Annotated in this window: 54 protein-coding genes and 1 tRNA gene (1 of these 55 running past the window's edge); 30 read left to right on the top strand and 25 right to left on the bottom strand. The window is 64.3% G+C overall.

The window, feature by feature from the left end; genetic code table 11:
• Position 1: 1 nt before the first annotated feature.
• Complete coding sequence (locus AAFF19_RS06060; protein WP_182118254.1) at positions 2-280, top strand: hypothetical protein; 279 nt, start codon at positions 2-4, stop codon at positions 278-280.
• 20 nt (positions 281-300) lie between these two features.
• Here AAFF19_RS06060 and AAFF19_RS06065 read toward each other — a convergent pair whose 3' ends face one another.
• Positions 301-1191 carry a LysR substrate-binding domain-containing protein gene (locus tag AAFF19_RS06065; RefSeq protein ID WP_182118255.1) on the bottom strand — a complete coding sequence of 297 codons (891 nt, stop codon included), beginning with the start codon at positions 1189-1191 and terminating at the stop codon, positions 301-303.
• 112 nt (positions 1192-1303) lie between these two features.
• Between AAFF19_RS06065 and AAFF19_RS06070 the strand changes: the two genes are divergently transcribed.
• Positions 1304-2290, top strand: coding sequence for a tripartite tricarboxylate transporter substrate binding protein BugE (locus AAFF19_RS06070; protein ID WP_182118256.1), 987 nt, complete (start codon positions 1304-1306; stop codon positions 2288-2290).
• A gap of 8 nt (positions 2291-2298) precedes the next feature.
• Positions 2299-3204 (top strand): N-formylglutamate amidohydrolase, encoded by a 906-nt coding sequence (locus AAFF19_RS06075; protein WP_008905130.1) that lies wholly within the window; start codon positions 2299-2301, stop codon positions 3202-3204.
• 64 nt (positions 3205-3268) lie between these two features.
• Here AAFF19_RS06075 and ugpQ read toward each other — a convergent pair whose 3' ends face one another.
• The 5 genes from ugpQ to ugpB form a co-directional block, all read right to left on the bottom strand.
• Entirely contained in the window at positions 3269-4060 is a 792-nt protein-coding gene (gene ugpQ / locus AAFF19_RS06080; RefSeq protein ID WP_342721495.1) for a glycerophosphodiester phosphodiesterase, read from the bottom strand.
• Positions 4057-5067, bottom strand: coding sequence for a sn-glycerol-3-phosphate import ATP-binding protein UgpC (locus tag AAFF19_RS06085; RefSeq protein WP_008905128.1), 1011 nt, complete (start codon positions 5065-5067; stop codon positions 4057-4059). The genes ugpQ and AAFF19_RS06085 overlap by 4 nt, the downstream gene beginning before the upstream one ends.
• 60 nt (positions 5068-5127) lie before the next feature.
• On the bottom strand, positions 5128-5979 hold the full coding sequence (gene ugpE, locus AAFF19_RS06090; protein WP_008905127.1) for a sn-glycerol-3-phosphate ABC transporter permease UgpE: 852 nt from the start codon (positions 5977-5979) through the stop codon (positions 5128-5130).
• Positions 5980-5981: 2 nt separating this feature from the next.
• Positions 5982-6863: a sn-glycerol-3-phosphate ABC transporter permease UgpA gene (gene ugpA / locus AAFF19_RS06095; protein ID WP_008905126.1), complete on the bottom strand. Its 882-nt coding sequence runs from the start codon at positions 6861-6863 to the stop codon at positions 5982-5984.
• A gap of 124 nt (positions 6864-6987) precedes the next feature.
• Positions 6988-8298, bottom strand: coding sequence for a sn-glycerol-3-phosphate ABC transporter substrate-binding protein UgpB (ugpB, locus tag AAFF19_RS06100; protein WP_008905125.1), 1311 nt, complete (start codon positions 8296-8298; stop codon positions 6988-6990).
• Between the two features lie 287 nt (positions 8299-8585).
• Between ugpB and serA the strand changes: the two genes are divergently transcribed.
• The 23 genes from serA (at position 8586) to AAFF19_RS06215 (ending at position 33469) form a co-directional block, all read left to right on the top strand.
• Entirely contained in the window at positions 8586-9815 is a 1230-nt protein-coding gene (gene serA / locus AAFF19_RS06105; RefSeq protein ID WP_342721496.1) for a phosphoglycerate dehydrogenase, read from the top strand.
• A gap of 191 nt (positions 9816-10006) precedes the next feature.
• The gene (locus AAFF19_RS06110; RefSeq protein WP_342721498.1) at positions 10007-13936 is read left to right on the top strand and encodes an FAD/FMN-binding oxidoreductase; all 3930 of its coding nucleotides are present in this window, start codon (positions 10007-10009) and stop codon (positions 13934-13936) included.
• 236 nt (positions 13937-14172) lie between these two features.
• Positions 14173-14604 carry an HIT family protein gene (locus tag AAFF19_RS06115; RefSeq protein ID WP_182118260.1) on the top strand — a complete coding sequence of 144 codons (432 nt, stop codon included), beginning with the start codon at positions 14173-14175 and terminating at the stop codon, positions 14602-14604.
• Between the two features lie 79 nt (positions 14605-14683).
• Entirely contained in the window at positions 14684-15106 is a 423-nt protein-coding gene (locus tag AAFF19_RS06120) for a DUF971 domain-containing protein (protein WP_008905120.1), read from the top strand.
• Between the two features lie 215 nt (positions 15107-15321).
• The gene (ubiE, locus tag AAFF19_RS06125) at positions 15322-16053 is read left to right on the top strand and encodes a bifunctional demethylmenaquinone methyltransferase/2-methoxy-6-polyprenyl-1,4-benzoquinol methylase UbiE (protein WP_182118261.1); all 732 of its coding nucleotides are present in this window, start codon (positions 15322-15324) and stop codon (positions 16051-16053) included.
• Positions 16054-16102: 49 nt separating this feature from the next.
• On the top strand, positions 16103-17116 hold the full coding sequence (locus AAFF19_RS06130) for a TIM44-like domain-containing protein (RefSeq protein ID WP_034694236.1): 1014 nt from the start codon (positions 16103-16105) through the stop codon (positions 17114-17116).
• A gap of 55 nt (positions 17117-17171) precedes the next feature.
• Positions 17172-17774 (top strand): hypothetical protein, encoded by a 603-nt coding sequence (locus AAFF19_RS06135; RefSeq protein WP_182118262.1) that lies wholly within the window; start codon positions 17172-17174, stop codon positions 17772-17774.
• The gene (ubiB, locus tag AAFF19_RS06140; protein WP_008905116.1) at positions 17771-19336 is read left to right on the top strand and encodes a ubiquinone biosynthesis regulatory protein kinase UbiB; all 1566 of its coding nucleotides are present in this window, start codon (positions 17771-17773) and stop codon (positions 19334-19336) included. Before AAFF19_RS06135 ends, ubiB begins: the two co-directional genes overlap by 4 nt.
• Before the next feature lie 169 nt (positions 19337-19505).
• A complete protein-coding gene (locus AAFF19_RS06145; protein WP_008905115.1) occupies positions 19506-20957 on the top strand; it encodes a sodium:solute symporter family protein in 1452 nt (483 codons plus the stop codon).
• A gap of 86 nt (positions 20958-21043) precedes the next feature.
• Positions 21044-21382 (top strand): FmdB family zinc ribbon protein, encoded by a 339-nt coding sequence (locus AAFF19_RS06150; RefSeq protein WP_342721499.1) that lies wholly within the window; start codon positions 21044-21046, stop codon positions 21380-21382.
• Positions 21383-21391: 9 nt separating this feature from the next.
• Positions 21392-22015 (top strand): DUF502 domain-containing protein, encoded by a 624-nt coding sequence (locus AAFF19_RS06155; RefSeq protein ID WP_008905113.1) that lies wholly within the window; start codon positions 21392-21394, stop codon positions 22013-22015.
• A gap of 40 nt (positions 22016-22055) precedes the next feature.
• Positions 22056-23870 carry an aspartate--tRNA ligase gene (gene aspS / locus AAFF19_RS06160; RefSeq protein ID WP_008905112.1) on the top strand — a complete coding sequence of 605 codons (1815 nt, stop codon included), beginning with the start codon at positions 22056-22058 and terminating at the stop codon, positions 23868-23870.
• A 114-nt stretch (positions 23871-23984) separates the two neighbouring features.
• Positions 23985-24815, top strand: a complete 831-nt coding sequence (locus AAFF19_RS06165; RefSeq protein ID WP_342721500.1) for a CsgG/HfaB family protein — start codon at positions 23985-23987, stop codon at positions 24813-24815.
• Between the two features lie 6 nt (positions 24816-24821).
• Positions 24822-25298 (top strand): dihydroneopterin triphosphate diphosphatase, encoded by a 477-nt coding sequence (nudB, locus tag AAFF19_RS06170; RefSeq protein WP_342721501.1) that lies wholly within the window; start codon positions 24822-24824, stop codon positions 25296-25298.
• Between the two features lie 50 nt (positions 25299-25348).
• Positions 25349-26086: an endonuclease/exonuclease/phosphatase family protein gene (locus AAFF19_RS06175; RefSeq protein WP_008905109.1), complete on the top strand. Its 738-nt coding sequence runs from the start codon at positions 25349-25351 to the stop codon at positions 26084-26086.
• Positions 26087-26090: 4 nt separating this feature from the next.
• Positions 26091-27326: a cardiolipin synthase ClsB gene (gene clsB, locus AAFF19_RS06180; RefSeq protein ID WP_342721502.1), complete on the top strand. Its 1236-nt coding sequence runs from the start codon at positions 26091-26093 to the stop codon at positions 27324-27326.
• A 138-nt stretch (positions 27327-27464) separates the two neighbouring features.
• Positions 27465-28193 (top strand): GTP cyclohydrolase I, encoded by a 729-nt coding sequence (folE, locus tag AAFF19_RS06185; protein ID WP_008905107.1) that lies wholly within the window; start codon positions 27465-27467, stop codon positions 28191-28193.
• Between the two features lie 2 nt (positions 28194-28195).
• Positions 28196-28618, top strand: a complete 423-nt coding sequence (locus AAFF19_RS06190) for a BLUF domain-containing protein (RefSeq protein ID WP_008905106.1) — start codon at positions 28196-28198, stop codon at positions 28616-28618.
• A gap of 246 nt (positions 28619-28864) precedes the next feature.
• Complete coding sequence (locus tag AAFF19_RS06195) at positions 28865-29746, top strand: DMT family transporter (RefSeq protein ID WP_182118269.1); 882 nt, start codon at positions 28865-28867, stop codon at positions 29744-29746.
• Complete coding sequence (locus AAFF19_RS06200; RefSeq protein WP_182118270.1) at positions 29743-30585, top strand: DUF429 domain-containing protein; 843 nt, start codon at positions 29743-29745, stop codon at positions 30583-30585. Before AAFF19_RS06195 ends, AAFF19_RS06200 begins: the two co-directional genes overlap by 4 nt.
• A 299-nt stretch (positions 30586-30884) precedes the next feature.
• Entirely contained in the window at positions 30885-32384 is a 1500-nt protein-coding gene (locus AAFF19_RS06205; RefSeq protein WP_182118271.1) for a DUF945 family protein, read from the top strand.
• A gap of 2 nt (positions 32385-32386) precedes the next feature.
• Positions 32387-32611: a hypothetical protein gene (locus tag AAFF19_RS06210; RefSeq protein ID WP_246330698.1), complete on the top strand. Its 225-nt coding sequence runs from the start codon at positions 32387-32389 to the stop codon at positions 32609-32611.
• A 186-nt stretch (positions 32612-32797) separates the two neighbouring features.
• Positions 32798-33469, top strand: a complete 672-nt coding sequence (locus tag AAFF19_RS06215; RefSeq protein WP_182118273.1) for a histidine phosphatase family protein — start codon at positions 32798-32800, stop codon at positions 33467-33469.
• 82 nt (positions 33470-33551) lie between these two features.
• On the opposite strand, the gene AAFF19_RS06220 is transcribed toward AAFF19_RS06215, so the two are convergent.
• The 10 genes from AAFF19_RS06220 to AAFF19_RS06265 all read right to left on the bottom strand — a co-directional run bounded on the left by AAFF19_RS06220 (position 33552) and on the right by AAFF19_RS06265 (position 45183).
• Entirely contained in the window at positions 33552-34778 is a 1227-nt protein-coding gene (locus AAFF19_RS06220; RefSeq protein WP_182118274.1) for an IS256 family transposase, read from the bottom strand.
• 177 nt (positions 34779-34955) lie between these two features.
• Positions 34956-35798, bottom strand: a complete 843-nt coding sequence (locus AAFF19_RS06225) for a hypothetical protein (RefSeq protein ID WP_182118275.1) — start codon at positions 35796-35798, stop codon at positions 34956-34958.
• A 61-nt stretch (positions 35799-35859) separates the two neighbouring features.
• Positions 35860-37257, bottom strand: a complete 1398-nt coding sequence (locus AAFF19_RS06230) for a tetratricopeptide repeat protein (protein WP_342721503.1) — start codon at positions 37255-37257, stop codon at positions 35860-35862.
• Between the two features lie 138 nt (positions 37258-37395).
• The gene (locus tag AAFF19_RS06235) at positions 37396-38004 is read right to left on the bottom strand and encodes a hypothetical protein (RefSeq protein WP_008905098.1); all 609 of its coding nucleotides are present in this window, start codon (positions 38002-38004) and stop codon (positions 37396-37398) included.
• Between the two features lie 136 nt (positions 38005-38140).
• Entirely contained in the window at positions 38141-39553 is a 1413-nt protein-coding gene (locus tag AAFF19_RS06240; protein WP_342721504.1) for an amidase, read from the bottom strand.
• A 268-nt stretch (positions 39554-39821) separates the two neighbouring features.
• On the bottom strand, positions 39822-41312 hold the full coding sequence (locus AAFF19_RS06245) for an ABC transporter substrate-binding protein (RefSeq protein WP_008905096.1): 1491 nt from the start codon (positions 41310-41312) through the stop codon (positions 39822-39824).
• Between the two features lie 105 nt (positions 41313-41417).
• Positions 41418-42278 carry an ATP-binding cassette domain-containing protein gene (locus AAFF19_RS06250; protein WP_182118277.1) on the bottom strand — a complete coding sequence of 287 codons (861 nt, stop codon included), beginning with the start codon at positions 42276-42278 and terminating at the stop codon, positions 41418-41420.
• Positions 42275-43312, bottom strand: a complete 1038-nt coding sequence (locus AAFF19_RS06255; protein ID WP_182118278.1) for an ABC transporter ATP-binding protein — start codon at positions 43310-43312, stop codon at positions 42275-42277. Before AAFF19_RS06255 ends, AAFF19_RS06250 begins: the two co-directional genes overlap by 4 nt.
• Before the next feature lie 29 nt (positions 43313-43341).
• The gene (locus AAFF19_RS06260; RefSeq protein WP_182118279.1) at positions 43342-44214 is read right to left on the bottom strand and encodes an ABC transporter permease; all 873 of its coding nucleotides are present in this window, start codon (positions 44212-44214) and stop codon (positions 43342-43344) included.
• A 6-nt stretch (positions 44215-44220) separates the two neighbouring features.
• Complete coding sequence (locus AAFF19_RS06265) at positions 44221-45183, bottom strand: ABC transporter permease (RefSeq protein ID WP_182118280.1); 963 nt, start codon at positions 45181-45183, stop codon at positions 44221-44223.
• Positions 45184-45381: 198 nt separating this feature from the next.
• Between AAFF19_RS06265 and AAFF19_RS06270 the strand changes: the two genes are divergently transcribed.
• The gene (locus tag AAFF19_RS06270; RefSeq protein WP_008905091.1) at positions 45382-45639 is read left to right on the top strand and encodes a YfhL family 4Fe-4S dicluster ferredoxin; all 258 of its coding nucleotides are present in this window, start codon (positions 45382-45384) and stop codon (positions 45637-45639) included.
• Positions 45640-45746: 107 nt separating this feature from the next.
• On the opposite strand, the gene AAFF19_RS06275 is transcribed toward AAFF19_RS06270, so the two are convergent.
• From AAFF19_RS06275 to AAFF19_RS06310, 8 genes are all read right to left on the bottom strand, one after another.
• Complete coding sequence (locus AAFF19_RS06275; protein WP_008905090.1) at positions 45747-46034, bottom strand: hypothetical protein; 288 nt, start codon at positions 46032-46034, stop codon at positions 45747-45749.
• A 27-nt stretch (positions 46035-46061) separates the two neighbouring features.
• Positions 46062-46670, bottom strand: coding sequence for an aminoacyl-tRNA hydrolase (gene pth / locus AAFF19_RS06280; RefSeq protein ID WP_182118281.1), 609 nt, complete (start codon positions 46668-46670; stop codon positions 46062-46064).
• A 195-nt stretch (positions 46671-46865) separates the two neighbouring features.
• On the bottom strand, positions 46866-47501 hold the full coding sequence (locus AAFF19_RS06285; protein WP_008905088.1) for a 50S ribosomal protein L25/general stress protein Ctc: 636 nt from the start codon (positions 47499-47501) through the stop codon (positions 46866-46868).
• Between the two features lie 160 nt (positions 47502-47661).
• Positions 47662-48636 carry a ribose-phosphate pyrophosphokinase gene (locus AAFF19_RS06290; RefSeq protein ID WP_008905087.1) on the bottom strand — a complete coding sequence of 325 codons (975 nt, stop codon included), beginning with the start codon at positions 48634-48636 and terminating at the stop codon, positions 47662-47664.
• Between the two features lie 46 nt (positions 48637-48682).
• Positions 48683-48759: transfer RNA gene (locus tag AAFF19_RS06295), tRNA-Gln, on the bottom strand.
• Positions 48760-48783: 24 nt separating this feature from the next.
• Positions 48784-49650 carry a 4-(cytidine 5'-diphospho)-2-C-methyl-D-erythritol kinase gene (gene ispE, locus AAFF19_RS06300; protein ID WP_182118282.1) on the bottom strand — a complete coding sequence of 289 codons (867 nt, stop codon included), beginning with the start codon at positions 49648-49650 and terminating at the stop codon, positions 48784-48786.
• A 37-nt stretch (positions 49651-49687) separates the two neighbouring features.
• Complete coding sequence (locus tag AAFF19_RS06305; protein ID WP_182118283.1) at positions 49688-50224, bottom strand: lipoprotein insertase outer membrane protein LolB; 537 nt, start codon at positions 50222-50224, stop codon at positions 49688-49690.
• Positions 50224-52002, bottom strand: a complete 1779-nt coding sequence (locus AAFF19_RS06310) for a tetratricopeptide repeat protein (RefSeq protein ID WP_182118284.1) — start codon at positions 52000-52002, stop codon at positions 50224-50226. The genes AAFF19_RS06305 and AAFF19_RS06310 overlap by 1 nt, the downstream gene beginning before the upstream one ends.
• 29 nt (positions 52003-52031) lie before the next feature.
• Here AAFF19_RS06310 and mutM point away from each other — a divergent pair, with 29 nt between their 5' ends.
• The 3 genes from mutM to mutY all read left to right on the top strand — a co-directional run bounded on the left by mutM (position 52032) and on the right by mutY (position 55982).
• On the top strand, positions 52032-52847 hold the full coding sequence (gene mutM / locus AAFF19_RS06315) for a bifunctional DNA-formamidopyrimidine glycosylase/DNA-(apurinic or apyrimidinic site) lyase (RefSeq protein WP_182118285.1): 816 nt from the start codon (positions 52032-52034) through the stop codon (positions 52845-52847).
• 106 nt (positions 52848-52953) lie between these two features.
• Positions 52954-54915 (top strand): dynamin family protein, encoded by a 1962-nt coding sequence (locus tag AAFF19_RS06320; RefSeq protein ID WP_182118286.1) that lies wholly within the window; start codon positions 52954-52956, stop codon positions 54913-54915.
• The gene (gene mutY / locus AAFF19_RS06325) at positions 54912-55982 is read left to right on the top strand and encodes an A/G-specific adenine glycosylase (RefSeq protein ID WP_182118287.1); all 1071 of its coding nucleotides are present in this window, start codon (positions 54912-54914) and stop codon (positions 55980-55982) included. Before AAFF19_RS06320 ends, mutY begins: the two co-directional genes overlap by 4 nt.
• A 91-nt stretch (positions 55983-56073) precedes the next feature.
• Here the strand turns inward: mutY and rapZ are convergent, their stop codons facing one another.
• Positions 56074-56270: the 3' end of an RNase adapter RapZ gene (gene rapZ / locus AAFF19_RS06330; protein ID WP_008905080.1), read on the bottom strand. It continues 670 nt past the right edge of the window; the window shows 197 of its 867 coding nt (coding positions 671-867); its start codon lies beyond the right edge, outside the window; its stop codon occupies positions 56074-56076.

Consider the following 56270-nt stretch of genomic DNA (forward strand, 5'->3'; position numbering starts at 1 on the left):
CATGGGTCCACTGGACATCGTCAACCACCTCCTCAATTTTGTCGCCCCGGCGGCAGCCATCGCGCTGGTGCTGGTGCTTTGTGGCGGGCTCATCGGTTCGCGCAGCCCGCTTGCCTTGGCCTGGTGGCTACGGCTGGGCATTCTGTTCGCCGTGGGCGTGGCCGTGCTGGCGGCGGGCCTGGTGGTGTGGGGGCGCGACGGCAAGATGCTGACGTATGCGGCATTGGTGCTGGGCTGCGCCACCTGCCAGTGGGTTCTGGTGCGCGGCTGGCGTGGCTGATCGCCGACGCTTGCAACTGCTCAACCTGCGGCCTGCGCCAGCAGCCATGCGCGCAGGCTGCCCAGGGCCGGACTGGGCGCGCGGTGGACGGGCACACACAGGTGGTAGCCGCGGTCCAGCGTAACGGTGTGCGGCACGGCCACGGTGATGCGGCCAACGGCAAGTTCCGGTTCGACCAGCGCACGTTGCACCACTGCCACGCCCAGCCCCGCCATCACCGCCTGCACCAGCAGCGAGACCTGGTCAAAATCCGCCGCCGGCTGCAGCGGCCCGTGGGGGCAACCTGCCGCGGCGAACCAGCGCTCCCAGTTGTCCGGGTAGTTGGTGTGAAACAGCAGGGGCCGCGCGAGCAGGTCGGCAGGGGTGCGGATCGCCTGGGGCCCTTGCAGGTCGGCCGGGCGGCAGATGGGTACCAGCTCGCGCCCCACCAGATAGTCGGCGGTGATGCCTGCGGGCCAGTCCGCCTGGCCCACGCGGATCCACGCGTCGATGTCCGGCGCGGTGAGGGCGTCGTCGCGGCGGTAGGGGGCGAACGTCAGGCCGATGCCGGGGTGGCGGGCACTGAAATCCGGCAGGCGCGGAATCAGCCAGTAGCTGAACAGCGTGGGCGGCACTGACAGACGCAGCTGGCGCGGGCTGCGGCGCGTGCGCACGGCCAGGGTGGCCGATTCGATGGTGGCCATCGACGGCCCCACGGCCTGCAGGTAGTCCGCCCCGGCGCGCGTGAGCACGCTGCGCCGCCCCTCGCGGGCAAACAGCGCAATGCCCAGGTGCTCTTCCAGCCGCGCGATGGCGCGGCTGATGGCGCCCTGCGTCACGCTCAGCTCTTCGGCCGCCTGCGAGAAGCTGCCCAGCCGCGCCGCCGTGGCGAAGGCGTGCAGTTCGGGCAGCGATGGGGAGTGGATGCGCATGCGGGATGATCCATGAGCGTTGGTAATGGGTTGCCGCCATTTTGTCGCTTTTCGCAGGCGCCCTTGCGCTCAAGAATCGGACTGCCCCATTTCAAATACCGAGGAGAACCCCATGGCACTGCGCCGAACCCTGCTGTCCACCCTGGCTGCCTGCGCGGCGGCCGCTGCCTTTGCGCCCCTGGCTCACGCCCAGGCGGCGGACTACCCCAACCGCCCGATCAAGCTCATCGTTCCCTTTGCCCCCGGCGGCTCCACCGACATGGTGGCCCGCCTGCTGGCCGACAAGATGGGCCCCATCCTGGGCAGGACCGTGGTGGTGGACAACAAGGGCGGCGCTGGCGGCTCCATCGGCGCGGATGCCATCGCCAAGTCAGCCCCTGACGGCTACACCATCGGCATGGCCACGGTAAGCACGCACGGCGCCAACCCCGCCATCTACGCCAGGCTGCCGTACGACGCCGTGAAGGACTTTGCGCCCATCACCAACGTGATGAGCGTGCCCAGCGTTTTCGTGGTGCACCCCAGCGTGCCCGCCAAGACCATGCAGGAGTTCGTGGCGCTGGCCAAAAAGAACCCCGGCAAGTACACCTTCGCCTCGCCCGGCACCGGCTCGCTGGGCCACGCCAACATCGAAAACTTCATGGATCTGGCGGGCATCGATCTGCTGCACATCCCCTACAAGGGCGCGGGCCAGGCTGCGGTCGATGCGCTGGCCGGCAACGTCAACGCCATGACGGACAACCTGCCTTCCACGCTGACCAACATCCAGTCGGGCAAGCTGCGCCCGCTGGCCGTGCTGGCGTTGAAGCGCAGCCCCGTGCTGCCCGACGTGCCCACCTACACCGAGCTGGGCTACCCCGGCATGGGTGATGGCGGCTGGTTCGGCCTGGTGGCGCCGGCCGGCACGCCCAGGGAGATCATCGCCAAGCTGAACGCCGCCGCGCACAAGGCCATGGCCATGCCCGACTACCTGGAAAAACAAAAGGGCATCTCCGGCGAATCGATGGCCAACACGCCCGAGCAGTTCGCCAGGCAGATCGACGCCGCCATCGCGCGCTACGCGGCCGTGGCCAAGCGCGCCAACATCAAGCTGGACTGAGCGCCATCTTGATCTGGCAAGACGACAACCTGAGCCCCCGGCCGGATACCCCGGTCGAGGTCTGGCGGCCCGCCGGGCAGCCGCTGCCGCTGGTGTGCGACTCGCCCCACAGCGGCACGGCCTATCCCGATGATTTCGGCCATGCCGTGCCGCTGGCGCTGCTGCGCCGCGGCGAGGACACGCATGTGCACCGCCTGTGGCACACCGCGCCCGCGCATGGCGCCACGCTGATCGCCGCGACCTTCCCGCGCACCTACATCGACGTGAACCGGGCCGACAACGACATGGACCCCGCGCAGATCGACGGCGCGTGGCCCGTGCCGCTGGCGCCCGGGCCCAAGACGCGCCAGGGCCTGGGGCTGATCTGGCAGCAGATCAGCAAGGATGGCGTGGCCACGCCGCTGTATGCCCGCCCGCGCACCGTGGCCGAGGTGCAGCGGCGCATCGAGGGCTACTGGCGCCCCTACCACGCGCAGCTGCAGCAGGCCATCGACGCGAGCGTGCAGCGCTTTGGCCGCGTGTGGCACCTGAACCTGCATTCCATGCCCAATGATGTGTACCGTCGGCTGGGCCGCACGGACGCGCCGCCGCTCGCTGACTTTGTGCTGGGCGACCGCGATGGCACCACCTGTGCGCCCGAGTTTCTGCACCTGATTGGCGACACGCTGCGTGGCTTTGGCTACAGCGTGGCCATCAACGAGCCGTACAAGGGCGTGGAGCTGATCGGCCGCATCGGGCAGCCCGCGCTGGGGCGCCACAGCCTGCAGATCGAGATCCGCCGCCCGGTGTACATGGACGAGGACACGCGCGCACCCAATGCGGGTTTTGCGCCGCTGCAGCAGCACCTGGACGCGCTGCTGGCCGTGGTAGCCGGCTACCTGCGCACACAGCCGGGTGGGTGTGTGGAGGGGTGAAAATATGAACAAAATTACCCGCTAGCGCTTATCCATCAAGCGCTAGCAGCTATCAAAATAGTAGCTAAACGGGTATTTGCAGCGCAGCCGGGCTGAAAAGGTCCACCCGGTCGGTGATGATCCCGTCGGTGCCCAGGTCGATGAGCCGCTGCGCCGCCCACTCGTCGTTCACCGTGTAGCTCAGCGCGCGCAGTCCGTCGCCCTGCACCTGGGCCACCAGCGCCGCATCCCACAGCGCATGGTTGCAGACGATGGCCACGCAGCCGAGTTCGCGGGCCACGCCGTGCCAGCCGTCCCACAGCGTATCCAGCAGCAGGGCGCGCGGAAGCTGGGGCGCCGTGGCGCGTGCACCGGCCAGTGCCTCGGGCCGGAAGGACGAGAGCAGCGGCGGCACGGCCTGGCCCTGCCACAGGCGCGCAGCGTGTTCGGCCACCACCCGGCCGGTTTTCTCTTCCAGGCCGGGGGTCGGCTTGATCTCGATGTTCAGCAGGAAGGTGTTGGCGATGCAGTACCGGGCCAAGTGTTCCAGCGTGGGCAGGGGCTCGCCTGCGTAGCTGCGCGAATGCCATGCGCCCGCATCCAGCTGCGCCAGGGTGCTGAACGGGTGATCGCCACCGGTGCGGCTGACCGTGGAGTCCAGGCGCTGCGCAGCGTTGGTGGTGCGGTCCAGCGTGGCGTCGTGCAGCAGGAACGGCACGCCGTCGGCGCTGAGCTTGGCATCGCACTCGAACATGCGGTAGCCGTATTGCGCGCCCAGGCGGAACGCGGCCAGGGTGTTTTCAGGGGCCAGCTTGCCAGCGCCCCGGTGGGCAATCCAGCGGGGGTAGGGCCATGGCGCGGGAATGGCGGCGCTCATGCGGCAATGCGCTTGCCGGTGGAGGCGTCGAACGCGTGCAGGCGGTCGGCTCGCGGCGCCACGTGAATCACCGAATCCGGCGCGGGTGCGTGCGTGCCTTCTTCCACCCGCACGATGATCTGCTCGCCATTGATGCGGCCGTAGATGAGGCGCTCTGCACCCAGCAGCTCCACGGTCTCGACTCTGACTTCCCAGCCTTCGCTGCGCACGTCCAGGTGCTCCGGCCGGATGCCCAGGATGGTGCCCGGTGCGGCGCTGGGCGCGTTCTTGAGCAGGTTCATGGGCGGCGAGCCGATGAAGCTGGCCACAAACGTGGTGGCCGGCGTGTGGTAGACCTCTTCGGGCGTGCCGAACTGCTCCATGTTGCCGGCGTTCATCACGATCATGCGTTCGGCCAGGGTCATGGCCTCGACCTGGTCGTGCGTCACGAACAGGCTGGTGATGCCGAGCTCGCGGTGCAGCTTCTGGATTTCGAGGCGGGTCTGGGCGCGCAGCTTGGCGTCCAGGTTGGACAGGGGCTCGTCGAACAAAAACACCTGCGGCTGGCGCACGATGGCGCGGCCCATGGCCACGCGCTGGCGCTGGCCGCCGGAGAGTTCACGCGGCTTGCGCTCAAGCAGGTGGCCCAGCTCCAGGATCTTGGCGGCCTTGTCCACGCGCGCCTTGATCTCGTCCTTGGGCACCTTGGCGATCTTCAGGCCGTACGCCATGTTGTCGAAGTTCGTCATGTGTGGGTAGAGCGCGTAGTTCTGGAACACCATCGCGATGTCGCGCTGGGCGGGTTCCAGGTTGTTCACCACGCGGTCGCCAATGCGCAGCTCGCCGCCGGAGATTTCTTCCAGGCCCGCGACCATGCGCAGCAGGGTGGATTTGCCGCAGCCCGACGGGCCCACGATGACGATGAACTCGCCGTCCTGCACTTCGGCATTGACGCCGTGGATCACCTGGTTGGCCTTGGGCCCGTGGCCGTAGCGCTTGACGATGTTGCGAAGGGAGATGGATGCCATGATGCAATAAATTTGATAGCTGAAAGCGCTTGATGCATAAGCGCTAGCGGGTTATTTGTCTTATTTTTCAGTGTCTACCAGGCCCTTGACGAACCAGCGCTGCATGAGCACCACGACCAGCGCGGGGGGCAGCATGGCGAGCAGGGCGGTGGCCATCACGATGTTCCACTCGTTGCCCGAGTCGCCGCCGGCAATCATGCGCTTGATGCCGATCACCACGGGGTACATGTCTTCGGACGTGGTCACGAGCAGCGGCCACAGGTACTGGTTCCAGCCGTAGATGAACTGGATCACGAACAGCGCTGCAATCGAGGTGCGCGACAGCGGCACCAGGATGTCCTTGAAAAAGCGCATGGGGCCGGCGCCGTCCACGCGTGCCGCCTCGACGAGTTCGTCGGGCACCGTCAGGAAGAACTGGCGGAACAGGAACGTGGCCGTGGCCGAGGCGATCAGCGGGATCGTGAGGCCCGCGTAGCTGTTGAGCATGCCGAGGTTGGAGACGACTTCGTACGTGGGGCCGATGCGCACTTCCACCGGCAGCATCAGGGTGATAAAGATCAGCCAGAAGCAGATGCCCTTGAACGGAAAGCGGAAGTACACGATGGCAAACGCCGACAGCAGCGAAATCGCGATCTTGCCCACGGTGATGACGATGGCGGTGACAAAGCTCACCCACATCATGCGGGCCACGGGCGCGCTGGAGCCGGGGCCGGAGCCGCCGCCAAACAGTGTGTCGTGGTAGGTCTGCCAGAAGTTGCTGCCGGGCAGCATGGGCATGGGGGCCTGCACGATGTCCTGCGCGGTGTGCGTGGAGGCCACGAACGCCAGGTACAGCGGAAAGCCGACGATGATCACGCCCAGCACCATGATCAGGTGCGAGAACGCGGTGAGATAAGGGCTGCGTTCGACCATTTTTAGTATTGAACCTTTTTCTCAACGTAGCGGAACTGGATCACGGTGAGCACGACCACGATGGCCATCAGCACCACCGACTGCGCGGCCGAGCCGCCCATGTCCATGGCCTTGAAGCCGTCGTAATACACCTTGTAGACCAGGATGGAGGTGTCACGCCCGGGGCCGCCCTGGGTGGTGGAGTCGACGATGGCGAAGGTGTCGAAGAAGGCGTACACCACGTTGATCACCAGCAGGAAGAAGGTGGTGGGCGACAGCAGCGGGAACTGGATGCTCCAGAACCGGCGCCAGGGGCCTGCGCCGTCGATGGCGGCTGCTTCAATGAGCGACTTGGGGATGGATTGCAGGCCCGCCAGGAAGAACAGGAAGTTGTAGGAAATTTGTTTCCACACCGCGGCAATCACGATCAGTGCCATGGCGTGATCGGAGTTGAGCATGTGGTTCCAGTCAAAGCCCGACTGGCGCAGCATGTAGGCCACCACGCCCAGCGAGGGCGAAAACATGAACATCCACAACACCCCCGCCACGGCAGGCGCTACGGCGTAGGGCAGCAGCAGGGCTGTCTTGTAGACCAGTGCGCCCTTGATGATGCGATCGGCAAAGATGGCCAGGAACAGCGACAGCGTGATGCCGCTGACCGCCACCAGGATGGAGAAGAAGGCCGTGGTCTTGAAGGAGGCCAGGTAACCGGGGTCGCTGAACAGGGCCTTGAAGTTGTCAAACCCCACCCACTCCTTCGAGAAACCGAAGGTGTCCTGCATCTGGAACGATTGCACCAGGGCCTGGCCCGCTGGCCAGAAAAAGAACACGCTGATGATGATGAGCTGTGGCGCCAGAAGCACCCAGGGCAACCATGCAGAGCGAAAAAGAACGCGTTTTTCCATGTCGAAACTCTCAAAAAGAAAACCCCGCCGCCCCGTGAACCAGTGCGGTTGACGGGGCGGCGGGCTTTCGATGCCACCCCGCCGCCAGGGCGGGGTGGCACGAACAGACTTTCGGCAGCTTTACTTACTTGTTGGCGCGGGCAAAACGGGCCAGTTGCTCATTGCCACGGGCGACGGCCGTGTCCAGGGCTTCCTTGGGGGTCTTCTTGCCGGCCCAGATCTGTTCGGTTTCCTCGTCGATGATGGTGCGCACCTGCACGAAGTTGCCCAGGCGGATGCCGCGCGACTTGTCGGTGGCCTTCTTGATCATCTGCGTCACCGCCACGTCGGTGCCGGGGTTCTTGGTGTAGAAGCCCGAAGCTTCGGTCAGCTGGTAGGCGCCCATCGTCACGGGCAGGTAACCCGTGCGCTGGTGGCTGGCGGCCTGGATCTTGGTGTCGTTCAGGAAGTTCAGGAAGTCGGCAACGCCCTTGTATTCCTCGGCCTTCTTGCCGGACATGACCCACAGGCTAGCACCACCGATGGCGGTGTTCTGGGGGGCGCCCTTCACGTCATCGTAGTAGGGCAGGGTGGAGATGCCGTAGGCGAACTTGGCTTCCTTGGCCACGCGGGCATACAGGCCCGACGAGCCGGTGATCATGGCGCACTCGCCCGAGGGGAACGAAGCATCCGGCGCGTTGGCGCGGCCCTTGTAGACGAAGCTGCCTTCCTTGGCGGCCTTGGCCAGGTTCTCGAAGTGGCGCACGTGCAGGGGCGAGTTAAGTTGCAGCTGTGCATCGTTGCCGTCAAACCCGTTGTTCTTGGACGCGAACAGCGTGTTGTGCCACAGCGAGAAGCTCTCCAGCTGCGTCCAGCTGATCCAGCTGGTGGTGAAGGGGCAGCTGTGGCCGCTGGCCTTGAGCTTGGAGGCGGCAGCGAAGACTTCAGGCCAGGTCTTTGGCGGCTTGTCGGCGTCCAAGCCCGCCTTCTTGAAGGCGTCCTTGTTGTAATAGAAGATGGTGGTGGAGCTGTTGAGCGGGTAGCTCAGCATCTGGCCGTTGGGTGCCGTGTAGTAACCGGCCACGGCGGACACATATTGCGTGGGGTCGAACTTGAACCCGCCGTCGTTGAGCACCTTGGCCACGGGCACGATGGCGCCCTTGCTGGCCATCATGGTGGCGGTGCCGACTTCAAACACCTGCAGGATGTGGGGGGCGTTGCCCGCACGGAAGGCGGCGATGGCGCCCGTCATGGATTCGTCATACGTGCCCTTGTAGGTGGGCACCACCTTGTATTTCGTCTGGCTGGCGTTGTACTGCTTGGCCAGGTCGTTGACCCAGTCACCGAGCGCTGCGCTCATGGAATGCCACCACTGAATCTCTACCTGCTGCGCCTGCGCGGGTGCGCAGACGGACAGTGCGATGGCGGCGGATAGCGCCAGATGCTTGACTTGCATGAATGTTCCTCCAAGGATGACGAAATGCACAAGGGCCGGATGCTATGGAGCCGTTGTGACAATGGTGTGTCGTTGTCGCATGGCACCCCCCGTGTAACAACCGGGGAAACCCCGTGGGGCAGGTGCAGGGGCTGCGATTGTGACTCTTTTGTGACAGGTTGGAACGAATATACCGAGCGCTGCAAGGTTTTGTGCATTGCAGGATCGTTGGTGCATAGTCTGCCAAGCCACCCGCCCGCGCTGCCAGGGTTGTGACAGCGCCTTTTTTTCACACACCTTCTACTGCCATGGCCACCAACTCGCTGGACAAGAACAAGATCAAATTTCTGTTGCTCGAAGGCATCCATTCCTCTGCGGTGGATGTGATCCGAGCGGCGGGCTACACCCAGATCGAAACTGTCTCCGGAGCCCTTCCGGATGAAGAGCTCAAGCGCAAGATCGCCGACGTGCACTTTGTGGGCATCCGCTCGCGCACGCAGCTCACCGAAGAGGTGTTTGCCCATGCCGGCAAGCTAGTGGCCGTGGGCTGCTTTTGCATCGGCACCAACCAGGTGGACCTGAACGCCGCGCGCGAGCGGGGCATTGCGGTGTTCAATGCGCCGTATTCCAACACCCGCTCTGTGGCCGAGCTGGTGCTGGCCGAAGCCATCCTGCTCTTGCGCGGCATTCCCGAGAAGAACGCGGTGGCGCACCGGGGCGGATGGCTGAAATCAGCCGACAACGCCTACGAGATCCGTGGCAAGACCCTGGGCATCGTGGGCTATGGCTCCATCGGCACCCAGCTGTCGGTGCTGGCTGAGGCAATGGGCATGCATGTCGCGTTCTTTGATGTGGTCAACAAGCTCCCGCTGGGCAATGCGCGGCAGGTGCACAGCCTGCACAACCTGCTGGGCCAGAGCGACATCGTGAGCCTACACGTACCGGAGCTGCCGTCCACCGAGGGCATGATCGGCGCCGCTGAAATCGCCGCGATGAAGCCCGGCGGCATCCTGATCAACGCCGCGCGCGGCACCGTGGTAGATATCGAGGCGCTGGCTGCAGCGCTCCAGGCCAAGAAGCTGCTCGGCGCCGCGATCGACGTGTTTCCGGTGGAGCCGCGCACCAACAAGGACGAATTCCAGTCGCCCCTGCGCGGGCTGGACAACGTCCTGCTCACGCCCCACATCGGCGGCTCCACCATGGAGGCACAGGCCAACATCGGGCTGGAAGTGGCGGAAAAGCTGGTGAAATACAGCGACAACGGCACCAGCACCTCGTCCGTCAACTTCCCCGAAGTGGCGCTGCCCGCCCACCCCGGCAAGCACCGCCTGCTGCACATCCACCGCAATGTGCCGGGCGTGCTGTCCGAGATCAACCGCATCTTTTCGGACAACGCGATCAACATTGCGGCCCAGTACCTGCAGACGAACGAGAAGATCGGCTATGTGGTGATCGACATTGATGCAGCCTCGTCCGACATCGCGCTGGACGAGCTGGCCAAGGTCACAGGCACACTGCGCAGCCGCGTGCTGTTTTAATGTTGCTCCTTATTTGATAGCTATTGGCGCTTATGGCATAAGAGCTGGCGGCCTTTTTTGCTTGAAACGTTGCTTTCGAATCCCCTGCGTGGCGCCCGGTGCGCGCGCCCTGCCGGCGCGCTGGGAGGGCGTGGCATAAAATTCCGGCCCCAAGGCACGAGGGCGCGCAGCGCCTACCCCAGGTTGATCCTATGAATGTTCCGATAGCGTTGGCTGCCCTGCAGACGCAGGCCGCCGAGCCCGCCCGTCTGCGCGAGATTCCCTATAACTACACCTCGTTCTCCGACCGGGAGATTGTGATCCGCCTGCTGGGGTCCGAGGCCTGGAACGTGCTGGACCAGCTGCGCAAGGAGCGCCGTACCGGCCGCTCGGCCCGCATGCTGTACGAGGTGCTGGGCGATATCTGGGTGGTGCAGCGCAATCCCTACCTGCAGGACGACCTGCTGGACAACCCCGCCCGCCGCAAGCTCCTGGTGGATGCCCTGAACCACCGCCTGGCCGAGGTCGACAAGCGCCGCACCCCCGCCGACGATGCCGGGCGCGACCGCCTGGTGGGCGAGCTGGTGGTGGCCGCGCGCCGTGCCGTGGCCGAATTCAACGCCACCTTCGAGCAGGCCGCACAGCTACGCCGCCAGATTCAGAAGACCCTGGGGCGCCTTACGGCCAAGGACAACATCAAGTTCGACGGCCTCTCCCGCGTGAGCCATGTGACCGACGCGACCGACTGGCGCGTCGAATACCCGTTTGTGGTGCTCACCCCCGACACCGAGGCCGAGATGGCCGGCCTGGTCAAGGGCTGCATTGAACTGGGCCTGACCATCATCCCGCGTGGGGGCGGCACGGGCTACACCGGCGGCGCCATTCCGCTGACGTGGAAGAGTGTGGTCATCAACACCGAAAAGCTTGAAGCCATGACCGAGGTGGAGATGCGCCGCCTGCCGGGCATGGACAGCGAAGTCGGCACCGTGTGGACCGAAGCCGGCGTGGTGACGCAGCGCGTGGCCGATGCGGCCGAGCGTGCAGGTTTTGTGTTTGCGGTGGACCCCACCAGCGCCGAGGCATCCTGCATTGGCGGCAACATCGCCATGAATGCGGGTGGCAAGAAGGCCGTGCTCTGGGGCACGGCGCTCGACAACCTGGCCAGCTGGCGCATGGTGACGCCCGAGGCGCAGTGGCTGGAAGTGACGCGCCTGGACCACAACATGGGCAAGATCCATGACGTGGAAACGGCCACCTTCGAGCTGCAGTACTTCGAGGCCGACGGCAAGACGCCCCTACGCACCGAGCGCCTGGTCATTCCGGGCAAGACTTTCCGCAAGGAAGGCCTGGGCAAGGACGTGACAGACAAGTTCCTTTCGGGCCTGCCCGGTATCCAGAAGGAAGGCTGCGACGGCCTCATCACCAGCGCGCGCTGGGTGGTGCACCGCATGCCCGAGCACACGCGCACCGTGTGCCTGGAGTTCTTCGGCAACGCCAAGGACGCCGTGCCGTCCATCGTCGAAATCAAGGACTTCATGTTCGCCGAGCAAAAGCGCAGTGGCGTGCTGCTGGCCGGGCTGGAGCATCTGGATGACCGCTACCTGAAAGCGGTGGGCTACGCCACCAAGAGCAAGAAGCACGGTGGCGGCCTGCCCAAGATGGTGCTGTTTGGCGACATCGCGGGCGACAACGCCGACGATGTGGCGCGCGTGACCAGCGAGGTCGTGCGCATTGCCAACTCGCGCAGCGGCGAAGGCTTCATCGCCATCAGCCCCGAGGCGCGCAAGAAGTTCTGGCTGGACCGCAAGCGCACGGCCGCCATCAGCCGCCACACCAACGCCTTCAAGATCAATGAAGACGTGGTGATCCCGCTGCCGCGCATGGCCGAATACACCGACGGCATCGAGCGCATCAACATCGAACTGAGCTTGCGCAACAAGATCAAGCTGTGCGACGCGCTCACCGACTTCTTCGAGCGCGGCAACCTGCCCCTGGGCAAGCAGGATGACGCGAGCGAAATCCCGTCGGCCGAGCTGCTGGAAGACCGCGTGGCGCAGGCCATTGCCCTGGTGGCCGAGGTGCGCGCCCTGTGGTCCGGCTGGCTGCAGAACGTGGAAACACTCTTCCCGCAGCTGCAGGACCACACCCTGCGCGCGAGCTGGAAGACGCAGCTGCGTGCACCGCTGCGGACGATTTTTGCGGGCGCGGCCTTCAAGCCGCTGCTGGACGAAGTCACCGCCATCCACAAGCGTGTGCTCAAGGGCCGCGTGTGGGTGGCTCTGCACATGCACGCGGGCGACGGCAATGTGCACACCAACCTGCCCGTCAACAGTGACGACTATGAAATGCTGCAGACGGCGCACCAGGCGGTCGAACGCATCATGGTGCTGGCGCGCAGCCTGGACGGTGTGATCTCGGGCGAGCATGGCATTGGCATCACCAAGCTGGAGTTTCTGACCGACGAAGAGCTGCGCCCTTTTGCCGAGTACAAGCAGCGCGTGGATCCGCAGGGGCGCTTCAACAAAGGCAAGTTGCTACGAAATAAGGAGCTGCTGGCGCTTGATGGACAAGCGCTAGAGGCCAATTTGGCTTCAAAACCGGCGCTGCGCCCTGCGTTTTTGCATGCCGATCTGACCAACGCCTACACCCCGAGCTTCGGCTTGATGGGGCACGAGTCGCTGATCATGCAGCAGAGCGACATCGGCGCGATTGCCGATTCGGTCAAGGACTGCCTGCGCTGCGGCAAGTGCAAGCCCGTGTGCGCCACGCATGTGCCACGCGCCAACCTGCTGTACAGCCCGCGCAACAAGATCCTGGCAACGTCGCTGCTGGTAGAAGCCTTCCTGTACGAAGAGCAGACCCGCCGGGGCGTGAGCATCAAGCACTGGCAAGAGTTCGAGGACGTGGCCGACCACTGCACGGTGTGCCACAAGTGCGAGAGCCCCTGCCCGGTGAAGATCGACTTTGGCGATGTCACCATGAACATGCGCAACCTGCTGCGCAAGATGGGCAAGAAGAGCTTCCGCCCCGGCAACGCGCTGGCGATGACCATGCTCAACGCCACCAACCCGGACACCATCAAGTTCATGCGTTCGGCGATGGTGGACGTGGGCTTCAAGGCCCAGCGCCTGGCCGTTCAACTCTTGCGCAAGGTGGGCCGCAAGCAAACGGCCAAGCCGCCCGCCACGGTGGGCACCGCGCCCATCAAGGAGCAGGTGATCCACTTCATCAACAAGAAGCTTCCCGGTGGCCTGCCCAAGAAGACGGCGCGTGCGCTGCTCGACATCGAGGACAAGGACTACGTCCCGATCATCCGCAACCCCAAGGCCACCACGGCCGAGACGGAGGCGGTGTTCTATTTCCCCGGCTGTGGGTCGGAGCGTTTGTTCAGCCAGGTGGGCCTGGCGACGCAGGCCATGCTGTGGCACACCGGGGTGCAGACGGTGCTGCCACCGGGTTATCTGTGCTGCGGCTACCCGCAGCGCGGTAGCGGCCAGTTCGACAAGGCCGAGAAGATGATCACCGACAACCGGGTGCTCTTTCATCGGGTGGCCAACACGCTCAACTACCTTGATATCAAGACCGTGGTGGTGAGCTGCGGCACCTGCTATGACCAGCTGCAGGGCTACGAGTTTGACAAGATCTTCCCGGGCAGCCGCATCATCGACATCCATGAGTACCTGCTGGAGAAGGGCATCACCCTGCAAGGCAAGGGCGCATATCTGTACCACGAGCCCTGCCACAACCCCATGAAGCTGGGCGATTCGATGAAGACCGTGAAGGCGCTGGTGGGCGAGCAGGTCTTGAAGAGCGAGCGCTGCTGCGGCGAGTCGGGCACGCTGGGTGTGACGCGGCCCGACGTGTCCACGCAGGTGCGCTTCCGCAAGGAAGAAGAGATCAAGAAGGGCGAGGCCCAGCTGCGCGAGAGCGGCGCGGTAGGTGCGCAGGACAACGTGAAGATCCTCACCAGCTGCCCCAGCTGCCTGCAGGGCTTGAACCGCTACGAAGGCGATCTGAACAACGGCCTGCTTGAAGCCGACTACATTGTGGTCGAGATGGCGCGCGAGATTCTGGGCGAGAACTGGATGCCCGAGTACGTGCAGCAGGCCAACAACGGCGGCATTGAACGCGTGTTGGTGTAAATGAGGCTCCTCCTGAGTCGCTCCGCGCCTCGGTGCAGCCGCCAGAGGCGACAGCTCTTCGGGGCCGTCCAAGCCTGCGCTGGCAGGCTTGGAGCCGCGGCCCTCAGCCCCTCTCTCGCTGCGCGGGAGGGGGGCGACGCCCTCACTGCGGGGCGGCCCTTGCTCGATGTCCCTCGCTTGCGGTCGCGCCAGTTTCGTGCGGTACGTGACGTGAAAAGCTTTGGGGAGCTGTCTGAATGAGCTGTCCCCTCTGTACCGATGACGGTGGTGCCTTGGTCTGGCGCGGCGAGCGCCTGCGTGTCATCCGCGCGCAGGAGGCGGGTTTCCCTGCCTTCTACCGCGTGGTCTGGAACGCGCATGTGGCCGAGTTCTCGGACCTGGCCGCCGCGGACCGCGTGCACTGCATGGAGGCCGTGGCGCTGGTGGAACAGGGCCTGCGCCAGCACCTCTCGCCCGCCAAGGTCAACATCGCGGCGCTGGGCAACATGGTGCCGCACCTGCACTGGCACGTGATTGCGCGGTTTGACTGGGACAGCCACTTCCCCGCGCCCGTGTGGGCCACTGCGCAGCGGCCCAGCCCGGCAGCGCCAGAGGCTGCTGTGCAGGCCCTGCTGCCCGCGCTGGAGGCCTACCTGCAGTCCAAGTTGGCGCAGTGGGCCGCCCGGTGACCTTGCTGGCAGCTTGCGCCGGGACGGGTGGGACAATGGCAGCCGTCGTTTCTGACAACAGTTTTCTCAAGGTGATTCCATGGCAGGTTTGAAAACGGGTGCGCCCACGCCGCAGGCCCTGACGGTGCATGAGCAGTCGCGCGTGCTGGAGGTGGGCTTTTCGGATGGCGCCACGTTCCGCATTCCGTTCGAGCTGATGCGCGTGTACTCGCCCTCGGCCGAAGTGCAGGGCCACGGCCCGGGGCAGGAGGTGCTGCAGACGGGCAAGCGCAATGTGGCGCTGGTCAATCTGGAGCCGGTGGGCAACTACGCGGTCAAGCCCACGTTCTCGGACGGGCACGACAGCGGCATCTTCAGCTGGGACTATCTTTACGAACTGGGCCAGCAGCAGGATGCGCTGTGGGCCCAGTATGTCGAGCGGCTGGCTGCTGCCGGTGCCGACCGCGATGCGCCCATGGCGCCCAAGGGCGGTGGTGGAGGCCATGCCTGTGGCAGCCACTGAAGGCGCCTGACCGCGCTCTGCGAGGGCCCTGCGCGTAAAGCCGCGCATGTCCCTGCGCACCAAGGTGCTATTGAAAATATAGCTATCAGCGCAATATCTGATTACGCTGGCGGCCGGTTTTGTTTCAATAGCGTTGTCCAAATTGCGACACATGCCCCGTTTCAGTGCGGGGTTGTCGCTGTACCTCGGGCGTACACGCGCCTAGCATGATTCTTATGAGCACCACGCATTTTGGTTTTCAGTCGGTGGACGAGCAGGAGAAGGCACGCCGCGTGCGGGGCGTGTTCGACTCTGTGGCCTCCAAATACGACGTGATGAACGACCTCATGTCGGTCGGCCTGCACCGTGCCTGGAAGGCCTACACCGTGATGGTGGCCAACCTCGGCGAAGGCAGCCAGGTGCTCGACATTGCGGGTGGCACGGGCGACCTGGCGCTGGCGTTCTCCAAAAAGGTGGGGGCGTCGGGCCGCGTGGTGCACACCGACATCAACGAAGCCATGTTGCGGGTGGGGCGTGACCGCCTCATCGATGCGGGTGTGGTGCTGCCGACGCTGGTGTGCGACGCCGAAAAGCTGCCGTTTCCTGACGCACATTTCGACGTGGTGAGTGTGGCCTTTGGCCTGCGCAACATGACCCACAAGGACCTGGCCATTGCCGAGATGTGCCGCGTGCTCAAGCCGGGTGGCAAGCTGCTGGTGCTCGAATTTTCCAAGGTGGCCAAGCCGCTTTCGAAGGTGTACGACTGGTATTCGTTCAAGGTGCTGCCCCAGCTGGGCAAGCTGGTGGCGGGCGACGACGCGAGCTACCGCTACCTGGCCGAGTCCATCCGCATGCACCCGGGGCAGGAAGAGCTCAAAAGCCTCATGCAAAAAAATGGTTTTGGGCATGTGGACTATCACAACATGACAGGCGGAATTGTTGCCTTGCATGTTGGAATCAAGTGCTGAGCGGCTGCGTGTTGCAGCGCTCGGATGGATTAACGGAGACGGAGAAGTCATGATGAAACTGTGGTCTGTGGTGTTGGTGGCAATGCTGGCGTTTGCACACGCCGACGCGGATGCCAAGCGGTTGGGTGGCGGCAAGTCGATGGGCAAGCAGTCCAGCAACGTGACCCAGCGTGATTCGGCAACGCCCCCCGCGACGCCGGGCGCTCCGGCCCAGAACGCCACGAACACGGCCGCCAAGCCTGCGACTGCGGGTGCTGCGCCTGCCGCAGCGGCAGCCAAGAAGCCCTGGGGCGCGATGCTCGGTGGCCTGGCCGCTGGCCTGGGCCTGGCATGGCTGGCCAGCTCGCTCGGCCTGGGCGAAGGGTTCGGTCAGATCCTCATGATCGCCCTGTTTGCCATGCTGGCCTTTGCGATCTTCAAGATGGTGATGCGCGCGCGCCAGGGCGGCAACATGGCTGGTGGCTCGCCGCTGGCTTTCCAGGGCGCGGGTGGCGCCGCCACCCCGGCGGCGGCCCAGGTGCCTCCACAGTACAGCCCCAACAACGTGGGCAACGACGCCTCCGCACGCCCCTGGGAGCGCAGCAGCATGGCCTTTGATGCATCGCGCACCGGACAGGTGGGTGCAAGCTCCGGCGTGGTGATTGGATCGGGCCTTTCCGGTTCGCAGAACTGGGGCGTGCCGGCCGATTTTGATGCCGAAGGTTTCCTGACAGCGGCCAAGCGCAACTTCGTCACTCTGCAGGCCGCCTGGGACCGTTCGGACATCTCCACGCTGCGCTCGATGATGACCGACAGCATGCTCGAGGAGATCCGCACCCAGCTGGCAGAACGCGAGGAGCACCGCGGGGCGCAACCCAACCTCACGGACGTGGTGATGATCGAAGCCCAGCTGCTGGGTATTGAAGACCTGGGCGATGGCTACATGGCCAGCGTCGAGTTCTCGGGAATGATCCGCGAAGAGCCTTCCGCGGGCCCCAGCCCCTTCCGCGAGGTCTGGAACATGACCAAGCCCAAGGCGGGCGGCACCGGCTGGCTGGTGGCAGGCGTGCAGGCCCTGCAGTAACCACGGAAAGGCCCCCGCTGTGGGGCTATCCGAGTTCAGGGAATAATCGGGGACTATGGCAACACCACAGTCCCCTTTTCCTTTTCTGAACGGCCTCTTTGAGCGCCTGGCCGCCGGCCCGCAGCCCCCGCAGTGGCTTGTGCACGAGATGCAGCAACGGATGGTGCTGTTCCTCAACCACGTGCTGATGCAGGAAAAAGAGGCCACGGACCGCCTTGTGCGCCAGAAGGGACGCATCGCACGGGTGCAGTGGCGTGCGTACTCGCTGGCCCTGGTGATTACGCCCGCAGGCCTGTTCAACCTGGCCCCCGAATCCGCTGTGCCGGATCTGCGGCTTGAAGTGACCGACACCTCTGCGCTCAGCCTGGCACAGTCCGCGCTGCGCGGCGACAAGCCGGCCATTCGCATTGAAGGCGACGTGCAACTGGCGGCAGAAATCAACTGGCTGGTGGACCACGTGCGCTGGGATGTGGAAGAAGACCTTGCCCGCGTGATCGGTGACGCGCCCGCGCACACGCTGGGGCAGTTCGCCCGCCGGGCTGCCCAGGCGCTGCGCCAGTTTGTGGGCGCGCGCATGCCCGCAAGCGCCAACGCGCCGGTGCCGCCTGCCACGCCGCCACTGTCGCCGACCTCCGGCGTTGACCGGGCCGACGCATGAAGCGTTTCCTGCGCGGGGCAGCCATCTTGTGGGTGGTGTTCCGGTTTGGCCTTGACGGCTTGCTGCTCGACAGCTTTCAAAAGCCGTGGCTGCGCATGATCTCGCGCGTGCTGTCGGTGGGGCGCAAGCTGGATGCGCCACGCGGACAGCGGCTGCGCGAGGCGCTGGAGAGCCTGGGCCCCATCTTCGTCAAGTTTGGCCAGGTGCTCTCGACGCGCCGCGACCTTCTGCCCCCCGACATCGCCGACGAGCTGGCCCGCCTGCAGGACCGGGTCCCGCCTTTTGACCCCAACATAGCCATTGCCACCATCGAACGGGCGTTTCGCCGTCCCGTGGATGAAGTCTTCACGTCTTTTGACCGGGTGCCAGTGGCCAGTGCTTCCATTGCGCAGGTGCATTTCGCCACGCTCCGTGACCGCCAGGGGCTGGAGCGCGAAGTCGCGGTGAAGGTCCTGCGTCCGGGCATGCTGCCGGTGATCGAAAAGGACCTGAGCCTCATGCGCATGATGGCCGGGTGGGTCGAGAGCCTGTCTGCGGATGGCAAGCGCCTCAAGCCTCGCGAAGTCGTGGCAGAGTTCGACAACTACCTGCATGACGAGCTGGACCTGGTAAAAGAGGCCGCCAACGCCGCCCAGCTGCGCCGCAACATGCAGGGGCTGGACCTGGTGCTGATCCCCGAGATCTTCTGGGACTTCTGCCACGCCGAAGTGATGGTGATGCAGCGCATGAATGGCGTGCCCATCAGCCAGATCGAGCGCCTGCGCGACGCCGGGGTGGACATTCCCAAACTCGCGCGCGACGGCGTCACCATCTTCTTCACCCAGGTTTTCCGTGACGGCTTTTTCCATGCCGACATGCACCCGGGCAATATCCAGGTGAGCCTGGACCCGGCCACGTTCGGGCGCTACATCTCGCTCGACTTCGGCATCGTGGGCACGCTCACGGAAGTGGACAAGGAGTACCTGGCGCAGAACTTCGTGGCGTTCTTCCGGCGCGACTACAAGCGTGTGGCCGAGCTGCACATCGAAAGCGGCTGGGTACCGCCCGAAACGCGCGTGAACGATCTCGAATCGGCCATCCGCGCGGTGTGCGAGCCGTATTTCGACCGGCCGCTCAAGGAAATCTCGCTGGGCATGGTGCTCATGCGGCTGTTCCAGACCTCCCGCCGCTTTCAGGTGGAAATCCAGCCGCAGCTTGTGCTGCTGCAAAAGACCCTGCTCAACATCGAGGGCCTGGGCCGCGAGCTTGACCCCGAACTCGACCTGTGGAGCACCGCCAAGCCTTTCCTCGAAAAATGGATGCTTGAGCAGATGGGGCCCCAGCGCCTGTGGCGCGAACTCCGCGCTGAAGCGCCGCACTACGCAAAAATGCTGCCCGAGCTGCCGCGCCTGGTCTATGACGCCCTGCGGCAGCGCCCCACCACCCAGCAGCATGCATTGCGCGAATTGCTCGAAGCCCAGCACCGCACCAACCGGCTGCTTCAGTCCATCATTTACGGGGGAGTAGGTTTTGTGCTGGGCCTTCTGGCGATGCAGCTGTTTGTGCGGCTGCGGATTTTCTGAAGTGGGGCGAGCGGCACGGAAGTTGCCTTCATAATCCGCACCAACTTTTGTTACGTGTCCCGTCACAAAGCTGTCACCCCTGGGTCTGCAGGGGCCTCGGCGCCTCGAAGGAGCAAGGCCGGGGCGCACCTGCTTTTTGCAACCTTCCTTGGAGTTTCGGAGCGGCGCCATGCTGATCACCTTCATCGTTCTGTACCTGCTGGCCTCGATCGGGATTGGGCTGTATGCCGCCACACGCGTGCACAACACGGCCGACTACGCGGTGGCGGGCCGCAGCCTGCCCCTGGCGGTGGTGATCGCAACCACCTTTGCCACCTGGTTTGGCTCGGAAACCGTGCTGGGCGTCTCGGCACGGTTTGTGGACGGGGGCCTGGGCTCGGTGGTGGAGGACCCGTTTGGCGCCTCCATGTGCCTGATTCTGGTGGGCCTCTTTTTTGCCTACAAGCTCTACAAGAAGAACCTCATCACCCTGGGTGACTACTACCGCCAGCGGTATGGGCGCGTGATCGAGGTGGCCTGCTCGGCCATCATCATGTTCAGCTACCTGGGCTGGGTCGCCGCACAGATCACGGCGCTGGGCCTGGTGTTCAACCTGCTGACCCAGGGCTACGTCTCCATCACCATGGGCATGGTCATTGGAACGGCCATCGTGCTGATCTATACGCTCTACGGCGGCATGTGGTCGGTGGCCATGACGGATTTTGTGCAGATGATCGTGATCGCCCTAGGGCTGCTGGCCATCGCCTGGTATGCCGCTGACCTGGCGGGCGGCGCGGGCAAGGTGGTTGAATACGCGGCACGTGAAGGCAAGTTCCAGTTCTTCCCCACGGGCGGCCTCAAGGACTGGACATTCTTCTTCGCCGCAGCCATTACGATGATGCTCGGCTCCATACCGCAGCAGGACGTGTTCCAGCGCGTGATGTCATCCAACAGCGCCGAGACGGCGCGCACGGGCCCGGTGATCGGCGGCGTGCTGTATCTGCTGTTTGCCTTCATTCCCATGTTTGTCGTCGTGGCGGCCGTGCTTGTCATGCCCGAGACTGCGCAGGCGCTGCTCAAGGATGATCCGCAGAAGGTCTTGCCTACGCTGGTGATGGAACGCATGCCGATGTTCCTGCAGATCGCCTTCTTTGGCGCCCTGCTGTCGGCCATCATGTCCACGGCTTCTGCCACGTTGCTGGCACCTTCCACCACCTTTGTGGAAAACATCCTGCACAACCTGCGGCCCGGCATGACGGACGCCCAGACGCTCAAGGCCATGCGCATTTCCGTGCTCGTGTTCACCGCCTGCGTGCTGACCTACGCCATCACCATGCAGGGTACGTCGATCTATGAGCTGGTGTCGGGCGCTTACCAGGTGCCGCTGGTCGGGGCGTTTGTCCCGCTGGTGTTTGGTCTGTACTGGAAGCGCGCCACCACGCAGGGCGCGATACTGGCCGTGGCGATGGGGCTGGGTGTGTGGCTGCTGTTTGTGGCCAGCCCCATGCTGTCCGAGGCTTTCCCGCAGCAACTGGCAGGCGTGCTGGCGGCTCTCGTCGGTATGGTGGGCGGCTCGCTCGCGCCGCAGTGGGTCGATGACCACAAGGGCCATGTGACGCATTACGAAGGCAGCGCCGCCTGATGCCGGCCCCGCGCCGGCGCGCGGGGCTTGAGGATGGGCATGCCGCCTATAATTGAGGGTTTTGCACTTTCCCTCAACACACTGACATGCCTATTTACGCCTACAAATGCGGCTCCTGCGGCCATGCCAAGGATGTGCTGCAAAAAATCTCTGATGCTCCCCTGACGGTGTGCCCCGCCTGCGGCGCGGAGGCATTTTCCAAGCAGGTCACTGCGGCCGGCTTCCAGCTCAAGGGCTCCGGCTGGTACGTCACAGACTTTCGGGGGGGCAGCGGCGGCAGTTCCGCCCCCGCAGCGGAAAACAAGTCCGAGACGAAGAGCGATACGGCAAGCGCTGGAGATGCTCCTAAAAAAGAAGCTGCAAGCGCAGCTGGCACAAGCGTTGGCGGCAGTTCGGCAGCTTCTTCTACCCCTTCGGCGAACTGAGTCCCCTGCATGGCTGCCTTGCGCAAATGGCTCTTGACAGGCCTTCTGGTCATCGTGCCCGGTGTCATCACGGCCTGGGTGCTCCACTGGATTGTGAGCACCCTGGATCAGACCCTGCAAATCCTGCCCGTTGCATGGCATCCTGACCGGCTGATCGGTTTTCACGTTCCCGGCTTTGGCGTGGTGCTCACGCTGCTGATCCTCCTCGTGGTCGGGGCCATTGCCAGCAACTTTGCAGGCCGCAAGCTGGTGCAGTGGGGGGATGCGGTGGTGCACCGCATTCCCGTGGTGCGCTCGATCTATTCCAGTGTCAAGCAGGTGTCGGACACACTGTTTTCGGAGAGCGGCAACGCCTTTCGCAAGGCGGTTCTGATCCAGTGGCCACGCGAGGGTGTCTGGACCCTGGCCTTTGTCACCGGCGCGCCCAACGGCGAAGTGGCGGCCTACCTGCGTGACGAATTCGTGAGTGTGTATGTGCCCACCACGCCCAACCCCACGGGCGGGTATTTCGTGATGCTGCGCAAGAGCGACTGCGTCGAGCTCGACATGAGCGTGGACGCTGCCCTCAAATACATTGTTTCGATGGGTGTCGTCGCTCCGGCTGACCCGACGCTCGTTTCCCACAGTAAGTAAATCCCTTTAACGCGCCCCTTGGGCGCCGGAAGTTTCTGCCATGGCCATGCGTTCCCACTATTGCGGTCTTGTGACCGAAGCCCTGATGGGCCAAACCGTTTCCCTGTGCGGCTGGGTCAATCGCCGCCGCGACCATGGTGGTGTGATCTTCATCGACCTGCGCGACCGCGAGGGCCATGTGCAGGTGGTGTGCGACCCTGATCGCGCCGAGATGTTCAAGACGGCCGAAGACGTGCGCAACGAATTCTGCGTGCAGGTGGTGGGCCTGGTGCGCCCGCGCCCGGCTGGCACCACCAACGACAAGCTCAAGAGCGGCCAGATCGAAGTGCTGTGCCACGAGCTCAAGGTGCTCAACCCCTCGGTCACGCCTCCGTTCCAGATGGATGACGAGAACCTGTCCGAGACCACCCGCCTCACGCACCGGGTGATGGACCTGCGCCGCCCGCACATGCAGCGCAACATGATGCTGCGCTACAAGACCGCCATCCAGGTGCGCAACTTCCTGGACGCGGAAGGCTTCATCGACATTGAAACGCCCATGCTGGGCAAGAGCACGCCCGAGGGCGCGCGCGACTACCTCGTGCCGAGCCGCGTCCATGACGGCCAGTTCTTCGCGCTGCCCCAGTCGCCCCAGCTCTACAAGCAGATGCTGATGGTGGCCGGCTACGACCGCTACTACCAGATCACCAAGTGCTTCCGTGATGAAGACCTGCGCGCCGACCGCCAGCCCGAATTCACCCAGATCGACTGCGAGACCTCGTTCCTGAACGAGGAAGAAATCCGCGCCATCTTCCAGCGCATGATCACCGAGGTGTTCAAGACGCAGCTGGATGTGGACTTGGGCGAATTCCCCATCATGACCTACCAGGAGGCGGCGCACCGCTTCGGCTCCGACAAGCCCGATCTGCGCGTGAAGCTTGAATTCACCGAGCTGACCGAGGTGATGAAGGACGTGGAGTTCAAGGTGTTTTCCGGCGCTGCCAACATGAAGGGCGGCCGCGTGGTGGCCCTGCGCGTGCCCGGTGGCTCGGCCGAGAGCGGCGGCATCAGCCGCGGCGAGATCGACGCCTACACCGAGTTCGTGAAGATCTACGGCGCCAAGGGCCTGGCCTACATCCGCGTCAACGACCTGTCCAAGGGCCGCGATGGCCTGCAGTCTCCCATCGTCAAGAACATCCACGACGCAGCGCTGGCCGAGGTGCTCAAGCGCTCGGGCGCGCAGAATGGCGATTTGATCTTCTTCGGAGCCGACAAGGAAAAGATCGTCAACGACGCCATCGGCGCGCTGCGCCTGAAGATCGGTCACAGCGAGTTCGGCAAGAAAAACGGCCTGTTCGAGAACCGCTGGGCCCCGCTGTGGGTGGTGGACTTCCCCATGTTCGAGCACGACGAGGAAGAAGACCGCTGGACGGCTGTGCACCACCCCTTCACCAGCCCCAAGGACGGCCACGAAGAGTTCATGGCCACCGATCCCGGCAAGTGCATTGCCAAGGCCTACGACATGGTGCTCAACGGCTGGGAGCTGGGTGGTGGCTCGGTGCGTATCCACCGCGCCGATGTGCAAAAAAAGGTGTTTGATGCGCTCAAGATCACGCCTGAAGACGCACAGGCCAAGTTCGGCTACCTGCTCGATGCCCTGCAGTACGGCGCGCCCCCGCACGGTGGCCTGGCGTTCGGCCTGGACCGCCTCATCACGTTGATGACCGGTGCGGAGTCGATCCGCGACGTGATTGCCTTCCCCAAGACCCAGCGTGCGCAGGACCTGCTCACGCAGGCGCCTTCGCCCGTGGACGAAAAGCAGTTGCGCGAGCTGCACATCCGCCTGCGCAACATCGACGCGGTCAAGGCGGTCTGATCCGGCGCCCTGGCCGGAACCATCGGATGCACCGTGGTGGCATCGCACCGAAAGCGGCAAGGGCCTCAGGCCCCTGCCGCTTTTTTCTTCGCCGGTACTGAAAGGAAACCCTTCATGCGCTTCATGAACCTCCAGGTCTTTTGCGTGGGCGCGGTGCTGCTGGCCCTCGCGGCCTGTGGCGAAAAGAAGACCGAGCTCGGCCAGGGCGGCTCCGTGGTCACCGGCTCGGCGGGCCCGCAAGGAGCGCACAACGCCGCCAAAGAGCTGCTGCGTTGCGATGCACCCGTGGCCACGGTGGCGCTGGCTGAAAACCCGCACGGCTACACCTACGGTGCGGCCTACCAGCTTCCGCCGTCGCCTGTGCCCCTGGTGAAGCTGCTGGCCCAGCAAAGCGGGTGTTTCCGCGTGGTGGACCGTGGCGCGGGCCTGCGCGCCACCGTACGCGAGCAGGAGCTCAAGGAATCGGGGGTGCTGCGCCAGCAGAACTCCACGGTGGCCAAGGGCCGGGGCTATGAGGCGCAGTACACGCTCACACCCAGCCTCACCTTCAGCGAGCAGGACGCCGGGCGCGGGCTGGGGGGCGTGATCGCCATGCTTCCGGTGCTGCGCGACATCGCGGGGCTGGCCGGCATCGTGGAGCAGGTCAGGTTCAAGGAGGCGCAGACGGCCCTTTTGTTGTCAGACAACGAAACCACGGAGCAGGTTGCGGCCGCCACCGGCGCCGCACGCACCACCGACCTGGGTGTGGGCGGGCTGGTACTGGGCAGGCTCGGAGGCGCCGCCGGCGCGGGCTGGAGCAATACCAACGAAGGCAAGGTCATTGCCGCAGCGTTCCTGGATGCGCACAACCAGCTGGTGGTTCAGGCCCGGGCATTGCAGGCCAAGGAGCTGCCCCCGCCGGTGCCCACGGCAGGCCCGGCCGCCGCACGCACCCGGGGCGGGTAGCCCGCCATGGAGCCTGCGCAGCCGCCGCGGCCCTGGAAAATTCCGGAGTCGGTGCTGGTGGTCATCCACACCCCCGATCTTGAGGTGCTGCTGGTACGGCGCACCGGCGGCGACGGGCACTGGCAGTCCGTCACCGGGAGCAAGGACCACCCGCAGGAGCCGTTTGAAGACACGGCGCGGCGCGAGGTGGCAGAAGAAACCGGCATCGACACCCGTGCGTCCGGCTGCGCGCTGACCGACTGGGCGCTGGAGAACATCTACGACATCTGGCCGCAGTGGTTGCACCGCTACGCCCCGGGCGTGGTGCGCAACCGCGAGCGGGTGTTCGGGCTGTGCGTGCCCCGGGGCACGCCCGTGGTGCTCAACCCGCGCGAGCACGATGCCTGGCAGTGGCTGCCCTGGCAGGCTGCGGCGGACACCTGTTTTTCGGCGTCCAACGCCGAAGCCTGCCTTCTGCTCCCCCGATTTGCGCGGGGCGACTGAGCGGCGAGACTGCGCGGCATGCCGCCGGGCGCTTGCGACACAATCGGGTCATGGAACATGACGATATTCTGCGGGTGGCGACCTACAACATCCACAAGGGCGTGCAGGGCATCGGGCCGGTGCGGCGGCTGGAGATCCACAACCTGGGTCTTGCGGTAGAGCAGCTCGACGCCGACATCGTCTGCCTGCAGGAGGTGCGCAAGCTGCACCGCCGCGAGCAGGCCTACTTCCAGCGTTGGCCCGAGTTGCCCCAAGCCGAGTTCCTGGCGCCCGAGGGCTACGAGGCCGTGTACCGCACCAACGCCATCACCAAGCACGGCGAACATGGCAACGCGCTGCTTTCGCGCTGGCCCGTGATCGGCCACCAGCACGAAGACATTTCGGACCACCGCTTCGAGCAGCGTGGCCTGCTGCATGTGGAGGTGGACGCGCACGGCCGCCGCGTGCATGTGATCGTGGTGCACCTGGGGCTGATCCCCGGCAGCCGCATCCGGCAGATCGAACGCCTGCAGCGCTTCATCGAGCGCGAGGTGCCGCCGGGCACGCCCCTGGTGGTGGCCGGCGACTTCAACGACTGGGGCCTGCAGATCAAGCGCATGCTGGCAGGCTTTGCGCTGTACGAATTTGATGCACCCCGGGCCTTCACCTACCCCGCGCGGCTGCCGCTGGCCCAGCTGGACCATGTGTATGTGCGGGGCCTCACGCCCCTGTCGCTGCACGTCCCGCGAGGCCGCATCTGGTGGCGCATGTCCGACCATCTGCCCCTGATTGCTGAATTCCGGCTGTGACCCTGTGAAGAAAAAGCCCGACCTGTTTCGCGGATTCGAGTTTGCAGACGACCACCAGGTGCGTCTGTTGCAAGGGGCCGAGGAGCTGTTCCCCGCCTTGATCGAGGCCATGGATGCGGCGCTGTCGGACATCCAGTTTGAAACCTACATTTTCGACTTCACGGGCGCAGGCGCAGCGGTGGCCGAGGCGTTGATGCGCGCTGCCGGGCGCGGCGTGCGCACCCAGCTGGTGGTGGACGGGGTGGGCACCGGCAACTTGCCCGTTGCCTGGGCGCAGCGCCTGCAGGCGGCTGGGGTGCAATACCGCGTGTACTCCCCGCTCGGCCCTCTGGGTTTGCTGCTGCCCCACCGGTGGCGCAGGCTGCATCGCAAGCTGTGTGTGGTGGACGGCCACGTGCTTTTTTGCGGCGGCATCAATGTTCTGGACGATTTTCACGATCCCAACCACGGCCCGCTCGATGCACCGCGTTTTGACTTTGCCGTGCAGGCCACGGGTAGCCTGGTGGCGTCTGCCAGCGAGACCATGGACCAGCTGTGGTGGCGCATGCAGGCGGTGCGCGATGCGCGCCAGCGCCGCCTGCCCGAAGCCTTGCAGGCCCTGCGCGCGGCCAGCGCCGCCAAGCATGCGGTGCGGGCCGCCGAGGCGGGGCCGCCCATGCGGGCCGCGCTGGTGCTGCGCGACAACGTGCGCAACCGCAGCCGCATCGAGAAGGCCTACCGCAAGGCCATCGGCGCGGCGCGGCATGAGGTCATCATTGCCAACGCGTATTTCATGCCCGGCGGCAAACTGCGCCGCGCGCTGGTGATGGCCGCGCGCCGGGGCGTGCGCGTGCGCCTGTTGCTGCAGGGGCGGTATGAATATTTCATGCAGTACCACGCGGCGCGGCCGGTGTATGGCGCGCTGCTGGAGGCCGGTGTGGAGATCCATGAATACGCGCCCAGCTTTCTGCATGCCAAGGTGGCCGTCATCGACGCGCTGGGCGACAAACCCTGGGCCACGGTGGGCTCGTCCAACCTCGACCCCCTGAGCCTGCTGCTGGCACGCGAGGCCAATGTGGTGGTGGAAGACGCCGCCTTTGCCACCGACCTGCGCCAGCGACTGGTGCACGCCATGCAGCATGCGGGGCGCCGCATGGACCCGGCGCGCTATGCAGGCCGCCCCCTGCGCCAGCGGGCGCTCGACCGCGTGGCGTTTGGCCTGATGCGGCTGGCCCTGTGGATCACCGGCAACCGGTATTGAGCCCAGGCGTGTGTGCGTGCTAGCGTGCGTTGAATTGTTTGCTATATAAAATATAGCTACTTGCGCTTGTCCAGCAAGCGCTAGGGGCCTAAAACCCTTTAAATCTGCAGCTCCACGTTCGCTGGTAGGATGCCGCTCATGTCCAGTCAACCCGCCGCCGCTATGACGACCACCCTGCCGGATGAAGAAGGCACCCCCGTATCCGTGAAGATCCGCGAGCGGATCAACGCGTCGCGCAAACGCTTTCATGCCAACGACAACATCGCCGAGTTCATCGAGCCCGGCGAGCTGGAGAAGCTGCTGGACGAAGTCGAGGTCAAGATGCAGGGCGTGCTGGACAGCCTGGTGATCGACACGGCCGGAGACCACAACACCAACAACACCGCGCGCCGCGTGGCCAAGATGTACCTCAACGAGGTGTTCAAGGGCCGCTACGTCACGCAGCCCCCGATCACCGAGTTCCCGAACGCCGAGCACCTCAACGAGCTGATGATCGTGGGCCCGCTCACCGTGCGCAGTGCCTGCAGCCACCACTTCTGCCCCGTGATCGGCAAGATTTGGATCGGCGTGATGCCCAACGAGCACACCAACGTGATCGGCCTGAGCAAATACGCGCGCCTGGTGGACTGGATCATGGGCCGCCCCCAGATCCAAGAAGAAGCCGTGGTGCAGCTGGCCGACCTCATCATGGAAAAGACCCAGCCCGACGGCCTGGCCATCGTGATGGAGGCCAGCCACTTTTGCATGTCCTGGCGCGGTGTGCGCGACATGGACAGCAAGATGATCAATTCGGTGATGCGTGGCGTGTTCCTCAAGGACAGCGCCCTGCGCCGTGAGTTTTTGTCCCTCATCCCTGGAAAGAACTGACCATGTTGGTACGTCTGCTTTACGCCAGCCGCGCGGTCGACACCTCGCCCGCCGCCATCGAAGCCATCCTCACCCAGTCCCGACAGCACAACCCCGGCAGCGGCATCACCGGCGTGCTGTGCTACGGCGGGGGCGTGTTCCTGCAGGCCATCGAGGGCGGGCGCTCTGCGGTCAATGAGCTGTACGGCCACATCCAGCGCGACCCGCGCCACAAGAATGTGGAGCTGCTGCACTACGAAGAAATCGCCGAGCGCCGCTTTGGCGGCTGGACGATGGGGCAGGTCAACCTCTCCAAGATCAACCACTCCATCCTGCTGAAATACTCGGAGAAGCCCGAGCTGGACCCGTATTCGGTGTCGGGCAAGGTGTCGTTTGCGCTGCTTGAAGAGCTGATGGCCACCGCCTCCATCATCGGAAGAGCTTAGAGATCACCCCCCTGAGGCGCTGCGCGCCTTCCCCCCGCTCTCGCACCGCTGCGCGTTGCGGGCAGGGGGACGCCACCGGTGCAGCGGGGCGGCCCTTGCACGGTGGCCGCTTGTCTGGGCCGTGCCAGTGGCGGGCGTTGTGGGCGGTACGCAGCCCTTGAATCGATAAACTCTTTAGGCCACATCAAGCCGCAGTCGCCATGGCGCTGCGGCTTTTTGCATTCAAGCCCTCTCTCTTTCTGACCCGTGACCTTCACCGCCTTCGCCCTCATCATCCTCGCCGGCCTCATTCACGCGTGCTGGAACATCGTGGCCAAGAAGGCCGGGGGGGACTCGCGGTTTGCGTTCTTCACCTCGGTGATCATGATGGTCGTCTGGGCGCCGCTGGGCTGGTATCTGGGGCGCGACGCGGTGCCGCTGTGGGGCGCGGTGGAGTGGGGCTTTGTGGCCGCGAGCGGGCTGCTGCATGTGGCGTACTTTGTCATCTTGCTTCGCGGCTACCGTGTGGCGGACCTCACCGTGGTCTACCCGCTGGCGCGGGGCTCGGGGCCGCTGCTGTCGTCGCTGGTGGCCATCACGCTGCTGGGCGAGCAGATATCGGCGCTGGGCGCTCTGGGCATTGCAGGCGTGGTCGGCGGGGTGTTCCTGATTGCCGGTGGGCCGGGGCTGCTGCGCGCGGCGCACGATCCGGCGGCGCGCCAGCGTGTGCACAAAGGCATTGCGTATGGCCTGCTCACCGGCGCTTTCATCGCCAGCTACACGGTGGTGGATGGCTATGCCGTCAAGTTTTTGCTGATGTCGCCCATCCTGGTGGACTACATGGGCAACTTTGTGCGCGTGGGCCTGCTGGCGCCCGTGGTGCTGCGCGACCTGCCCACCGCCCGCACGCTGTGGCTGGCGCAGTGGCGTTTTGCGCTGCTGGTGGCTGTGGTGAGCCCCGTGGCCTATGTGCTGGTGCTGTATGCCATGCAGCAGGCCCCCATGTCGCACGTGGCCCCGGCACGCGAGGTGTCCATGCTGTTTGCTGCCCTCATCGGTGGTCACCTGCTGGGCGAGGGTGACCGCGTGGCGCGCATTGTTGGCGCGCTGTGCATCGCGGCGGGTGTGACGGCGCTGGCCTTGGGATGACGGCCGCCGCACCACAATCCCTGCTGCTGGGCTGCGACTTCTCCAGCAGCCCCACACGGCGCAAACCCATCGTGCTGGCGCTGGGCCAGCGCCAGGGCGCGCGCGTGGTGCTCACCACGCTGCAGCCGTTCGACACCCTGGCCGCGTTCGGCCAATGGCTGGCGCAGCCCGGGGACTGGGTGGGCGGATTCGATCTGCCCTTTGGCCTGCCACGCGAGCTGGTGCAGGCCCTCGGCTGGCCCACCGACTGGCTCACGTGCATGCAGCACTACCGCGCCCTCAGCCGCGCGCAGATCCGCGATGCGTTTGCAGGCTTTTGCAGCGTGCGCCCCGTGGGCGGCAAGTTTGCCCACCGCGCCACCGACGGGCCCGCAGGCTCCAGCCCCTCCATGAAATGGGTGAACCCGCCCGTGGCCTACATGCTGCACGCGGGCCTGCCACTGCTGCTGGACGCGGGCGTGCACCTGCCCGGCCTGCACGCAGGCGACCCCCGCCGCGTGGCGCTGGAGGCCTACCCCGGCCTGCTCGCGCGTGAGGTGCTGCAGCGGCGCAGCTACAAAAGCGACGACCGCGCCCGGCAGACCCCCGACCGCCTCATCGCCCGCAAAGACCTGGTCAACGCGCTGGAGCTGGGCCAGACCCGCCTGGGCCTGCGCCTCAAGCTTAGCCACGCCCAGCGCGATGCGCTGGTGGAAGACGCCAGCGGCGACAGCCTGGACGCCGTGCTGTGCCTGCTGCAAGCGGCCTGGGCCCAGCGGCGCCATGGGGAAGATGGTGATGCCCTGTATGGCCTGCCGCCGGGGCTGGACCCGCTGGAAGGCTGGATCGTGACGGCCTGACCTGCGGTGGCGAGTGCACAGAATCAAAAACTATAAAAAATATAGCTGTTGGCGCTTGCTGGTAAAGCGCTAAGCCCCAAAAACACCCAAAATTCGTCGTCGTGGCAAGGCTGCAGCCGTAAAGCCACCACTGCCCGCCACACCAAAGTGAAACAGAGAGAAACAGTCACGTCGGCAGCGCACAACACATGAACCTGCGTTGCCCCGGGCCGCAGCACCACAGCACGCGGCCCGCTGCTATTCTCGCCACCGCTCTTCCACGGGAGGGAGGGCGAAGCGATCCAACGACAGGAAAAGAAATGAACAAGAAAGCAGTGTGGGGCACCGCAGCGGTGCTGGTGGTTGCAGGCTATGGCGGCGCAACCTGGTATTTCGGTGAGCAGGCGCACAGCGCCTACGCACAGGCGCTGAACGACGTGCGCAAGCTCCTGGGCCCCGAGGTGCTGGTGTCGCAGCAGTACACCAAGGGGTTCTGGTCGTCACAGGGCCAGCTGGTGCTGCAGTGGACGCCGCCCGCCGCCGAAGAAGACGAATGGGATGACGAAGACAACGCCGCCCCCGCGGTGGCGCCGCGGCCCATCCGCATCACGGTGGAGAACACGGTGCGGCACGGCCCGCTGGCCGGCTGGCGCCCGGCGGCGGCGGTGATCGAGACGCGCATCGGCGCCGTGGAGGGGGTGGACGACAACATGCGCAAGGCGTTTGCCAAGGTCAGCGCCCCCACGCTGACCACGGTGCGCCACCTCACGGGCAGCCACGACATGGCGTTCGCATGGCCTGCCGGCGAAGTGGGCGAGGGCGCAGACCTGGTGCGCTGGCAGCCTCTCACCTACCAGATGACGCTGAACGCCGACCGCAGCCGCCTGAGCGGCGACTTTGCCTGGCCCGAGATCACCGTGCAGTCGCAGCCACCGGCCGATGACGCGGACGACAACGACGACGAGCCCGCCGCAGATGCCGGCGAGGCCGAGCGCTATACCTTCGCCATGCAGGGCATGAAAGGCGACTTCAAGGTGCACTTCCAGGACGGCCTGTGGCTGCTGGCGCCGGGCGAGGGCTCGGGCACATTGGGCAAGCTGACGGTGACGCGTGCGCGCGCAGCGGCGGGCACCGGTGCAGCGCCCGAGCCGCTGGTGGCTCTGCAGGATCTGACGTACGGCGTCACCATTGCACGCAACAGCGGGCACCTGGGCTGGGTCAGCAACCTGCGGGGCACGGGCAGCGTGGGCTCCGTCGCGCTGGAGTCGGTGGAGCTGAACGAAACCGTGAGCCGCATTGACGTCGAGGCCGTGAAACTGGTGCAAAAAGCGCTGGCCGACGCCTACAAGAGCGACACGGACAAGAGCGACGCGGACACCGCGCTTTCTGCCGCAGCGGAAATGCCCGGGGTCGCGTCGCTGATGGAGGCTGTGCCCCAATTTGTGGCGGCCCTGCCTGCCTACGCCATGAAGCTCACGGCCAAGGTGGACGGCGAACAGGGCGAGCTGCAGTACGGTGTGGAAATCAAAAGCATGCCCGATGCCCAGCAAGTGGCAGAAGGCGCCTGGGGCCCGGCCCTGCTCAAGAGCGGTGCCCTGCACGCCAGCCTGCGCATGCCCAAGGCCTGGCTGCCCCGCCTGGCGCAGGCCGCCGGCGACAAGGCCCCCCCGCCCCAGCACCTCGAAGCGATGCTGGGCATGGCCCAGGCCCAAGGGTTCGTTCAGCAGGACGGTGCCCATCTGGTCAGCGCGGTGCGCATGGAAAACGGCAAGGTCGTACTCAACGGCAAGGAAATCGCCGTGCCGATGGGGCGCCAGTGAACCTGGCCAAGGGCCTTGCGGCGGCAACCGTGGTGCTGGCGCTCTCGGCCCTGGGCGCGGCTGCATGGGCTGCGCCCGCCCCGTGGTACTACTGGCGCAGCAAGGTGGATGGTGTGCGCATCTGCGCGCAAACATCGCCCGGCCCCGGCTGGGAGCGCGACAGCGAAGCCTACGCAGGCCCGGGCTGCCAGCCCCGGCGCAAGGTGCTCATCGTGCCCATGCGGTAGCGCAAGCAACAGCAGTGGCGGCAACGGCCACTGCCAGCCCATGGCGCCAGGGAGGTGTTATAAAAACAATAGCTGCTGGCGCTTGCTGCATAAGCGCTGGAGGCCAAAATAGCTTGCAATGCTGTGCATACGTTCGATAATGGTGGCGGCCCCCCAACGCACCCTGTAACGCACCCCGCACGCCCCATGACCGAACTCATCCTCATCCGCCACGGCGAGACTGACTGGAACCGCGAACTGCGCTTTCAGGGCCACGTGGATGTACCTCTCAACGCCACCGGCCACGAACAGGCCCGGCGGCTCGCCGAGCGCCTGGCCTTTGATCAGCTGGTGGTGGACCACCTGGTCTGCAGCGACCTCATCCGCACCCAGCAGACCGCCGCGCCCAGCCTGCAGGTGCTGTTCCCCCAGGCACGCATCGACACCCTGACCGACAGCGCCCTGCGCGAGCAGGCCTTTGGCGTGGTGGACGGCAAACGCGTGGACGACGTCAAGCTGGAGCATGCCGATGCCTGGGCCCAATGGCTGCGCTTTGAAGCCGACTACGCCATGCCCGGCGGCGAGACCACCCGTCAGTTCCACACCCGCGTGATGGACGCCGTGTACCGCATCGCCCAGCAGCACAGCGGCCAGACCGTGATGGTGGTCACCCACGGCGGCGTGCTCGACATGATCTGGCGCACGGCGCGTGGCACGGGACTGGATGGTCCGCGCCAGAGCGACATCCCCAACGCGGGGCTCAACCGCGTGCGGGTGAGCGGCGAGGCGGTGGAGGTTCTGGACTGGGCCGACGTGCGGCACCTGTCGGATTTGCCGGAGCAGCCGGTGTATGACCAGACGAAGTTGGTGGTGCGGTGAGGGCCTGACCAAACGGCGCGCGGAATGCGGGCCGACCGTTGGTGCTGGGCGTGTCCGAATTTTTGTGTAAACGGTTCGGACTTCAGTTGACGGAGATGCGGTCTCCGAACTGAATGGTAAATCGGGTCAGCGCTGCCTTCCAATCCCGAATCGGCATGGTCCACTTCTGACTGATGTTGCGCAGGGCTAAGTAGAACAACTTGGTCAGCGCCTCATCGCTGGGGAATGAACCCCGGTTCTTGCTCAGCTTCCTCAGGCCCATGTTCACCGACTCGATGGCGTTGGTCGTGTAGATGACCTTGCGGATTTCCGCCGGGTAGTCAAAGAACGGCGTCAGTCGGCTCCAGTTCCTGCGCCAGGACTGGCCAATGGGCAGGTAGTCCGAGTCCCACTTTGCTTCGAACTCGCCCAGGCGCAGCTCGGCCTCTTCGGCGGTTGCGGCCTGGTAGATGTGGCGCAGGTCCCCCGCCACATCCTTCCTGCGCTTCCACGAGACATAGTTCAGGCTGTGGCGCACCATGTGCACGATGCACAGTTGAACCACCGCCTTGGGGAACACCGCCTCGATGGCATCGGGGAAGCCCTTGAGCCCGTCAACGCAGGCGATGAAGATATCCTGTACGCCCCGGTTGCGCAGCTCGGTTACCACCTGCAGCCAGAACTTGGCGCCCTCGGTCTGCGCCAGCCACAGGCCCAGCACCTCCTTCTCGCCATTCATGTTGATGCCGATGGCCAGGTACACCGCCTTGACCCGTACCGCGCCCTCGCGCACCTTCACATGGATACAGTCCAGGTAGACGATGGGATAGATGGCTTCCAGCGGCCGTGCCTGCCAGGCTTTGACCTCGTCGCTGACCGCATCTGTCACAGAGGAAATCAGGCTGGGCGAGACCTCGGTGCCATACATCTCCTGCAGGTGCCCCTGAATCTCGCGCACCGTCATGCCGCGGGCGTACAGCGAGATGATTTTGTCGTCGAAGCCGCTCCAGCGGGTCTGGTGCTTGGGGATGAGCTGGGGCTCAAAGCTGCCGTGGCGGTCGCGTGGCACTTCGATGGGCAGTTCGCCGAAATCGCCCTTGAGGGTCTTCTTGCTCTTGCCGTTGCGGGTGTTGCCGCTGGCGTTGGCCACGGCTTCATGGCGCTCGTGGCCCAGGTGTTCGGTCAGTTCGGCGTCCAGCGCCTTCTCCACGAGCAGCTTGGTCAGCTGCTTGAGCAGGCCGTTCTCGCCAATCAGGTCTTCAGGCTTCTTGTAGTCGGCCAGCAGGCTGGCCAGCAGTTTTTGCGGTACTTCGTGCTTCTTGGTTGTCATTGTGTTTGCGGACAAGCAGGCTCTCGCCTGCGGTGGATTGTCCGTTTACACAAAATTCTGCACACCCTCTTGGTGCTCCGGTTGAACGACCTGTTAGGCCTCACTCTAGGCTGAAGGTTCGCCCGCCGACGGCGCCATTCGTTCCGACTTCAGATTCAGCCTCACTGAGTGACTGGGTCAGATGTCGGCGCTACATTCGTCGCCTGTCGAGTCAGTCCGGTAGGCGAATGCCTCTCGCACTACCTCAACTGCGCCCTGCCAGAACAATAGGTCAACTGGCGTCTTGCCGTATCGCCTCCGGTGATCCCAGAGCTTGCCCATGGCTTGGAAAGGAGAGGGTACTTCTTGCAATCTGGTGACTACGTCCTTCATTTCCTCTCCATTTGCGATTGCCTGGGTAATGTACCAACGCTTCACGCGTACCAGCTTGCCTTCCAACAACTCCAGTAGCTCTTGCAGCTGCCTAGAAGACTGCGCTTGGTGAAATGAGGATGACATCATTTTGGCAAGACCACTCGTGGAATATCTGCCACTGATTCTCTCCCTCGCAATACGCGGCGCGAGCGCTGATAGCCTTGGCAGGAAGTATTGATTCTCCAAGAGTCGATCGAAGTCAGATCGCTCTTCATCTTGTTCCAATCCAAACAAAGGCACAAAAGTACCGGGTAGCCAATTGCTCCCGGGCGCGGCTACGCCTTGCAAAAAAGCGCTCACTTCTGAACGACTGATTTGAGCGAGGTTGCTCGTTGCAGGATTCGCGCGCGCGCTTCCCACGGGAGCGAAATACCTGCCATCTACAGTGCGTGTAAAGGGCTTTCCTTCATGCTTCTTCGACCATTGGCATGCCTCTTGAAATGTCCTAAAGACGAGTTCCACAGACAAACCATCGTCGAAGTTGTTCGGTGAATGCGGATTCTGTCTCCCGCCGCCATTCGCCATGATCTCCCCGAGGCGGTCGTAGTCGTCCTCACTTCCAGGGCTCAACCCATACTTCTCGCACAAATCTTCATATTCGCTCATCTTGCAAGACTCCATCAGCCGTCGACCGGCAGCAACTATAGGTCGTCACACCGTCATGAAGTTAATCGTGAGTCGACTCAAGAATCGGGGATACGAACGGCCATTTGTGGAATGGGCTAAGGTTCACAGCAGACAACCCCAACACCCCATTCACCACCCCCACCTGCCTCGCCAGCCGCACCGACTCCGGCTGCCCATTCACCAACGGCTGCAACACGTTCTGCACCGCCGCCCACTGCCCGTTGCGCTGCAGTGCATCCAGCCAGATCTGGTGAAACAGATCCCGTTGCGCATGGCTGCCACCAATCTCCACCAGCCTGGGCAGGGCCACGCCCAGCTTCTCCACGGCAGTAGCCCAGTCGCCCTGCGCATGCGCCAGCAGGCCGTGCGCGGCGGGCACACACACCTGCTGCCACACGGTGCGCTCATGCGCCTCGGTGCGGGTGGCGGCGTGGGCTGCGATGTTGTTTTGCAGCGTGCGCGCGGCCTCCATGCGCCCGGCGCGGGCCAGGCCGTAGAGGTATTGCAGGTCCAGGAAGGGCAGCACATGGTCGGCCAAGCGCAGGGCCAGGTGGTCGGCCACGTCGGCCCAGCGGTGGCCCACATCAACACCAGCCAGCTCCAGCCGGGCGAGCAGTGACACGGCGTTGATCTGGTCCTGCGTGTATTCCTTGACCACGCCCCACACCTGTTGGTCGTAGAGCGCCAGCACTTCGGCATGCCGGTCCTGTTCCAGCAGGAACAGCGCCTGGTGCCACCAGTTGTGCGTGACCATGAAGGAGTTCAGGCCCGTCCAGGTGTCGCAGACGCTGGCCATGAAGTCGGTACCTTCGCGGATGCGGCCCTGGGTCAGCATGACGTGGGCCAGCGCGTGGTGGGCCCAGGGTTCTTTGCGGCACAGGGTGATGGCGTGGCGTGCGGCGTTTTCGGCCTCTTGCAGGCGGTGGCATTGCTCCCAGCCAAAGGCGAGCATGCCGTGCAGGTAGGGCACGTCGGCCGCTGTGGGCAGGGCCTGCAACGCCAGGCGCAGCATGCCGGGCGAGTCGCCCCGGTTGAACAAATGGTATTGGCCGAGCTTGAGGGAGGCGAGGTCGCGCGGGTGCAGGCGGGCTTGCTCTTCGTGCAGTGCAATGGCGCGGGGCAGGTCACCACTCACCCAGGCGGCGATGGCGGCTACAAAGCGTTGCTCACGCTCGCTAGCCTCTGCAGCACGGGCCAGGGCCTGGTCGATGAAGGGGCGGGCGTTGCGCGGGGCGTTGGCCGACTCGGCAAACATGTGCAGCGCGGCGCAGCTGGCTTGCACGATCGGGCTGGTGTCGGCCGCCGCGTTCAGCACGTTCACCGCGCGGGCTTCGCAGGCGATGAAGCCTTCGACGAAGTCGTTCAGCGCCGTCGCGCTGGTCTCGTCGTGCAGCGTGACGGGGTTGCCCAGGCTGTCGGTCGATGGTGTGTGCTGCATGACGGTCTCGTGGCGGCTGTTGGCGGGATCGGCGTTGCACCACCCCTTACCGTTCGGGCTGCGCTTGTCGAAGCCCCGCGCAGCGCTTCGACAGCATCAGCGTCAACGGCCGGTACATCATGTGGAGGCTGAGTGGCATCAACCGCCCTTGATGAGGGCCAGGTACGCGTTGCGCGTTTCGGCAGACACCGAGGCCACGAGCTGCTCGTGCGGGGTCTGGTGGCGCGCCAGCATGCGGGCGGTGGCGATGGTTTTGGACTTGCAGAACCAGTGGCAGGTGTGCTGCATGAGGAACAGCTCGGCCGACATCATGAAGGCGCGGTCTTTGGGCGCCAGGTGGCCGGTGTTCTGCACCACATGCGCGATGCCGCGCGCGTGGATGGCCAGGGCCTTGCGCATGTCAAAGGTGTAGCTGGGCAAAATTTTCTCCGCGAAGGGGATCGCCATGGCCAGGCGGCTGACCCGGGTATCGGGCTCGGGTTCTTTCGCGAATTCTGCGGCGAGCCGGCTGAATTGCTCGGTGAGTTGCGATTCGGTGGTGCTGAGCAGGCTCCAGATCTGGCTGCGGCGCTCATCGGTGCTTTCGCCCAGCGCACGCAGGTAGCCCTCGGTCAGGGCCTCCATGAGTTTTTCGATCTGGTAGTTGGCCAGGTGGCTGCCCAGCAGTGCGATGCGCTTGCGCTGCTCCTTGGCGTTGAGCATGTAGGTGCCCGCAGCGATCAGGATGGCCAGGATGAAGGTGTCCATTCGGTAGGGTGGTGTGGTGGGGTGTGGTGTTGCGGGGTGGGGTGGGGCAGACCCTGGGCAGCCGGTGTGTGTGTGTGCCAGCGACAGCCTGCCAGTGCGCAAGGTTACCGCCAACGCCGCATCGGCACGCCCGCGGTTAACCCGCTGGCGGCAGTGGCCAGGGCCTCTGGGGGTCGCGGATCAGCTCGAACGCACGGGCCACCTGCAGCACGCCCAGGTCGTCAAAGCGCGCGCCCGCAATCTGCAGGCCGATGGGCAGGCCGGTGGTGGTGTAGCCGCAGTTGACGGAAGCGGCGGGCTGCTCGGACATGTTGAACGGCACGGTGAAGCCGATGTGCTCGAGCGGGCGCAGCGGGTCGTTGGTGGGCGAGGGCAGCTCGGCCTGAAAGGCGACGTTGGGCGCCACCGGCGAGATGACGTAGTCAAACGCACTGCAGGCCTTCACGGTGTTGACGCGCGTCAGGTGGAACTGGTGGCTGGCGTTGAAGACTTCAGCACCGCTCATGCCCGCAGCGCTGTCGGCCCAGGTGCGGATGTAGGGCAGCACCTTGTCGCGCCGCGCCGCAGGCAGGGCCTGCATGTCGATGTGCGAGCGCATGCGCCAGAAATGGTCCATGCCGTCGAGCATGGCCTGGGTCATGAAAGGCCGCATGGGCACGATGGTGGCGCCTGCAGCCTCCATGAGCCGGGCCGCGCGCTCCACGGCGGCTTTCACTTCAGGCTCTACGGGAAGGCCGCAGCCTGCGTCCAGCAGCAGGCCTATCTTCAAACCTTGCAGGCTGCGCGTGCGCCCGGCCAGCGTGTTGAACTGGCTCCAGGCGATGTCCTGGTAGGGCAGGCTCATGCTGTCGCGCGCGTCGGGCTGGCTCAGCACCTGCATCATCAGCGCGGCGTCGGCCACTGTGCGTGTCATGGGGCCGGCGGCGCGGCCCGTGTAGGGTGGGTCGATGGGGATGCGGCCCAGGCTGGGCTTCAAACTGAAGATGCCGCACCAGCTGGCGGGCAGCCGCAGCGAGCCACCAATGTCGGTACCGATGTGCAGCGGGCCGTAGCCTGCAGCTGCCGCAGCGCCACCACCGGCGCTGGAGCCGCCCGGGCCCTTGCTCAGGTCCCAGGGGTTGCGTGACAGCGGGTGGAAGGTGGACAGGCCCGAGGACAGCATGCCGTAGTCGGGCATGGTGGTCTTGGCCACGATGACGGCGCCCGCCTCGCGCATGCGGGCGGCGGGCGGCGCATCGGCTGCGGCGGGCACCAGCTCGACCGCGGCCGTGCCCAGCGGGGTCGCGTCGCCCTGCGTGGCGATGTTCTCCTTGATGGTTGCGGGCACGCCGTCGAGGGCTCCCTGGGGCTCGCCGCGCAGCCAGCGGGCCTCGGAGGCACGGGCCTGGGCCAGCGCCACCTCGGGGCGCAGCAGGTAGGTGGCCTTGATGTGCGGCTCCCACCGGTCAATGTGTGCCAGCACGGCCTGTGTGACCTCGACGGGGGACAGCGTGCGCTGGCGGTAGGCTGCCACCAGGTCGTGGGCGGGGAGGTCGTGCAAGGCGGTCATGGCGGGGGTGGGAAGTTTTATCAATAAAAAAGGCCGCCAGCGCTTATTGGTAAAGCGCTGGAAGCTATCTATTTAGGAGCTAATGGCTCCGTGCATTTCAGGTATCCAACGCGCTGGCACCGCTCGTAGCCCTGGATACTGGCGCGGCCCAGTCGCAGGCAGCCGAGCAAGGGCCGCCCCGCAGCGAGGGCTGCGTCCCCCTGCCCGCATGGCGCAGCCATGCGAGAGCGGGGGGAAGGCGCGAAGCGACTCAGGGGGGTGTCCGATCTCAACTCCACGACAGGGCCGACAGGTCATTCGCGAACACGGGCATGTCTTTCCACAGGCCCTTGAGGTTCTTGTTGGCCACCGTGATCCACTGGTTGGAATACAGGAAACCGTGCACCGCGTCCTCGGCCAGCAGGCGCTGCGCTTCGCCCAGCAGCCGTGCGCGGTCGGCAGGGCGGGCGGCGTTCTTGATCTGGTCGAACAGATCGTTGAACTTGGCGGACTTGTAGCCCCAGTAGTAGTCGGGCTTGGTGAAGTTGGCCAGGTCAAACGGCTCTACGTGGCTGATGATGGTCAGGTCGTAGTTCTTGTTGCCGTAGGTGCCGCTGAGCCACTGGGCCCATTCCACGTTCTGGATCTTGGCGATGATGCCCACCTTGGCCAGCTGGGCGGCCACCACCTCGCCACCCTGGCGGGCGTAAGGCGTGGGGGGCAGCGTCATGGTCAGCTCCAGCGGCGTCTTGATGCCGGCTTCGGCCAGCAGTTTCCTGGCCTTTTCGGGATCGAAGGGGTTGATGCCCGTGGTGTCCACATAGCCGAACGCGCCGGGCACATAGTGGCTGCCGATGGGCGCGCCGTAGCCGTCGCCAGCACCTTCGATCACGGCCTTGCGGTCCACGGCGGCGGCAATGGCGCGGCGCACGCGCACGTCGTCGAGCGGCTTCTTGGCATTGTTGATGGCCAGGATGGTCTTGGCGCGCGAGCCGCTCACCACCACCTGGAACTTGGGGTTGGCCTTGAACTGCGCGACGCTGCGCGGTGTGACGCGTGGGAAGGCGTCCACATCGCCTGCCAGCAGCGCGGCCACCTGCGCGGCGGGGTCGGAGATGAAGCGGAACGTGGCGCGCTTGATCCGGATGGTGGCCGGGGCGCGGAAACCGTTCCAGGCCGTCAGCACCACCGATGAGCCCTTGTTCCAGGCCTGCAGCTGGTAGGGGCCGGTGCCCACGGGCTTGTTGGCGTTGGTGTCTGCGCTTTTGGGCTCCACGATGATGGAGGTGGCCTGGCCCAGCACGAAGAGCAGGTCGGGGTCGATCTCCTTGTTGAGCAGCACCACGGTGTAGTCGTCCACCACCTGCGTGGTCAGGCCCGCAAAGGTGCGCTTGTCCTTGTTGGTGCTTTTTTCGCCTGCTGCGCGGTCGAACGAAAACTTCACGGCGGCGGCGGTGAAGGGCTCGCCGTTGCTGAACTTCACGCCCCGGCGCAGCTTGAAGGTGTAGGTCTTGAGGTCGGGCGAGACTTCCCAGCTCTCGGCCAGCAGCGGCGACACGCTGCCGTCGGCGTTGATCTTGGTGAGCGTCTCGAAGATGTTGTAGTGCACGATTTCAGCAATGGCCGATGCCGCACCGGCGGTCGGGTCCAGGCCTGGGGGCTCCAGCGTCATCGCCAGCGTCACCGCATCTTTTCGGCCTTGCGCCAGGGCGGCGAGCGGGGTGGACAGAGGCACGGCGGCGATGGCGCCAGTGGCAAGGACGGTACGGCGGTTCAACATGGTGGGAGTCTCCAGACAATAACCAGACAAAAAAACCAGAGCAGGGCCCGCCGCAATTGCGGTGAGGGCACACAAAGCTTTCTACACCATCGCGTGCAACCCGGGTTATCCGTTTGTTGCTGCGGCAGCAGCCGCTGCCCGGCGTGCGCGTGCGCGGCCCGGCTGCACCTGCGGCACGGCGCCCACCAGTGCCTGGGTGTAAGGGTGCTGGGCGTTGTGGAACAGCTCGCCGGGCGCTCCCCGTTCCACGATGCGCCCCTGGTACAGCACCACCACTTCGTCGCACAGGTGGTTGACCACCGCGAGGTCGTGGCTGATCAGCATGTAGGTGATGCCGAACTGCTGCTGCAGGTCCTGCATCAGGTTCAGCACCTGGGCCTGCACCGACACGTCGAGCGCGCTCACGGGTTCATCGGCCACGATGAGGCGGGGCCGGGTGATGAGGGCCCGCGCAATGGCGATGCGCTGGCGCTGGCCGCCCGAAAATTCATGCGGGTACTTGGAGAGGTCGTTGGTGCGCAGGCCCACCTGCGACAGCACCTCCCCGGCCTGCTCGCGCTGCTCGGCGCGTGTGGTCTGGCCCTGCGCCTGCAGCGGCTCGGTCACGATGCGCTCCACGGTCTGGCGCGGGTCTAGCGATCCGTACGGGTCCTGGAACACCATCTGAAAATCGCGCCGCGCCTGGCGCAGTTGCCCTGCGGGCAGCTGGTGCAGGTTGCGGCCCAGCAGCTCTACCGTGCCGGAGGTGGGTGCATCCAGCGCCATCACCAGCCGTGCCAGGGTGGACTTGCCCGACCCCGATTCGCCGACGATGCCGAGGCTGCGGCCAGAGGCAATCGAAAAGCAGACGCCATTGAGCGCATGCACCTTGCCCGGCGGGCGAAACAGGTGCTCGCGCGGCAGCGCGTATTCGCGCACCAGGTCGGTGACCTGGAGCAGGTGCGCGGTGGGCTGGGCTGAGGTCATGCGGCTCCCTCGGCAGTGGTCCGCACGCCAGCACTTTGCGCTTCGGCAATGGCCTCGCTCCGAAGGCAGCGCACTTCGTGATCACCATCTTCGTCCGTAGCCACCAGCGTGGCGGGTGGCACCTCGTGGTGACAAGCATCCACTGTGTAGCTGCAGCGCCCTGCAAAAGGGCAGCCTGCGGGCAGGTCCACCAGCTCGGGCACTGTGCCCGGAATGGTGGACAGGCGCGGGCGCTGACCGGGCGCATGCACGGCACCCAGGTGGGGCCGTGCGGCAAACAGGCCGCGCGTGTAGGGGTGCGCCATGGCAGAAAAGACCGAGGCGGTGGAGCCGCTTTCGACCACGCTGCCGCCGTACATCACCATCATGCGGTCCACGTTCTGCGAGATCACCCCGAGGTCGTGCGAGATCAGGATCAGCGCCATGTTGCGCTCGGCCACCAGGTCGCTGATGAGGTCCAGGATCTGCTGCTGGATGGTCACGTCGAGCGCTGTGGTGGGCTCGTCGGCAATCAGCAGGTCGGGCCCGCAGGCCAGCGCCATCGCAATGGTGATGCGCTGGCGTTGCCCGCCCGAGAACTGGTGCGGATAGGCGTCAAAGCGCTGTGCGGCGTTGGGGATGCCCACGCGGTCCAGCAGTGCAATCGCTTCGGTGCGTGCGGCTGCTGCGTTCATGCCCCGGTGCAGGCGCAGCGGCTCTGCCACCTGGCGGCCAATGGTGTGCACGGGGTTCAGGGCCGTCATGGGCTCCTGGAACACCATGCCCATGCGGTTGCCGCGCATCTGGCACATCTGTGCATCGGTGCGGCCCACCAGTTCCTGCCCGTCAAAGCGGATGCTGCCGGTGACCTGTGCACTCTCGGGCAGCAGGCCCATGAGCGACATGGCAGTGATGGACTTGCCGCAACCCGATTCACCAATCAGGCCCAGGGTTTCACCGCGCGCCAGCGAAAAGCTCACGCCGCGCACGGCATCGGCCGGGCCCCGGTGCGTCTGCAGGCGGATGCGGAGGTCGGAGACTTCTAACAGAGACATCGTGGGGTCTGGGAGGCTTCTGGGCAGGGTCAACGCTTACGCGAGAGGCGGGGGTCGAGCAAATCACGCAGCCCGTCACCCAGCAGGTTCAGCCCCAGCACTGCCAGCGCAATCGCCATGCCAGGCCAGACGGCCAGCAGCGGGGCCTGGAACATCAGCGTCTGTGCCTCGCTGAGCATGCGGCCCCAGGAGGGCTGGGGCGGCTGGGTGCCCAGGCCCAGGTACGACAGGGCGGCTTCGGCCAGGATGGCAATGGCGAACTGGATGGTGGCCTGCACGATGAGCACCGACAGGATATTGGGCAGCACGTGTTCCAGCGTGATGCGCCAGCTGCCCTTGCCGCAGGCGCGTGATGCCAGGATGTATTCGCGCGACCACACGGCGTTGGCCGATGCGCGCGTGACGCGCGCAAATGTGGGGATGTTGAAGATGCCGATGGCGATGATGGAGTTGACGATGCCCGCGCCGAACACCGCCGTCATCATGATGGCCGAGAGGATGGCGGGAAAGGCGAACGTGAAGTCTGCCAGCCGCATGATCAGCTCTTCCACCCAGCCGCGCTTTGCCGCCGCCAGCAGGCCCAGCGCCGTGCCAATGGTCAGGCCAATGCCCACGGCGATCACGCCCACCAGGATGGAGTTGCGCGCGCCCACCAGCAGCAGCGAGGCGACGTCGCGCCCAAAGGCATCGGTGCCCAGCCAGTGTGTGCCAGTGGGTGGTTGCAGCTTGTTGGCCAGGTCCATTTCGTAGGGCGACCAGGGCGTCCAGACCAGCGAGAGGGCGGCCGCCAGGACCAGCAGCAGCGAGAGTACGGCGCCAATGACAAAGCTGCGGTGGCGCAGCGCACGGTACAGCCAGCCGGACGCAACAACGGGAGGGGTGGCGGGGAGGGCAGCGGTCATGGCAAATCAGATATCGCTGGCTTTGACGCGGGGGTCGATCACGGCGTAGAGGATGTCCACGACGAAGTTCACGATGACCACCATGGCGGCGAGCAGCATCACGCAGTTGCGCACCACGATCAGGTCGCGGTTGGAGATGGACTGGAAGATCAGCCGACCCAGGCCGGGCAGGTAGAACACGTTCTCGACCACGATGGTGCCCGCCAGCAGGTTGGCGAACTGCAGCCCCATCACCGTGATCACCGGAATCATCGCGTTGCGCAGCACATGGCCCCAGAGCGCCGCGCGCTGCGTGAGGCCCTTGGCCCGCGCCGTGCGCACAAAGTCTTCACGCAACACCTCCAGCACCGCCGAACGCGTGATGCGCGCCAGGATGGCCGCCTGCACCACGGCCAGCGCAATGGCGGGCAGCAGCAGGGCCTTGAGGGCTTCGAACGGGCTGCCGCCCGCATCTTCCGTCCAGCCCGGAAAGCCGCCGGCCGAGAACCATTGGAGCTTCACCGAGAACAGCAGGATCAGCAGAATGGCGAACCAGAAGTTGGGGATGGCAATGCCGATCTGGGCCAGGCCCATCACGCCCACGTCCCCCAGCCTGTTATGGCGCGATGCCGCATACACACCCGCCGCCAGCGCCAGTACCGTGGTGATCACCATGGCCATCAGGGCCAGTGGCACGGTGAGGGCCAGGCGTTCCAGCACCAGCTCCAGCACGGGGGAGCTGTAGGCGTAGCTCTCGCCCATGTCGCCCACCATAAGGCCGCTGACCCATTGCCAGTAGCGCAGCGCGGCGGGCTGGTCCAGCCCCAGCTTGCTGGCCAGGGCGGCCACGGCTTCCGGCGCCGCGTCGGGGCCCATCAAGATCTGCGCGGCGTTGCCCGGCAGGATCTCCAGCACCATGAACACCACCACGGAAGCGCCGAACAGCGTGGCCAGTAGCGTGATGAACCGTTTGAGAAAAAACAGACCCATGGAGTGGCGTGGGAGAAGATGGCGGGCGCGGCGGAATTAATGTGTACACACAGCATAACGGCAAAAACATCCACGCCAGCGATGGTGTGTTGCAGTGTGGCAGGCGGGGCATATTCCACCGCGCGGGATAATACGCAGCATGAACCGCAGCGCACACTCTCTTGACCTGGCCACAGGCACCGTGATCCGGGAGGCCCTATGGCACTGATGATCACCGATGAGTGCATCAACTGCGACGTGTGCGAGCCCGAATGCCCCAACCAGGCCATCTACCTCGGGCAGGAGATTTACGAGATCAACCCGGACAAGTGCACGGAATGTGTGGGGCACTTCGACGAGCCGCAGTGTGTGCAGGTCTGCCCCGTGGCATGCATCCCTGTGAATCCGCAGCATGTCGAGAACCGTGAAACCCTGTGGCAGAAGTTTCAGCGCCTGCAGGCGGCCTCCTCGGTGTGAGATTGCAAGCCAAATCAGCCCTCAGCGCTTATGCAGCAAGCGCCAGCAGCTATTAAATCAGTAGTATTTCGTTTTCCCGCCGTCGCGGCTTCCTTCCTTCTTTCCATTCATTGAACGGAATCCGGCAAGTAGTTGGACCGGCGCAGGTGGCGGTTGAGCCACGATTTGCGTACGCACACCAGGGGCAGGCCCAGGAGGGCAAACACGGCGCCAGCATAGATGCCGGTGCGCTTGCATTCGTCGGAGGTGGTGAGCTCCTGCTGACAGCGCATGGCGATGTCGGGGCGCTGCAGCGCCTGCCAGTTCCATGCCATGAGCAGCAGGCCAAACAGGACCGCCAGCCATCCGAAGGTGCGAATCGCCCAGCGGGCGCGTCGGAGTTCGTTGTCGTTCATGGGCGGTGGGGTGTTTTGCGAGGCGTTTCAGTCTTCCGCCGGGCGCGGGGGCTTTGGCCGGGGCGGTTTCGTGGTGTGGATGAGCAAGGTCGCCTTGTCCATCTCGCCAGCCAGCAGGGCCGGGCAGGCTTTGAGGGAATGGGCAATGCAGTCTTCGATCCGCGTGCGCTGGTCGGCAGACGGTTTTTTGAGCACCCAGTTGGCCACTTCGCTTTTCACACCGGGGTGGCCGATGCCGATGCGCAGGCGCCAGTAATCGGGTGAGCCGAGTTGCCCGTGGATGTCCCGCAGGCCATTGTGTCCGGCGTGGCTGCCGCCGCGCTTGAGCTTGACCTGGCCGGGTGGGATGTCGAGTTCGTCGTGCGCCACCAGGATTTCTTCGGGCAGGATCTTGAAGAACCGCGCAAGGGATGCCACCGACTTGCCTGAGAGGTTCATGAAGGTCTGCGGCTGCAGCAGCCATACGCTCTGGCCATGCACCGTGGTGCGCGCCACCAGCCCGTGGTAGCTGCGCTCTGGCACCAGGGTGGTCTTGAGCTCGCGGGCCAGGGCGTCAATCCACCAGAACCCTGCATTGTGGCGGGTGGCCTCGTAGTCGGGCCCCGGGTTTCCAAGGCCTACAAACAGCTTGATCATCTGTCGGATTATCTGTGGGCCAAGGCACGGCGAAACCGGACAGTCCGCGTGTCTGGCACGACTGTGGCCTGGGTGGGGTGTCTGGCCTGCAACGTTGGTAATGAAAAACGGCCCACACAAGGTGGGCCGTAACTCGGGCCAGTCTTGCCGGGGCAAGCCTGACCGTGCGGGAGAGTGAAGCTGTCCGTTGAAGGATTACTTCTTGCCCTTGCCCTTGCCCTTGGCGTCGGCTGCAGGAGCGGCTTCGGCAGGGGTTTCCACGACCACGACGGGAGGCACCACGGACACCAGCACGGGGTTGTTGTTCTGGCCACCACGGACCTTGGCCACCACGCCCTTGGGCAGCTTGATGTCCTTCAGGTGCAGGGACGTGCCCTTTTCCAGCTTGGACAGGTCCACGGCAATGAACTCTGGCAGGTCAGACGGCATGCAGGTCACGTCCAGTTCGTTCACGACCGGGTTGATCATGCACTTGTCGACCTTGACGGCTGGCGATTCTTCTGCGCCGGAGAAGTGCAGTGGCACCTTCATGTGCAGCTTGGTTTTTTCGTCCACGCGCTGGAAGTCGATGTGCAGCACGAGTTGCTTGAAGGGGTGGTATTGCACGTCGCGCAGCAGCACCTTGGACGTGGTGCCGGCGACTTCCATGTCCAGCACGCTGGAGTGGAAAGCTTCCTTCTTCAAGGCATGCCACAGTGCGTTGTGGTCCAGCTCGATGAGTTGGGGTTCGGTGGTGCCACCGTAGACGATGCCAGGCGTCTTGCCCGAATTGCGCAGACGGCGGCTCGCACCCGTACCCTGCTTGGCGCGCTCAAAAGCGACGAAGTTCATAGTTAGCTCCTGAAAAGGGTAGACCGCGACCAGTCCTACCCCGATTAAAAAAGACCTGTGACGCCTTCATGGCGGCAGGCCTGCGCATTGCTCCCGAACAGACAAGCCTCCCGAAGGAGGCCTGCGTGCAATCCGGCTGCAACGCTCCCGGGGGAGCGTGTCAGAACAGATTGTCCTGGTCCGAGAACAGACTCATCACCGATTCGCCCTTGGCAATGCGCTGGATCGTCTCTGCGATCAGCGGGGCCACAGACAACTGGCGAATCTTGGTGCAACCCCTTGCGTTGTCGTTCAAGGGGATCGTATTGGTGACCACCACTTCATCCAGTGCACTGCCCTGGGCAATGCGCTCAATGGCGGGGCCGGAAAAAATAGGGTGTGTGCAGTAGGCGTACACCTTCTTGGCGCCACGCTCCTTGAGCACTTCGGCCGCTTTCACCAGCGTTCCGGCGGTGTCGATCATGTCGTCCATGATCACGCAGTTGCGGCCTTCGATCTCGCCGATCACATGCATCACCTCGGAAACGTTGGCCTTGGGGCGGCGCTTGTCGATGATGGCCAGGTCGCAGTTGAGCTGTTTGGCCAGCGCGCGGGCGCGCACGACGCCACCGACGTCGGGGGAGACCACAATCAGGTCTTCATAATTTTTCTGGCGCAGATCGCCCAGCAGCACCGGCGACGCGTAGATGTTGTCCACCGGGATGTCAAAGAACCCCTGGATCTGGTCCGCATGGAGATCCATGGTCAGCACACGTGCCACACCCACCGCCTGCAACATGTTGGCGACCACCTTGGCGGTGATCGGAACACGGGTGGAGCGGGGGCGGCGGTCCTGGCGGGCGTAGCCGAAGTAGGGGATCACGGCGCTGATGCGTTCAGCGGATGCGCGCTTGAGCGCATCGACCATGATCAGCAATTCCATGAGGTTTTCGTTGGTGGGTGCGCAGGTGGACTGCACCACGAAAACATCACGTGCGCGCACGTTTTGCTTGATTTCAACGGTGACTTCACCGTCGGAGAACCGGCCCACGTCGGCAGCACCCAAAGTGGTGCCGAGGTGTTGGGCAATTTCAGCTGCCATGCCAGGGTTGGCATTGCCGGTGAAAACCATGAAGTCGGGGTGGTTGGCTTGCATGAGCGTCCCAGCAGTCTGAAAAAAAAGCCCGTACGCGGAAAGCGTTTGGCAGGGGAAGAAGGATTCGAACCTTCGCATGCCGGAATCAAAATCCGGTGCCTTAACCAGCTTGGCGACTCCCCTACACAGGTCGACTGCCGAAGACAATCAACCCAAATTCTCACCTAATGCCCAGCCTGCCAGAGGATGAACCATCAGATTTGCACATTCCCTGACTTGCCAGCCCTGGGGAGGCTCTCTCAAGTCAGCATCGTGTGACATTTGCGCAAACACCGCACTGCCCGAGCCTGTCATCCGGCCTTGCAATCCGCGAAGCCGGAGCCATTCAATGGCTTCAGAAACGTCGGGGCAAAGTGCCTGGGCAACCGGCTGTAAGTCATTTCGACCGAAGTCAAAGTGTGCTGCAGCAAAGCCTAAGATTGTAGCACTATCTGAATCGCGTTTCAAATTGGGTGAAGAAAAAATTGCTTTTGTCTCCAAACCTGCTGCCGGCTTCACAACGACGAAACGCGCTTGCGGTATTTGCTGTGCTTTCTCAAGCGGCGTGATTGTCTCACCAATTCCCTCGACCCACGCGTTGCTGCCTCTTAAAAAAAACGGAACATCTGCGCCAATGCTCAGGCCGATGGTTTCAAGTGCTGAACGGGGCAGTTCCAGATTCCACAGCTTGTTGAGGGCCAGCAAGGTAGTGGCGGCATCCGACGAGCCTCCTCCCATGCCTGCCTGCGCCGGGATGCTTTTCAATACACCAATGTGTGCGCCCAGCTTGCACCCGGTGGCTTGCTGCAACGCGTGGGCGGCTCTCAGTGAAAGATCCAGGTCCGGCAGAGTGGTGGCGCCCAGATCTTCGCGCGTGATGCCGCTTCCTGCGGTGCGTTCGAAATGAAGCGTATCGCACCAGTCGATCAGCATGAAGACCGACTGCAGCAGGTGGTAGCCATCCGCCCTTCGCCCCGTGATATGCAGAAAAAGGTTGAGTTTGGCCGGAGCAGGCACGTCATACAGCAATTGCATGGCAGAAACGGTCAGCGAACGAACATCAGGGGCCAGGCTAGCGCGTCAGCGCAATCCGTAGCGTTGCCTTCGGAGCGGGGTCATCGCGGCGCGCCACGAGGCGTCCGTCCTCCAGTGCAGAGAGGTCTGCGCTCCAGCCAGGAATGGTGGAATGTTCGCCCTTGAGCCACCCGAATAACGCAGCAACAGGAATCCGGGTCCCGGTGGCCTCCTGCAAAAGGGCGTCCAGTGAGTCGGAGGTCCGAGTCTCCTGGGCGCTCGTCAGCTGTGCGTGTCCGTCTTTCCACTCCAGCTGCGCAAGGCGATTGCCCAGCGGGCTCACCAGCACGAGTTCACCGCTTTGCGCAGTGCCCCGCAACTCAAATATTGCAGAGAATGATTGAGATGGCTGCTCTTCCACCTGCAGGGCAATGCGCCCACTCCACATATCCGCATCATTGCCCGGCATCTTGACCGGCTGCGCACAGCCGGCCAGCCAGAACGCACTGAAAAGCAGCAAGAGGGCCCCCCAAAGCCGCTGGGGGCCATGCAGAAATTCCTGGCGGACCAAGGGTATTGATTTCCCGTCCCGCATCAAAGGTTCACTCCGAGGCGTGCCAGCGTTTCTTTCAAGGTTTCGTTGCCGGGGCTGGTCCTCAATCCTTCTCTCCAGATCTTCATGGCAGCGTCCTTGTCACCGAGGCTCCACAGCACTTCACCCAGATGCGCCGCAATTTCGACATCGGGACGTGCCTTGTAAGCGGCTTCCAGGTGCCGCCTGGCTTCACTCTTGTTGCCCAGGCGAAATTCCACCCAGCCGAGGCTATCGGTGATGAACGGGTCGGAGGGCGCAAACTCGAGCGCCTTGAGAATGAGCTGTTTGGCTTCTTCCAGCCTCACACCCCGGTCTGCGAGCGAGTAACCCAGAGCGTTGTAGGCATGGTGGTATTGAGGGTTTTGGGCAATGATCTGACGCAGCAATTGCTCCATGGTGTCCGGCTGGCCGGCTTTCTCCGCAAGCATGGCTTGGTCGTAGACCAGTTCCGCGTCATCGGGCGCGAGTGTCACGAGCTCAGTCTGAACTTCGTAAGCCTCCTTGAACAGCTGCAGGTTGCGCAAGAGTTGAACCTCTGCGGCCAGCTTCGTGCGCTTGTCATCCGATGATGTCCCCGGCAGATCGCGCAGGAGCGCCCGTGCCTGCGCCACTTTGCCTTGACGCGCCAGCAGCGAGGCGCGGCGGGTTTGGGCACCAAACACTTCGTCAGCGTTGTCGATGCGGTTGAGCCACGCTTCTGCTGCGGTGAAATCCTGTTTTTTCTCCGAGATCTGCGCATGCAGAAGATACGCTTGGGTAAGTCCCCTCTGACGAACTTGTGCATCGGTAGCGGAGGAAAGCAGGTCCATGTAGCGCCCAAGCGCAATTTCCGCCTGAGGGAGCTGGTTGTCCTGCACTTGCAGCGTGGCCAGGACGAGCCAAGCTTCCAGAGCATCGGGCTTTTCCTTTGTCACGTATTCCATTTGCCGTCGCGCGTCGGAATAACGCTGCAGGCCCAAAAGAACCCGTGCGTACGACATGCGCAACTCAGGTACCGGTTGCTTGGCAAGGGACTTTGCTACCAGTGCTTCGGCCTCGGGTGTGTTTTCCTCCATCAGATCCAACGCCAGCCTGGCAGCGCCTTCATTGGCGTCGTCGAGTGCCTGTGCCTGCTGCGCGGCGTGCAGCGCGCCGGCTCGGTCTCCAGCCGCCAATCGCAGACGCCCCAGGGAGACCCAGGCTACGGGACCAGTGGCTGGATGTGCGAGTTCATCCACCAGGGCTGACTCCACCACTTTTGCGGCGAGGACTTTTTCACTCGCACGGCCATACATCTGCGGCAGCGCAGACAGCGTTGAGGCTTTGGTGCGGGGGGGGGCCTGGGCAAGTTCCTGGCGTAACAGATCACTGGTTTCGCCGATGCGATTGAGCGCAATCAGAATCTGGAGTACGTAGCGGTTTGCTTCGCGCGACTCGGGGAGTGCTTCTTTCCATGCTTTGGCGGCCGCAAGGGCATGCTCACCTGATCGTGACTGCAGTGCGATATCCGCAGCTCTTTGGTAGAGCTGGCCGTCGGCGCTGCGGCGTGCAGCTTCCAGCATGAAAGCGTAGCCCGCGCCGGGGTCGCCCGTGCGGGTGCTGAGTTCGCCCAGGAAGATCTCGTAAAACAACTCTGCGTCCAAGGCGGAACCGGACGCTACCTGGGGTTTGCCGATGACGTCGATTGTTTCACTGCCCGTCTTTTGCGCCCATGCCGAGTGGACGGTTACCGCAACCACTGTTGTCAAAGCGGCAATCCGAAAGCTGTGAAGTAGCACCATCGGGCCATAATAATCCATGCCTCTAAACCCGTCGTCGGGCCCTTTGTATGCCTGAGTTGCCCGAAGTGGAAGTGACACGCCTCAGCTTGGCCGAGCCGATCAGGGGCGCGCGCATTGAGGCAGTCGCTCTCGGGAAACCCTTGCGTTGGCCTTTGGGTTGTGCACCCCAGGATTTGGTGGGGCAAGAGGTCGTGGGGCTGCGCCGGCGCGGCAAATATTTGCTGGCCGATACGAGTGTTGGACTACTGCTCGTGCATCTGGGGATGTCGGGCAGCCTGCGCTTCGGTGGGGGATTACCACCTGCTGGGGTCCATGATCATTTCGAGATGCTGACCACCCGGGGCACACTGCGACTGCATGACCCACGCCGGTTTGGAGCCGTGGTGTACGTTCATGGGGAGCAAGACCCCGTTGCAATGAAACTTCTGGACGGCCTTGGAATGGAGCCGCTGTCCGACGAGTTCTCGCTCACAGCTTTTCAGACCGGGCTGAAAAAGAGCCGCATGCCCATCAAACAGTTGCTCCTGGCGGGTCGGCTGGTGGTGGGCGTGGGCAATATCTATGCTTCCGAAGTGCTTTTTATGGCCGGTATCCGCCCGACGACCAGTGCCGCGCGTATCGGACCTGTACGGGCACAAAAACTGCACGCCGCCATTCGGACAGTACTGGCGCGGGCCGTTTCCATGGGGGGCAGCACGCTGCGCGATTTTTCCAGCGCAGAAGGAGTGGCGGGCCATTTCCAGAACCAGACCAGCGTCTATGGACGAGATGGAGCGCCATGCCATGTGTGTGGCACGCCCATAAAGGTGTTGCGCCAAGGTCAAAGGAGCAGCTATTTCTGCCCGGCGTGCCAGCGGCCTTGACTCGGGCGATGCACGAATTCCCCGTTCGATGATAGGCCACGAGCGGTCGATGCTATATTTTGTGTATGCCTGCCGCGCAGGTCATTCTTAGATCTCTGGGAGCAAAGTGGGACCTTCATTCAACGAACAGTTCGACCAGCATGGTGCCTGGCGGCGGGAGTTCGCCCAGCAACTCAAGCGGCTGGCCGAGTGGATGTCCTCGCACGAACTCATGGATTCGGCTGTCCAGGAACGGTTGCAGCGCCTGGAGGAGCAGGTTCGCAGCGACAAGGTCATGGTGGCGTTTGTGGCTGAATTTTCGCGCGGCAAGTCCGAGTTGATCAATGCGATCTTCTTTGCAGACTATGGCCGCCGCATCATGCCTGCGAGTGCAGGGCGCACCACCATGTGCCCCACCGAACTCGGATACGACGCCAGCGTGGTGCCCAGCCTTCGATTGCTGCCGATTGAAACCCGACTGCAGATGCAGAGCCTGGCGGAGTGGCGGGTCAAGACGGACCGGTGGCTGGAAATTCCCCTGGATGTCGGTAATGCGGACCAGATCGCCAAGGCGCTCGAAAAAGTGGCGGAAGTCAGAAAGGTCAGTCTGGACAATGCGCGGGCATTGGGCTTCTGGCACGATGACTTGACCGATGAGAATCCGGTCCCAGATGCGCAGGGGTTGGTGGAGGTGCCGATGTGGCGCCACGCCCTCATCAATATTCCGCATCCTTTGCTCAAACAGGGGTTGGTCATTCTGGATACACCCGGCCTGAATGCAGTGGGTGCTGAACCTGAACTTACCGTCAACCTGATCCCGCAGGCGCATGCGGTTGTTTTCATCCTGAGTGCAGACACCGGAGTGACCCGGTCTGATCTTTCCATCTGGCGAGAGCATCTGGCGATCTCGGCCGACAGCATGGATGCCCGCTTGGTGGTGCTCAACAAGATCGACACCTTGTGGGATACGCTCAATTCTGCAGAGCAGGTGCACGCGCAGATGGAGCGCCAGTGCAGCACGTCTGCAGAGATGCTCGGTGTGCCGTTGGAGAGGGTTGTCCCCGTGTCAGCGCAGAAAGGGCTGGTTGCCAAGATCACTGCTGACGATCTTCTGCTCGAAACCAGCGGCCTGCCTGTTCTGGAAGAGGCGCTGGCCAAGGGCATCATGGGTCGGCGGCAATCCATCTTGCGGGCGGCTGTGGCCAATGGTGTGGCCAGTTTGCGCACGGAGACTTCCCGGGTCATCAACATCCGACGTCGAGATCTCGACGACCAGATGGCTGAATTGCGAAGCCTGCGCGGCAAGAATGCGTCCGTCATTGAATCGATGCGGCACCGCATCGAGCAGGAGCAGCGGGAGTTTGACCTGAGCACTTCCAAAATTCAGGCGGTCCGTGCAGTCCACCTGAAGCTGCTTCGAGATGTGTTTCAGCAGCTGGGTGCCAAGGCGCTCAAAGTCGAGCTTGCAGAGTTGGCGCAGACCCTGCAGCAAAAAGGGCTCAAGCTGGGTGTAAAGAAAATTTACCTTCAAACGTTCGACAAGTTGCGCGGTACGCTGGACAAGGCGCAGGCTTCAGGCACTGAAATCCAAGCGATGCTGGGTGGAACCTTCAGGCAACTCAATGCCGAGTTTGGTTTTTCTCTGCAGGTCCCCTCGCCTCCGCAACTGGAGCACTTCACGCATGATCTGAGTCAGATTGAACAGAGCCATCTCCAATACCTTGGCATGGGGAACGCATTGAAGCTCGCCCAGCCCGAGTTTGCGGAACGTCTGGTTCGCGCTCTGGCCATGCGTCTGCGCACTGTGTACGAATCGGCGGCGAACGATCTTGAACTCTGGAGTAAATCCGCTACAGCCCAACTGGACGCCCAGTTGAGGGAGCGTCGACGCAGCTTCGCGCGTCGCATCGAAGCTGTAGACCGCATTCAACAGGCGGCCAGCGGTTTGGTGGAGCGCATCGCAGAAATTGAAGCGAGCGAGGATGAGCTGATTCAGCTGGAGCAGAGGCTGCAGGAGTTGACCTCCCAGCTGGTTGCTGTGCCCGGCCTTGACCCCGTGACGTCGGATCGGCAATTGGTACCTGCATGAGCGAGGGGGGGCGGGAGGGCGTAGCCTCACTCGTGGTTGCATGGCAGGCATCTCACGGCCGCAACCACCTGCCTTGGCAACAGACGCGGGATCCGTACCGGGTCTGGCTGTCGGAAATCATGCTGCAGCAGACCCAGGTTTCCACGGTGCTTGACTATTACGCGCGATTCCTCGCAAGGTTTCCCGATGTGCGCGCCCTTGCCACTGCGCCAGAAGACGAGGTGATGGGGTTGTGGAGCGGGCTTGGCTACTACACGCGGGCGCGCAACCTGCACCGTTGCGCACAGCAGGTGGTGGCCGAGCACGGAGGCGCCTTTCCGCGCAGCGCCGAGGCGCTTGCCACACTCCCTGGCATCGGTCGCTCCACGGCAGGGGCTATCGCGGCGTTCTGCTTTTCCGAGCGGGTTCCGATTCTCGATGCCAATGTGCGCCGGGTGCTGACCCGCTACCTGGGTTTTGATGCCGATCTGGCGCAGCAGCGAAACGAACGCCTCCTGTGGGACCGGGCACAACAACTCCTGCCGCAGGAAGATCTGGGCACTGCCATGCCCCGGTATACGCAAGGGCTGATGGACTTGGGCGCTACCGTGTGCTCCCCACGGGGGCCCCTGTGCGGGCAGTGTCCCTTGAATGGAGGTTGTGCCGCTTTTCTTGCGGGCAACCCCGAGAAGTACCCGGTGCGCACGCGTAAGCTCTCGCGCAGGTCGGAGTCGTGGCAGTTGCTGCTGCTCAAGAACGAGCGCGGGCAAGCCTGGCTGCAGAAGCGTCCCGCCAGTGGCATCTGGGCTGGCATGCATTGCGTGCCGGTGTTTGAGGACAGCGCGGCACTGCACCGCTGTGTGGAATCACTGCGCGAAGCCGCCGGCTTGGAGATCGGGGAGCTGCAGCCTTTCGTGCATGTGCTCACCCACCGCGACCTGCACCTGCATCCGGTGCTCGTGTCGGGGGCGTTGCCGGAGCGGCCCCTGGAAGAGGGCAGCTGGTTCGCGCTGGATCGGTGGGATGCGATCGGTTTGCCGGCGCCGATACGCAAGCTGCTCGAGGCGACGCAGGTACAGCTCTGGTAAACGCCGGAATTCAAGTCAAATTGGCCTTCAGCGCTTATCTGGTATGCGCAAACAGCTATTAAAATAATAGCATCATGCATGTTTGAGCGGACTATCGACCATCCATTTCCCGGTGCCTGCGCAGGGCTGGCCAGCGGCTGCTGAACGCCTCTGCCAGCCGTTCCACCAGGTACACCGAGCGGTGCTGGCCGCCGGTGCACCCGATGGCCACCGTGACATAGCTGCGGTGGTTGCGGTCGAGCATCTCCAGCCAGTGCGCCAGGAAGTTCTCGATGTGCTGCTGCATCA

The organism is Acidovorax sp. FHTAMBA, assembly GCF_038958875.1.
In the GTDB taxonomy this organism is placed as follows: domain Bacteria; phylum Pseudomonadota; class Gammaproteobacteria; order Burkholderiales; family Burkholderiaceae_C; genus Acidovorax.

Bases quoted from the DNA above. Each gene is read 5' to 3' on its own strand.
- ugpQ (WP_342721495.1), bottom strand. From the start codon at position 4,060: ATGAGCGCCGCCATTCCCGCGCCATGGCCCTACCCCCGCTGGATTGCC.
- AAFF19_RS06285 (WP_008905088.1), bottom strand. From the start codon at position 47,501: ATGAACTTCGTCGCTTTTGAGCGCGCCAAGCAGGGTACGGGTGCGAGC.
- ubiB (WP_008905116.1), top strand. From the start codon at position 17,771: ATGAAGCGTTTCCTGCGCGGGGCAGCCATCTTGTGGGTGGTGTTCCGG.
- AAFF19_RS06225 (WP_182118275.1), bottom strand. From the start codon at position 35,798: ATGAGCGAATATGAAGATTTGTGCGAGAAGTATGGGTTGAGCCCTGGA.
- ugpE (WP_008905127.1), bottom strand. From the start codon at position 5,979: ATGGTCGAACGCAGCCCTTATCTCACCGCGTTCTCGCACCTGATCATG.
- AAFF19_RS06260 (WP_182118279.1), bottom strand. From the start codon at position 44,214: ATGACCGCTGCCCTCCCCGCCACCCCTCCCGTTGTTGCGTCCGGCTGG.
- ugpA (WP_008905126.1), bottom strand. From the start codon at position 6,863: ATGGAAAAACGCGTTCTTTTTCGCTCTGCATGGTTGCCCTGGGTGCTT.
- AAFF19_RS06245 (WP_008905096.1), bottom strand. From the start codon at position 41,312: ATGTTGAACCGCCGTACCGTCCTTGCCACTGGCGCCATCGCCGCCGTG.
- AAFF19_RS06250 (WP_182118277.1), bottom strand. From the start codon at position 42,278: ATGACCTCAGCCCAGCCCACCGCGCACCTGCTCCAGGTCACCGACCTG.
- AAFF19_RS06135 (WP_182118262.1), top strand. From the start codon at position 17,172: ATGGCAACACCACAGTCCCCTTTTCCTTTTCTGAACGGCCTCTTTGAG.
- AAFF19_RS06155 (WP_008905113.1), top strand. From the start codon at position 21,392: ATGGCTGCCTTGCGCAAATGGCTCTTGACAGGCCTTCTGGTCATCGTG.
- AAFF19_RS06215 (WP_182118273.1), top strand. From the start codon at position 32,798: ATGACCGAACTCATCCTCATCCGCCACGGCGAGACTGACTGGAACCGC.
- AAFF19_RS06145 (WP_008905115.1), top strand. From the start codon at position 19,506: ATGCTGATCACCTTCATCGTTCTGTACCTGCTGGCCTCGATCGGGATT.
- AAFF19_RS06275 (WP_008905090.1), bottom strand. From the start codon at position 46,034: ATGAACGACAACGAACTCCGACGCGCCCGCTGGGCGATTCGCACCTTC.
- mutY (WP_182118287.1), top strand. From the start codon at position 54,912: ATGAGCGAGGGGGGGCGGGAGGGCGTAGCCTCACTCGTGGTTGCATGG.
- AAFF19_RS06270 (WP_008905091.1), top strand. From the start codon at position 45,382: ATGGCACTGATGATCACCGATGAGTGCATCAACTGCGACGTGTGCGAG.
- AAFF19_RS06060 (WP_182118254.1), top strand. From the start codon at position 2: ATGGGTCCACTGGACATCGTCAACCACCTCCTCAATTTTGTCGCCCCG.
- folE (WP_008905107.1), top strand. From the start codon at position 27,465: ATGTCCAGTCAACCCGCCGCCGCTATGACGACCACCCTGCCGGATGAA.
- serA (WP_342721496.1), top strand. From the start codon at position 8,586: ATGGCCACCAACTCGCTGGACAAGAACAAGATCAAATTTCTGTTGCTC.
- AAFF19_RS06150 (WP_342721499.1), top strand. From the start codon at position 21,044: ATGCCTATTTACGCCTACAAATGCGGCTCCTGCGGCCATGCCAAGGAT.
- aspS (WP_008905112.1), top strand. From the start codon at position 22,056: ATGGCCATGCGTTCCCACTATTGCGGTCTTGTGACCGAAGCCCTGATG.
- ugpB (WP_008905125.1), bottom strand. From the start codon at position 8,298: ATGCAAGTCAAGCATCTGGCGCTATCCGCCGCCATCGCACTGTCCGTC.
- AAFF19_RS06120 (WP_008905120.1), top strand. From the start codon at position 14,684: ATGGCAGGTTTGAAAACGGGTGCGCCCACGCCGCAGGCCCTGACGGTG.
- AAFF19_RS06175 (WP_008905109.1), top strand. From the start codon at position 25,349: ATGGAACATGACGATATTCTGCGGGTGGCGACCTACAACATCCACAAG.
- AAFF19_RS06255 (WP_182118278.1), bottom strand. From the start codon at position 43,312: ATGTCTCTGTTAGAAGTCTCCGACCTCCGCATCCGCCTGCAGACGCAC.
- AAFF19_RS06165 (WP_342721500.1), top strand. From the start codon at position 23,985: ATGCGCTTCATGAACCTCCAGGTCTTTTGCGTGGGCGCGGTGCTGCTG.
- AAFF19_RS06230 (WP_342721503.1), bottom strand. From the start codon at position 37,257: ATGCAGCACACACCATCGACCGACAGCCTGGGCAACCCCGTCACGCTG.
- AAFF19_RS06115 (WP_182118260.1), top strand. From the start codon at position 14,173: ATGAGCTGTCCCCTCTGTACCGATGACGGTGGTGCCTTGGTCTGGCGC.
- AAFF19_RS06065 (WP_182118255.1), bottom strand. From the start codon at position 1,191: ATGCGCATCCACTCCCCATCGCTGCCCGAACTGCACGCCTTCGCCACG.
- AAFF19_RS06290 (WP_008905087.1), bottom strand. From the start codon at position 48,636: ATGCAAGCCAACCACCCCGACTTCATGGTTTTCACCGGCAATGCCAAC.
- AAFF19_RS06205 (WP_182118271.1), top strand. From the start codon at position 30,885: ATGAACAAGAAAGCAGTGTGGGGCACCGCAGCGGTGCTGGTGGTTGCA.
- pth (WP_182118281.1), bottom strand. From the start codon at position 46,670: ATGATCAAGCTGTTTGTAGGCCTTGGAAACCCGGGGCCCGACTACGAG.
- AAFF19_RS06190 (WP_008905106.1), top strand. From the start codon at position 28,196: ATGTTGGTACGTCTGCTTTACGCCAGCCGCGCGGTCGACACCTCGCCC.
- ubiE (WP_182118261.1), top strand. From the start codon at position 15,322: ATGAGCACCACGCATTTTGGTTTTCAGTCGGTGGACGAGCAGGAGAAG.
- nudB (WP_342721501.1), top strand. From the start codon at position 24,822: ATGGAGCCTGCGCAGCCGCCGCGGCCCTGGAAAATTCCGGAGTCGGTG.
- AAFF19_RS06240 (WP_342721504.1), bottom strand. From the start codon at position 39,553: ATGACCGCCTTGCACGACCTCCCCGCCCACGACCTGGTGGCAGCCTAC.
- AAFF19_RS06220 (WP_182118274.1), bottom strand. From the start codon at position 34,778: ATGACAACCAAGAAGCACGAAGTACCGCAAAAACTGCTGGCCAGCCTG.
- AAFF19_RS06070 (WP_182118256.1), top strand. From the start codon at position 1,304: ATGGCACTGCGCCGAACCCTGCTGTCCACCCTGGCTGCCTGCGCGGCG.
- AAFF19_RS06110 (WP_342721498.1), top strand. From the start codon at position 10,007: ATGAATGTTCCGATAGCGTTGGCTGCCCTGCAGACGCAGGCCGCCGAG.
- AAFF19_RS06130 (WP_034694236.1), top strand. From the start codon at position 16,103: ATGATGAAACTGTGGTCTGTGGTGTTGGTGGCAATGCTGGCGTTTGCA.
- AAFF19_RS06200 (WP_182118270.1), top strand. From the start codon at position 29,743: ATGACGGCCGCCGCACCACAATCCCTGCTGCTGGGCTGCGACTTCTCC.
- AAFF19_RS06265 (WP_182118280.1), bottom strand. From the start codon at position 45,183: ATGGGTCTGTTTTTTCTCAAACGGTTCATCACGCTACTGGCCACGCTG.
- ispE (WP_182118282.1), bottom strand. From the start codon at position 49,650: ATGCAATTGCTGTATGACGTGCCTGCTCCGGCCAAACTCAACCTTTTT.
- mutM (WP_182118285.1), top strand. From the start codon at position 52,032: ATGCCTGAGTTGCCCGAAGTGGAAGTGACACGCCTCAGCTTGGCCGAG.
- AAFF19_RS06235 (WP_008905098.1), bottom strand. From the start codon at position 38,004: ATGGACACCTTCATCCTGGCCATCCTGATCGCTGCGGGCACCTACATG.
- AAFF19_RS06085 (WP_008905128.1), bottom strand. From the start codon at position 5,067: ATGGCATCCATCTCCCTTCGCAACATCGTCAAGCGCTACGGCCACGGG.
- AAFF19_RS06305 (WP_182118283.1), bottom strand. From the start codon at position 50,224: ATGCGGGACGGGAAATCAATACCCTTGGTCCGCCAGGAATTTCTGCAT.
- AAFF19_RS06310 (WP_182118284.1), bottom strand. From the start codon at position 52,002: ATGGATTATTATGGCCCGATGGTGCTACTTCACAGCTTTCGGATTGCC.